The following is a 57,671-nucleotide window of genomic DNA, read 5'->3' on the forward strand; positions in this document are numbered from 1 at the left end:
GCCCACGCCCACCCCTCGCCGCCCCGGCCTGGCCGACATCGTGGCGGGCGTCTCCATCGCAGGCCTGCTGCTGCCCGAGGCCGTGGCCTATTCGGGCATCGCGGGGCTGCCGCCGCAGGCCGGCGTGATCGCGCTGTTCGCGGGCCTTCTCGTCTACGGCCTCTTCGGCAGCAGCCGCTTCGCGATCGTCTCGGCCACCTCGTCTTCCGCCGCGGTGCTGTTCGCGGCCACCATGTCGGTGACGGGTGTCGATGCGGCCACGCGGCTCGCGATGGGCGCGGGCATCGTGCTGCTGGCCGGGGTGTTCTTCGTCATCGCCGGCATTGCCAGGCTCGGTGCGGTGTCCAGCCTGATCGCCAAGCCGGTGCTGCGTGGCTTCGCGCTGGGGCTTGCGCTGACCATCGTGGTCAAGCAGCTGCCCAAGGTGCTGGCGGTGCAGCCGGCGCACAGCGATTTCTTCCGGCTCGCCGCAGGGCTCGCGGTCCAATGGCGGCACTGGAGCCTTGCGGGGGCGGCCATGGCGCTGGTAGCGCTCGTGCTGCTGCGCGGCCTCGCGCGATGGCGCGCGGTGCCGGCGGCGCTGCTCGTGATCGTAGCCGGCATCGCGCTCGACGTGAGCGGGCTGTGCCATGCTTGGGGCGTGGCGTCGGTGGGGCCGATCTCGCTCGACTTCTCGCACCCGGGCGTTTCTCAGCTCGACCGCTCGCAATGGCAGAGCCTCGGCGGGCTGGCCTTTGCGATGGCGCTGATCCTCTATGCCGAGTCGTACGGCTCGATCCGCACCTTCGCGATGCGCCACGGCGACAACGTGTCGGCCAACCGCGACCTGCTGGCGCTCGGTGGCGCGAACCTGCTGTCGGCGCTGTTCCAGGGCATGCCGGTGGGCGCGGGCTACTCGGCCACGTCGGCCAACGAATCGGCCGGTGCGCAGAGCCGCGCGGCCGGCATCGTGGCGGGGCTGGTGGTGCTGGTGGCTGTGCTGACGCTGCTGCCGTGGATCGCGCACACACCGGAGCCGCTGCTGGCGGCCATCGTGATCCACGCGGTGAGTCACACGCTGAACCCGGCAGCACTGCGGCCGTACTTCCAGTGGCGGCGCGACCGGCTCGTGGCATTGGTGGCGGTGGCCGCGGTGCTGCTGCTGGGTGTGCTCGACGGCTTGCTGGTTGCCATTGGCGTGAGCCTGCTGCTGCTGCTGCGCGGCTTCTCGCGCACCACCGTCAGCTGGCTCGGGCGGCTGGGCGGGAGCCATGACTTTGTCGACACGGCACGCCACCCCGAGGCCGTGGTGCCGCCGGGCGTGCTCATCGCGCGACCCGAGGTGCCGCTGTTCTTCGGCAATGCGGATGCGGTATTTGCGTCGATCCGCGCGCGCATCGACGCGACGCCGGGCCTGCAACGCATGGTGCTGAGCCTGGAGGAGTCGCCGGACCTCGACGCGACCAGCATCGAGGCGCTGTGCGACTTTGCGGCCTATGTGCGCGTGCGTGGCGCGCGCCTGTCGCTGGCGCGCGTGAAGGACGGCGTGCGCGACCTGCTGGCCAAGGTGGATTCGCCCGACCTGAAGGCGCAGGTGTATGCGCCGTGGAGCGTGGACGACGCGGTGCAGTAGCCTTGGCGGGGCGGTACCCCAAAAGCATGCCGACTACTGAACATGGCGCTTCATGACAGTCAGATGTCCGCGGCGATCTCCCGCGTGATGCGCAGGAATTTCTCCACATCCGCGATGGAGTTGCAGTGCAGCGGCGACACCCGCACCGTGCCCGCGAGCCCGAAGGATTCGAGCATGCGCTTCGAGTAGATGCTGGTCGCCACGCGCTCGTAGACTGTCACGCCGCGCAAGCCGTACTCGACCACGGCTTGCGTGCAGTCGATGCGGTCGAAGCCGATGCCCAGGATCAGGTCGCGCTTGCTCAGGTCCTGGTAGTCGAGGAACACATTGACGCCCTCGAGCTTGCGCATGCCGGTGGTGTTTTCGTTGCCGTCCAGAAGCACTGCCAGCAGCGCGCGCTCGTGCAGTTCGATGTGCGTGATGCCTGCCGAGAACAACGCGCGCCGGTCTGTGGCGTCGACGAAGTGCCCGCCGAGCCAGCACACGTAGTCGACGATTTCCGTGAGCACCGCGAACTGCCACGGCGCGGCGCTGCCCAGGTCCCAGTAGCCAGGCTTCTTGCCTGCGAGCTTGTGGTGCGGCAGCACGGCCGCGCGCTCGGACATCCATGACAGCCCCGAGCCCCGGCAGCCGAAGAACTTGTAGGGCGCGAGGTTGATGCCGTCCACCGGCGTCTTCTGCAGGTCGATGAGGCCGTGCGGCGCATGCTGCACGGCGTCCACCAGGATGTACAGGTCGGGCTTGATCTCGCGCGCGCGGCGCACGATCTCGGCCATGTCGAGCTTGGCGCCCGAGATGTTCGACGCGTAGATCACGTTGAGCAGGCAGGTGTTCTCATCGACCAGCCGCACGATCTCGTCCACGTCGACGCCGCCGGTCACCGGGTTGCTCTTCGCCACGCGCAGCTCGCGGCCGAGGCGCTCGGCATACAGGCTCATCGCGTCGAAGGCCGAGGGGTGCTCGAGCACGGTGGTGACCATGTTCGTACCCGGCACGTTCTCGGCCACCGCGCGCACCATGTCGAACATGGCGCCCGATGCGGTGAGCGAGGCGTACACACTGCCGCCGGTGGCGTTGAGGATGGTGCGCAGGTCGGCGCTTCCCTTGGCCTGGATGTCCTGCAGCTCGACGGCCGTGGCGTGGATGCGCTCGGCGTTGTCGGGAATGGCGTCGACCTGCGCGAAGCGCTCGGCCGCGGCCTTGAGGCGGAAGGAGCCGCCCGCGTTGTCGAAGTACAGGCGTTCGCGGCCGTGGTGGTCGTGGTCGACCTGCAGGAAGCGGCTCTTCACCTCGCGCATGAGCGCGTCGGAGAAGGCCAGTCCGTGGGGGTGGTTCGAAGACAGCTTGGAATCCATCGCTCAGACGCCCTTGTTGTTGGGGTTCTTGTAGATCTCGCGCACCGCGTCCGACATCGGGAAGTTCAGGTTCGCGTTCTTCGGTGGAATCGGCGAGAGGAACCACTTGGTGTAGAGCTGCTCGATGGCGCCCGACTTCATCAGGCCGGTGACGGTCTCGTCGACCAGCGCCTTGAACTGCGGATCGTCCTTGCGCAGCATGATCCCGTAGGGCTCCTGGCGCAGCGACTCCTTCAGCAGCTTGTAGTCGCCGGGGTTGGTCGCGCTGGCGACCATGCCGGCGAGCTGCACGTCGTCGAGCACGTAGGCATCGGCGCGGCCGGTGGACAGCAGCAGGAAGCCGTCGGAGGTGTCCTTGCCGGCGATCTCGTTGACTTCGATGGCGCCGCTCTTGCGCGCGCCGCGCAGCAGCTGGATCGAGGTGCTGCCCGAGACAGTGGCCACGTTCTTGCCGTTGAGGTCGGCCAGCGCGTTGATGCCCGAGGACTTCTTCACGGCGGCGGTGATGTTGGTCACGAAGTGGCTGGGCGCGAAGTCGACCTGCTGCTGGCGCTGCGTGGTGTTGGTGGTGGTGGCGCAGTCGAGGTCGACGGTGCCGTTCTGCAGCAGCGGGATGCGGTTGGTCGAATTCAGCATGGTGTAGCGCACCTCGATCTTCGCGAGACCAAGCTTGGCCTTCACCGCGTCGACGATCTTCAGGCAGATGTCGTTGGTGAAGCCGATGGGTGCGCTGTCGGCGCTGAGCTTGTACGAGAACGGGATCTGGCTGTCGCGCGCGCCGATCTGGATCGTGCCGCTCTCCTTGATCTTCTGCAGGGTGCCGCCGTCCTGTGCGCTGGCGGCGCCGCAGGCGAAAGCGAGGATGAGGCCGAGTGCGAGAGGCAGTTTCCTGAGGTCCATGGTGGTTCCTTGAAGAGTCGATGACGTTGGCTCGGGCGAATCTTCGGCTTCCCGATGAATTTCTAAAAGCGATTTTTTGTGATCGAATCGCATGAATAAAAGCGTTCTATCAATCACATATCGATGGAGCCGCGATCGTGATGACCTTCAAGCAACTCGAAGCCCTGTACTGGATCGCCCGCCTCGGCGGCTTTGCGCAGGCGGCCAACCAGCTCAACACCTCGCAGTCGGCCATTTCCAAGCGGGTGCACGAGCTGGAGCAGCTGTTCGACACCGAGCTGTTCGACCGCAGCCAGCGCACCGCGCGGCTCACCGAGAAGGGCGAGGAGATGTACGTGCTCGCACAGAAGCTGCTGGCGCAGCGCGACGCGGCCATCGAGCAGTTCGGCAAGCCCGGCGTGGTGGAGCGGCGCATCCGCATCGGGGTGACCGAGCTGACCGCCATGACGTGGCTGCCGCGGCTGGTCGGCCTGATCCAGCAGCACTACCCCAAGGTGATCCTCGAGCCCGACGTGGACGACAGCCTGCAGCTGCGCGACAAGCTGCTGGCCGACGAACTCGACCTCGTCATCGTGCCTGACACCTTCGCCGACTCGCGGCTGCAGCACAAGGCCATCGGCCAGGTGACGAGCGCATGGATGTGCAAGCCCGGCGTGGTGCCAGCCGGCGGCACCGTGCGGCTGCACGAGCTCGCGCGGCATCGCATGCTGGTGCAGGGCAACAACTCGGGCACCGGCCGCGCCTATGACGCCTGGATGAAGGAGCAGGGCGTGCAGCCCGCCAACGTGATCGTGGTGAGCAACCTGGTGGCGCTGACCGGGCTCACTGTGTCGGGACTGGGCGTGAGCTACCTGCCGCGCCAATGCCTGCAGCCGCTGGTGGCGGCCGGCATGCTGACGGTGATCGATGTGGCGCCAGCCCTGCCCGTGGTGCGCTACGTGGCGATGCACAAGGGCGAGCACCGCAGCGCGCTCACCTCGTCCATCGTGATGCTGGCGCAGGCGTGCTGCGATTTCACTCGCATGTTCCAGGCACAGGCGGAAGAGGAGCCGGCGCGGGACTGAGCTTGCCGATCTTGTGCGGCGCCTCAGCAGTCGTGGTCGACGGGGGAGAGGTCCGGATGCAGTTGCTGAAGTGCCAACGACAACCGGACCACCCGCTCTCGCGCGCCCGGCTCGCCCCGGGCCAGGGCGCCCAACGCGGCTTCGTAGTCGTCCGTGAGCTGCTGCCACAGCTCGAAATCAGCACCAAGGCCTTCAGCGTCCTTGTCCATCTTTGCTCCTGTCGGAATTCGACGGCCAATAAGATGTACAAGTTTGACTGATTTTTGCCGAGAGTGTTAGAACTTTAGAGGTCTTGAGGTTATTCCCGGCCAGATATGGCGCCCCGCCCCGCTCTTCAGGCCCCCCGCGCCAGCATCCGGCCCGCCCGCGCAAGCACCCGGGCTTCGGCCTCGCCGCCCCGATAGGCCAGCACGCCGTTCACGAACACCCGTTCCACGCCCAGGCTCACACCGTGCGGCTGCTCATAGGTGGCGGTGTCGGCGATGGTCTCGGGGTCGAATACCACCACGTCGGCCATGGCGCCCGGGCGCAGCAGGCCGCGCTCGGCAATGCGCAGGTTGCGCGCCGTCATGCCGGTCATCTTGTGCACTGCCTGTTCAAGTGTGAAAAGGCGGCGTTGGCGCCAATAGCGTGCAAAAACGCGCGGAAAGGCGCCCCAGAGGCGAGGATGCGGATGGCGGTCGTGCGGCAGGCCGTCGCTGCCGATCATGGTGAGCGGGTGCGCGATGACGCGCTCCACGTCTTCCTCCTGCATCTGGAAATAGCAGGCGCCGCCCGGTTTCAGGCGCAGGCAGGCCTCCTGCTCGGTGGTGCCCCATTCGCGCGCGATGTCGGAAATGAGCCGGCCCATCATCTCGGGATGCGGGTCGGACCAGGTGAGCAGCACGTCGATCACGCCGTCGACCAGGTCCTCGCGCAGCACGGTCGAGCCGGCCACATAGGGGTAGACGTCCATCGCGATCTTCTGGCGCTGCGCCAGCGACTCGATCAGCGGCAGGGTTTCCCTGGTACGGCCCCAGTTGGCCGGCCCGGCGCACTTGTGGTGCGAGATGACGAGCGGCACGCCGGCGCTGAAGGCCGAGTCGCCGGCCTCGTGCAGCGCCTCGATGATCTGCTGCATCTCGCTGCGCAGGTGCGTGGCGTAGACGCCGCCGTGGCGGGCCACGACGCGCGCCAACGCCGTCACCTCCTCGGCGGGCGCGGCAAAGGCTTCTTCGTAGAACAGGCCCGACGACATGCCGTGCGCTCCGTCGGCCATGCAACTGTCGAGCAGCGCTTCCATGCGCGCCAGTTCGTCGGCGCTGGCGGGACGGTCCAGCGCCTGCATGGTCGCGAAACGCAGCGTGGTGTGGCCGACCAGTGCGGCCACGTTGAGCGCGGGCTGCGTCGCATCGACGGCCGCGCGGTATTCCGCCATGGTCGCGTGCTTGAACGAATCGGCGCCCAGCAGCGTAAGAGGCGGCTTCGATTGCGGCGTGCGGTACGGTGCGAGCGAAATGCCGCAGTTGCCCGTCACCACCGTGGTGATGCCCTGCGACACCTTGGGCAGGCACAGCGGGTCGCGCAGCACGATGGCGTCGTCGTGCGTGTGCGCGTCGATGAAGCCGGGCGCGATGACCTTGGCGCGGCAGTCGACGATCTCGACGTCGGCCAGCGCGAGGCCGTCGGGCAGCCGCCCGCGCAGGCCTTCGCCGAGCGCGACGATGCGGTCGCCCTGCAGCAGCACGTCGCCGGGCCACGAGGGGCCGCCCGAGCCGTCGACCACGAGGCCGGCCTCGAGCAGGATGGCTTTGGAGTCCTGGCTCACGATGCTCGCCCTCCGCCGCTGATGCCGCCGCCATCCCAGCTCTGCAGCGGATGCGTGGTGGCGTCGATGCCATGGCGCTGGAAGGCCTCGCGCGCGCGCTGCAGGCGCTGCACTGCGGGCTCGCCGCGGCGCTGGGCCACGAGCACGGTGAGGATCTCGATGGCCGTGAGGTGCGTCAGGTAGGCGTCGATGCCCACGTGCATTACCGCGTCGTCCGGCACCGAGAGTCCGAGCAGAAAGTCGGCCTTGGCCGCCAGCGCCGTGCCGGGCCGGGTGATCGCGACCACCTTGGCACCCTGCCCGCGCGCGATGTCCACCGCGTCGAGCAGCGAGGGCATGCCGCCCACGTGCGAGATGGCGATGACCACGCCGCCCGGGCGCTGCGCCGCGCCGGCCACCTGCTGCAGGTGATAGTCGGCCCAGGCGTTGGCCGACAGGCCGAGGCGGAATAGCCGGGCCTGCAGGTCGTTGGCCATGAACCATGAGGTGGCGCCCGCGCCATACAGGTCGACGTGCGGCGCGGCCGCGATGGCGGCCACTGCACCGTCGAGCACCTGCATGTCGAGCTGGCCGCGCACGCCCGAGACCGAGGCCGCCGCGCTGCGCGCGATCTTGCCCACCACTTCGTCGGCCGCATCCTCGATGTTGACGCGGCGGTGCAGCGGCGAGCCGCCCAGCGCCAGTTCCTGCGCGAGCGCGAGCTTGAACTCGCGCAGCCCGGCAAAACCGAGGTCGCGGCAGGTGCGCATGATGGTCGGCACCGAGCTGCGCGAGCGTTCGGCCAGCTGCTCGAAGCTTTCCTCGAGCACGCGGTCGGGGTCTTCGAGGATCAGGTCGAGAATCGCGCGCCGCGTCGCCGGGGCGTCGCTGCGGATCTCGCCGATTTTCTGAAGCAGGGAAGGAGTCATCGGTGCGTGTTCAGAAGTGCATGGCGACAGCGTCGCTCACACGGTAGTCCTGTTCGACGACAGGCATCCAGTGCCATTTGTCGAAGGTCGTGCAGGGGTGCGAAATGCCGAGGCCGACGCGGTCGCCGACCTTGGGCGCCTCGGCGTCCTCGCCCGCGTCCCAGCGCAGGTAGGCATGCTGGTCGTTGAGTGCGGTGATCTTCCAGCCGGCGGGCACGGCCTGTGGCTGCAGCACGCCGCGCGCGGCACGTGCGATGGGCACGGGTAGCGACAGGTCGAAGGAGATGTCGCGCTTGCCCACGGCAAGGATCGCGAGGCCGGGCTCGGGGCGCGACTGCACCGTGGCCCAGACCTCCATCGCCGGCACCAGGCTTTCGCCGCAGCCGCAGCCCAGGCGCTCGTCCACCGCGCTGACCATGCGCTTGTAGAAGCCGTGGTCGTGCGTGACGTAGCAGCCCGAGCGCAGCAGACCGCGCACCGGCGCGCCGAGCGCGGGCTTGAGACGCCCGGCCACGAGGTCGAAGATGGCCGAGCCGCCTGCGGACACCAGCACCTCGTCGGTCTCGAAAAGTTTTTCGGTGTCGCAATGACGGGCGACGGCTTCCACGCGGTCCATCAACGTTTTGGCGTAGGCCGTGTCGGGCTCGCTGGCGCCGGTCGCGCCCTGCCCTTCGTAGGTCTCGATGCCGACGAGCTTCGCGGCGCTGCTGGCGCGCAGCCGCGTGGCCAGCGTGACGGCTTCTTCATGCGTGCGGCAGCCGGTGCGTGCACCGTCGACGCCGATCTCGATCATCACCTCGAAAGGCTCGCTCGCGGGATGGCGCGATGACCAGTCCTCGATCAGCGCGAGCTGCGCCAGCGAATCGACCAGGAACACGATGCGCAGGTCGGCATGGTCGGCCAGCAGCAGCTGGATGCCCGCGAGGTCTTCGTCGCTCACCACCTGGTTGGCGATGAGCGTGCGGCGCGCGCCGGCCGCCACGCCCACGGCAAGCTGCGTGACGGTCGCGAAGGTCAGACCCCAGGCGCCGGCGTCGAGCTGGCGCTGGAACAGCTGCGGCGACATGGTGGTCTTGCCGTGCGGTGCGAGGTCGATGCCCCATTCGCGCACGCGCGACTGCATCCACGCGAGGTTGTGCTCGAGCGCCTCGCGCTTGAGCACGGCCAGCGGCAGCGGCAGGTCGCCGGCCAGCACGTTCCAGCCGGCGGCGCCGATCTCGCTGCGGCGGCGCGGCGGCTGCGTGCGCGGGTAGCCCTTGAAAATGCTGCTCAGCAGCGGGTCGTTGAAATCGGTGGTGGCGGTATCGGTCATGGTCGTGCGGCAATGTTGGAGAGCAATTCCTTGCGGATGCAGGCGCTGTAGTGTCCGGCGGAAATCTCGTCGAGCGGCGGCACCGTTTGCGCACAGGCCTCGATGGCGTGCGGACAGCGCGTGCGGAACACGCAGCCCGAGGGCGGCGAGATGGGGCTGGGAATGTCGCCCTTCAGCGCGATGCGCCCGGTCGCGACCTCCGGGTCGGGCTTCGGGCTCGCGGCCAGCAGCGCCTGGGTGTAGGGGTGCGAGGGTCGGGCGAACAACTCGTCGGTGGTGGCGACTTCCATCACCTTGCCGAGGTACAGCACCACCACGCGGTCGCACAGGTACTCGACCACGTCGAGGTCGTGCGAGATGAAGAGCATCGTCAGGCCCAGCCGCTCGCGCAGGTCGGCCAGCAGGTTGATGACCTGCGACTGGATCGACACGTCGAGCGCCGACAGCGGCTCGTCGGCCACGATGAATTCGGGCTCCACCGCGAGAGCGCGCGCCACGCCGATGCGCTGGCGCTGCCCACCCGAGAACTCGTGCGGAAAGCGGCTCGCATGCTCGGCGCGCAGGCCCACGGTTTCGAGCAGTTCGGCAATGCGCTTGTCGCGTGCGGCCGCACCCTTGTGCAGGCCGTGCGTGGACAGCGCCTCGCCGAGGATGGCGCTGATGCGCATCTTGGGGTTCAGGCTGGCATACGGGTCCTGGAAGATGATCTGCAGCTTGCTGCGCAGCTTGCGCATGCGTTCGCCCGTCAGCGTGCCGATGTCGTCGCCGCGGTACAGCACCTGGCCGCTCGTGCGTTCGAGCAGGCGCAGCACGGTGCGGCCGATGGTGCTCTTGCCCGAGCCCGATTCGCCGACGAGGCCCAGCGTCTCGCCGGGCCGGATCGCGAACGACACGTCGTCGACCGCGCGCACGGGGCGATCGCTGCTGCCGAAGTACTTCTTGAGTCCGCGGACTTCGATGAGGGGGACGGCGGTGGTCATCGTGGGTGTTTTGTATTGGCTCCCTCCCCTTCCGGGGGAGGGTTGGGGTGGGGGCACGACGGCACTGGATGAAGCACTGCGCCGAACAAACGCCGCTTGCCCCCATCCCAGCCTTCCCCCGGAAGGGGAAGGAGCAACACGCCAGGCAGTGCGCTTCTCATGCGACCCTCTTCAGGGGTTGCGCTGGCTGCACGCGGATGCAGCGGGCCTGGCGGCCGTGGTGTGTTTCGATCAGCGGCGGCATTGCGCTGCGGCATTCGGGCAGCGCGAGGTCGCAGCGCGGCTCGAAGGCGCAGCCGGGCGGCGGCGCGAGTGGGCTCGACACCTGCCCGCGAATCGCGAACAGCCGCTTCGGCTTGGGCTGCCCCGGCAGCCGCGCCTTGCCCGGCAGGCAGGCCAGCAGGCCCTGCGTATACGGATGCTCGGGCTGCGCGAACAGCGGCCGCACGGGCGCGCTCTCGACCACGCGGCCCGCATACAGCACCACCACGTCGTCGGCATGGTGCGCGACCACGCCAAGGTTGTGCGTGATGAACAGGATGCTCATGCCCGTTTCGGCTTGCAGCCGGCGCATGAGTTCGAGGATCTGCGCCTGGATGGTCACGTCGAGCGCGGTGGTGGGCTCGTCGGCGATCAGCAGCGTCGGGTCGCAGGCCATGGCCAGCGCGATCATCACGCGCTGGCGCATGCCGCCCGAAAGCTGGTGCGGGTACTCGTGGATGCGCTGCGCTGCGGCCGGGATCTCGACCAATTCGAGCATGCGCAGCGCATGCGCCAAAGCAGCCTTGCGATCGAGGCCCTTGTGCAGGCGCACGCTCTCGGCGATCTGTTCGCCGATGGTGAACACCGGGTTCAGGCTGGTCATCGGCTCCTGGAAGATCATCGACAGCTGGTTGCCGCGCAGCGACCGCATCTCGCGTTCGCCGATCTGCAGCAGGTCGAGCGTCTTGCCTTCGCGCGTCACGAACGCGGCGCTGCCGCTGACCTGCGCGTTCGCGGTCTTGGGCAGAAGGCGCATCAGCGTGAGGCTGGTCACCGACTTGCCCGAGCCCGATTCGCCGACCAGCGCGGTGGTCTTGCCGGGCTGGATGGAGAAGCTCACGTCGGCCACCGAACGCACGAGGCCGTCTTCGGTGGGGAAGCTGGTGCTCAGGTTGCTGACCGTGAGACGTGGTGTTTGATTGGCGTTCGTCATCACGATGTCTTCTTGAGCTTCGGGTCGAGCAGGTCGCGCACACCGTCGCCCAGCAGTTGCAGCGACAGCGCCGTGAAGATGATCGCAAGCCCCGGGAACAGCACCACCCAGAAGGCCTGGTGCGCGTACTGCTGGCTGCCCGCGACCATCGTGCCCCAGGTCGGAATCTCGGGCGGCACGCCGACGCCGAGGAACGACAGACCCGCTTCGGCCAGGATGGCGTAGGCGAAGATGAACGACACCTGCACCAGGATCGGCGACATCAGGTTCGGCAAGATGTGCCGCCACAGGATGCGCGAGGTGCGCACACCCAGCGCACGCACCGCTTCGACAAACAGCAGTTCGCGCACCACCAGCGTCGAGGCCCGCACCACCCGCGCCACACGCGGCGTGTAGACCAGCACCAGCGCAAGCACCGTGTTGATGAGCGACGGCCCGAGGATCGCCACCAGCGCAATGGCCAGCAGGATGTCGGGGAAGGACATCATCGCGTCGACCACGCGCATCAGCGGCGCGTCGAGCCGGCGGAAGAAGCCGGCCATCAGGCCCAGCACCGTGCCGGCGATAACGGCACCCAGCGCCGTGAGCGCAGCGATGGCCAGCGAGTAGCGCGCGCCGTGCACGATGCGCGAATACAGGTCGCGGCCCAGTTCGTCGGTGCCGAGCAGGTGCTCGGCGCTCGGCGCCTTCAGGCGCTGCAGCACCGCCGTGTCGTTGGGATCGATGGAGGCGAACAGCGGAGCGCCGATCGCCAGGATGGCGATCACCAGCAGCACCAGAGCGGAAACCATCACGATGCGGCGATGCATCAGCTGGCGGAGCATTCGAGGCATGCGCATCGCTCAGACCTTCACGCGCGGATCGACCACTGCGTACAGCAGGTCGATCGAGAAATTGATGAGCACATAGATCGCGGCGATCACGAGCAATGCACCTTGAATGACCGGGTAGTCGCGCCGCAGCACGGCGCTGACCACCAGGTTGCCCACGCCGGGCAGGCCGAACACGGTCTCGGTGATGACGGCGCCGCCGATCATCAGCGCGACCGTGAGGCCGATCACCGTTACGATGGGCACCAGCGCATTGCGCAGCGCATGCTTGAGCACCACCGTGCTTTCGCTCAGGCCCTTGGAGCGCGCCGTGCGCACATAGTCTTCGCCGAGCACGTCGAGCATCGAGGCGCGCGTGAAGCGGATGATGAGCGCCGAGTTCAAGAGGCCCAGCACCGTGGCCGGCAGCACCAGCGCGTGCAGCCGCTCGGCCAGCGCCGCATCGGGCGCGCCGTAGCCCGACACCGGGAACCAGCCGAACGACACCGCGAAGATCTGGATCAGCACGATGCCCAGCCAGAAACTCGGAATGCTCGCGCCCAGCATCGCGATGCCGGTGAACAGCTGGTCGACCACGCGCCCGCGGAACACGGCCGAGACGATGCCGCAGGGCACGCCGATCAGCGCGGCGATGGCCACGGCCATCAGCGCGAGCAGCGTGGTGGGTTCGGAGCGCTCCCACAGCGCCTGCGTCACGGGACGCTGCAGGAAGATCGAGGTGCCGAGATTGCCCTGCAGCACCTCGCGCAGCCAGTAGCCGAACTGCACGGGCAGCGGCTTGTCGAGGCCGTACTCCTTCTGCACGCGGGCGATGTCGGCCGCGGTGGCCTGGTCGCCCAGCAGCACCGAGACCGGGTCGCCCGATGCGGCGCGCGTGAGCACGAAGACGAGCACGGCCACGATGGCGAGCACGACGAGCATGCCTGCGGCGCGGGAAGCGATGTAGCGGATCATGGGGCGGTTATTGCTTCAACGGCCTCGTTACTTACTTGATCCGGGCATTCCAGAAGAACGGCCAGGTCGCGGGCTGGTAGTTGTCCAGCGCCGGGCTCTTTGCCGACAGGCCGTTGAACTTGCCAACATTGATGTACGGCACCTCGTCGTAGACCACCTGCTGCACCTTGCCCCACAGTGCGCCGCGCTTGGCAGGGTCGCTCTCGACGTTGAAGGCCTGCAGTGCCGTCTTCTTGGCGGGCGTGTCCCACCAGCCGGGTGCGCCGTCGCCGAGCTGCGGCGGCGAGAGCATCGGCTCGGGGAACTGGCCCGAATGTGTGACGTAGATGTCCCACAGCTTGGGGTCGTTGCGGCGCTGCACCAGCGTGGCCCAGTCGACCACGTTCAGGTCGACCTTGAAGCCGGCACGCTTGAGCTGCTCGGCCATCAGCAGCGCCATGTTGTAGTGGAAGTCGTACTGGCGGCTGGTGATTACGCGGATCGGCTCGCCCTTGTAGCCGGCCTTGGCCGCGGCCTCCTTCGCCTTGGCGGCGTTGCGCTGGTTGTACTGGTCGGCACCGGCCGCCGAATAGAACGGCGAGCCCTTCGGGAAATGGTTGCCTTCGGCCACGAAGAAGCGCGTGTCGCCGAAGCCGGCCGCGAGCATCTCGCCTTCGCCGAGCGCGGTCTGGATCGCCTGGCGCACCGGCTGGCTGGCGGCCACGCCTTCCTTGGTGTTGAGCACGAGGTACGGGAAGCCGAACGACGGCGTCATGATCGGCACCGTCTTGCCGCCCGACTTCTCCAGGCGCGGCAGCGCTTCCACCGGCAGCAGGTCGGCAAAGTCGTACTGGCCGGCCAGCGCGCCTTCGACACGCGTGCTGGCGTTGGGCACGGGCACGAAGCGCAGTTCCTCGATCGCCGCTTCGCGCTTGCCGCCATAGCCGCTCGCCGGTTCCTTGCGCGCGCTGTACTTGTCGAAGCGCGTGAGCAGCACGAACTGGTCGGGGCGGCGTTCCTTGAACTTGTAGGGGCCGGTGCCGACGAAGTCCTTCAGCGGCGAGGCGATGGAATCCTTGGCCATGATCGCGGCCATGCCGCTGGGCAGCGCGAGCTGCGACAGCAGCGGTGCATAAGGCTCCTTCAGCACGACTTCGACCGCCAGCGGGCCCTTGGCCTTGAGGCTGGCGACCTCCTTGCCCACGGCCTTGCCGCGCGGCGACTGGTCCATCCAGCGCTGCAGGCTGGCCACCACGTCGTCGGCGTTGAGTTCGCGCCCGTTGTGCAGCATCACGCCCTTGCGCAGGGTGATGGCGTAGGTCTTGCCGTCGGCCGAGATCTTCGGCATGCCTTCGGCCAGCATCGGAACCACGTTCCACTTGGCGTCGAAGGTGTAGAGCGTCTCGTACACGTGCTGCATGATGGTTCCGACCAGGTCGGCCGTGGAGGCCATCGGGTCGAGCGTCTGCGGCTCGGCCACCATCGCCAGCGTGGCGAAGTTGCGCGGGCCCTGGGCGTGGACCTGCTGATGGGGCAGCGCGGCGCACAGCATCGCGAGCAGGGAAGCTCCCAGCAGGCTGCGCTTCGACAGCTTGGGCAGGCGCTGGGCAACAGGACCGACGTGGGGCATGGGGAACTCCTTCATGGGGCGTGCGAGTTTGTGAAAGAAAATTTCTCTTCGGCTTGGACTTTGAAGCAGTATTCATGCCAAATCATCCGTGTTAACCCTCGATCAAGGGTTGTTCTGAAAGAGATTTTCAGATTGAGCGCGATACTCGCGGCTCTCCTTCCTTCACTACTCTTCACCTTTCAGGAGTCTCCATGCCCCTCGAATACCTCGGCGCCCCGCCCGTCGCGTCCGACCGCCAGGCCCGCCCCTTCTCCCCGGCCGTGCGCGCCGGCGACTTCATCTACGTGTCGGGCCAGGTGCCGGCGAACAAGGATGGCGAGATCGTGGTGGGCGGCATCGAGGCGCAGACGCGCCAGGTGATGGAAAACCTCAAGACCGTGCTCGCGCTGGCCGGCGCCACGCTCGACGACGTGTGCAAGAGCACTGTCTGGCTGCAGGACGCGCGCGACTTTGGTGCCTTCAACCGCATCTACATGGGCTACTTCGGCGAGAACAAGCCGGCGCGCTCGACCACCGAGGCGCGGCTGATGGTCGACGCCAAGGTCGAGATCGACGTGGTGGCCTACAAGCCGAAGGCCTGAGGACGCGGGAGCGGACTTCAGCCCTTCAACTCGGTCTTGCGCTGGATGATGCGCGAGACCAGGCCGTACTCCACGGCCTCCGCGGCCGACAGCCAGCGGTCGCGCTCGATGTCGGCCAGCACCACGTCGATGGGCTTGCCGGTTTCGCGCGCGATCTCGTGCGCGATGCGCTGGCGGGCCTTGATGATTTCCTGCGCCTGGATCGCGATGTCCGTTGCCTGCCCGCCCGCGCCGCCACTGGGCTGGTGGATCAGGAAGCGCGTGTTGGGCAGGCACACGCGCCGCTCGCGCGGCGCGGCCAGGAACAGGTGCGTGGCCGCGCTGCCGACCCAGCCGGTGCCGATCATGTTCACCGGCGCGCTGATGAAACGCACGATGTCGTGGATGGCATCGCCCGACTCCAGGTGGCCGCCGGGCGAGCTCACGAGGATGTCGATGGGCTTGTCGGCGCTGTCGGCATCGAGCGCAATGAGCCGGCGCGTCACGTCGGCGGCCACCGAGTCGGTGACGGTGCCGAAGATCAGCAGCGTGCGCGACTTGAACGCCTTCTCCTCCAGGTAGGAGTTGCGCGGCTCGGCGGTGGCCGCGGGCTTGGTGTCGTCTTCGGATTCCATTGAGAACATGGGCAGCATGAAGCAGGCTCCTGTGGTTTTGGACTGTCGGGCTGTCTTGACGGACAAGCCCCAGTTTCGCGGCATTGGGCCGGTCGTGCCAGGCCGGCCCGAATCACCCCGCCAGCCGCCCCGCCACTAACTGCAGCACCCGGTCGCAGCGCTTCGCCAGGTCCTGGTCGTGCGTGACCATCACGAACGCCGTGCGATGCCGGTGCGCGAGGTCGAGCATCAGCGCGAACACCGTGTCCGCCGTGCTGCGGTCGAGGTTGCCGGTGGGCTCGTCGGCCAGCACGCAGGCCGGCTGCGTGACCAGCGCACGCGCGATCGCCACGCGCTGGCGCTCTCCGCCCGACAGCTCGGCCGGACGGTGATGCAAACGCTGGCCCAGGCCCACGCTTTCGAGAATCTTCGCCGCCGACTGCGCGGCCGCATGCGGCTCCACGCGGCGGATCTTCAGCGGCATGGCCACGTTGTCGAGCGCGCTGAACTCGGGCAGCAGGTGATGGAACTGGTAGACGAAGCCCAGGTGCTGGTTGCGCAGCCGCCCCTGCTCTGCCGCGTCGGCGTGCGCGATGTCCTGGCCGAGCAGCTCGACCTTGCCCGTCGTGGGCGCATCGAGCCCGCCCATCAGGTGCAGCAGCGTGCTCTTGCCGGAGCCCGAGGCGCCGACGATGGCCAGTGTTTCGCCTGCGTGCACGTCGAGGTCCACGCCGTGCAGCACGGTCAGGTCGAGCCTGCCCTCGTGGAACCGCTTGGTGAGGCCGCGGGCCTTCAGAACGACACTGTTGGCGCCGGACCGCCCCAAGCCAATAGCGGCCCCCTCGGAGGGCAGCGAGGTCACGACAGTGCCGAGCGTGGGGGTCGGTTCACTCATAGCGCAGCGCCTCGGCCGGGTTCACGCGGCTGGCGCGCCAGCTCGGGTACAGCGTGGCGACGAAGGCCAGCACCAGGGAAATGATCGCGATCGGCACGATGTCGCTTTGCTGCGGATCGCTCGGCATCTTGCTGATCAGGTAGATGTCCTTCGGCAGGAAGCTCGCGTGGAACAGCTGCTCCAGGAAGGGCACGATCACGTCGATGTTGTAGGCGATGCCCAGGCCCAGCAGCAGGCCGGCCACGGTGCCGATCACGCCCACCATCGCGCCCTGCACCACGAAGATGCCCATGATGCTGCGCGGCGAGCTGCCCAGCGTGCGCAGGATGGCGATGTCGGCGCGCTTGTCGGTCACGGTCATCACGAGCGTGGAGACGAGGTTGAAGGCCGCCACTGCCACGATCAGCGTGAGGATGATGAACATCATGCGTTTTTCGACCTGCACGGCCGCGAACCAGGTCTTGTTCTGGCGCGTCCAGTCGCGGATGAGGAACTCGCCCGGCAGCGTCACGGCCAGCTGGTCGGCCACGTCGCGCGCCTCGTTGAGGTTCTTGAGCTTCAGGCGGATGCCCGTGGGCCCTTCGAGGCGGAACACCTTGGCAGCGTCCTGCTCGTGGACCATGGCGAGCGCCGAGTCGTATTCGTAGTGGCCCGAGTCGAAGGTGCCGACCACGGTGAACTGCTTCAGGCGCGGCACCACGCCCGCCGGCGTGACCTGCCCGCCCGGCGCCACCAGCGTGACCTGGTCGCCCGGCTGCACGAAGAGCGAACGCGCCAGCTCCGCGCCGAGCACGATGCCGAATTCGCCCGGCACCAGCTTGTCGAAGGTGCCCTTGGAGGCGATGCCGTTGATGTCGGTGACTTCGGGTTCGAGCTTGGGATCGATGCCGCGCACGATGGTGCCCTTCATGTCCTCGCCGCGCGCAATGAGCGCCTGCGTGTTGATGAAGGGCGCTGCGCCGACCACCTCGGGGTTCTTGCGGGCAGCGGCCGTGATCGTGTCGAGGCCCTGCAGCGCCTGGCCGTCGCGCGAGAAGATCTCGATGTGCGACACCACGCCGAGCATGCGGTCGCGCACTTCCTTCTGGAAGCCGTTCATCACACTGAGCACAATGATCAGCGCCGCCACGCCCAGCGCGATGCCGAGCATCGAGACACCGGAGATGAAGGAGATGAAGCCGTTGCGCCGCGTCGCCCGGCCTGCGCGCGTGTAGCGCCAGCCGAGCTGCAGTTCATAAGGAAGTCGCATCAAATTCCCCGCCGAGCCGCCTCAAGGGGAATTTGCCCACCCTCGGGGGGCAGCGAATACACGAAGTGAGGAGCGAGGGGGTAGGTCATCGGCGGAATTGTGGCATCCCGGATTCCCTTGGGGCTTCCCGGACAATAGGGAGATGGCCGAAACCCTCCCACGTCACCTGTTGATTCCCTTTGCCGGCCGCGGTTCCCCTGCATGCCGCGCTGCGCTGCCCACCTTGCGGCTCCCCAATCTCGAAACCTTGCTGGCGCGGCTCACGCTTACCGATACCGACACGCAGGACGAAAGCACTCGCTCGCCTCCGCACGAACGCGCGCTGGCCCGGGCAGCAGGCATCGCCGCGGCCGACGGCTGCATTCCCTGGGCTGCGCTCGAAGCGCGGCAACTGGGCATCGCCGCGCCCAACGACCCTGAAGGCTGGGGCCTCGTCACGCTGTGCAACTGGCAGGTCGGCATCGACGACGTGGTGCTAGGCGATCCGTCCGCCATCGAGATCGACGCCGCCGAATCGGCCGCGCTGCTGCAAGCCGCGCGCCCCTTCTTCGAGGAAGACGGCATCGCGCTGCACCCCTCCCCCGTACCCGGCCGATGGCTGGCGCGCGCCCCCATCTTCGACGGCCTGGCCACTGCCTCCCTCGACCGCGCAGTAGGCTACCCGATCTCGCAGTGGTCGCCGCTCGGCGACTCGGCACGGCCGCTGCGCCGGCTGCAGAACGAAATGCAGATGCTGCTGTACACCCAGCGCGTGAACGACGACCGCGCCGCACGCGGCGTGCCGCCGATCAACTCCTTCTGGCTCAGCGGCACCGGCGCACTGAAGCACGAGGTTGCGCCCGCAGCCGTGCCGGCAGTGAGCGATGCACTGCGCGAAACCGCCCTGCGCGACGACGGCATGGGCTGGGCTGCCGCCTGGCATGCGCTGGACGCAGGCCCGGTCGCCTCGCTGCTGGCCGGCTACACGGGTGGCGCCGAGGTGTCCCTCACGCTGTGCGGCGACCGCGCGGCGCAGCGCTACACCGTGCAGCCGCGCGGCCTGGCTGGCTGGGCCAGGAGCCTGTTCGACCGCAAGCGCGCATCGGTCGTGCTGGAGTCGCTATGAAAATCATCGCCAGGGAGATCCCGCCACGCACCGTCTGGGCGCTGGAGCAAGCCGGCGTGCACCCGCTGCTCGCGCGGCTGTTCGCCGCCCGCGGCGTGCGTGCCAAGGAAGAACTCGATGACGGCCTCGCGCGCCTGCTGGCGCCCGACACGCTGCGCGGCACGCACGAGGCCGCGGTGCTGCTGGCAGACGCCATCGCGCAGGACAAGCGCCTGTGCATCGTCGCCGACTACGACTGCGACGGCGCCACCGCCTGCGCGGTCGGCGTGCGCGGCCTGCGCCTGCTGGGCGCGAAGCACGTGAGCTACCTCGTGCCCGACCGCGTGGTCGACGGCTACGGGCTCACGCCGCCCATCGCCGAGCGCGTGGCCGACAGCGGCGCCGACATGCTGATCACCGTCGACAACGGCATCGCCAGCGTCGAAGGCGTGGCCGCCGCCAAGGTGCGCGGCCTGCAGGTGCTGGTGACCGACCACCACCTGCCCGGCCCCGAGCTGCCGTCGGCCGACGTGCTGGTGAATCCGAACCAGCCCGGCTGCGAATTCGAGAGCAAGAGCATTGCTGGTGTTGGCGTGATGTTCTACGTGCTGCTCGCGCTGCGCTCCGAGTTGCGCAGGCGTGGTGTGTTCGACACGCCTGCGCCCGCCGCCGGGCCGCCCCAAGGCGGGCCAGCCTCCCCCTCGGGGGGTGGCGAAGCACACGAAGTGGCAAGCCGGGGGGCAGGCAAACCGCAACCCAAGCTCGACGCGCTGCTGCCGCTGGTCGCACTCGGCACCGTGGCCGACGTGGTGAAGCTCGACGCCAACAACCGCCGCCTCGTGGCACAGGGCCTGCGCCGCATCCGCGCCGGTGCGATGCCTGCCGGCGTTGCCGCCTTGTTCAAGGCCGCGGGCCGCAATGCCTGCGTCGCCACCACCTTCGATTTCGGTTTCGCACTCGGCCCGCGCATCAATGCCGCCGGCCGGCTGGCCGACATGACGCTGGGCATCGAATGCCTGCTGACCGACGACGCGGGCCGCGCCGAGGAACTCGCGCGCATGCTCGACGGCATCAACCGCGAGCGGCGCGACATCGAGGGTGGCATGCGCGACCAGGCGCTGCTGCTGGCAGAGTCGCTGTTCGCCACCGATGGCGAGGGCATCGAAGCGCCGCCGCCGGCCATCAGCGTGTTCGACGCGGGCTTCCACGAAGGCGTGGTGGGCATCGTGGCCTCGCGCATCAAGGACCGCTTCCACCGCCCGACCTTCGTCTTCGCCGCCAGCGGCGCGCCCGGCAAGGAGCAGGAGCTGAAAGGCTCGGGCCGATCGATTCCGGGCTTCCACCTGCGCGATGCGCTCGACCTCGTGGCCAAGCGCCATCCGGGCGTGCTGCTGCGCTTCGGCGGCCATGCGATGGCGGCCGGCTGCACGGTCGCGCGCGAGCACTTCGAGACCTTCGAGAAAGGCTTCGCGCAGGTCGCCGGCGAATGGCTGGCCGAAGCCGCGCTCACGCGGCAGATCGAGACCGACGGACCGATCTCGCGCGAGTACATGCGCATCGACCTCGTCGACACGCTGCACCGCGAGGTGTGGGGCCAGGGCTTCGCGCCGCCGACCTTCAGCGAAGAGGTGGAGGTGGTGTCGCAGCGGTTGGTGGGCGAGAAGCACCTGTCGCTGAAACTCAGGCACCAGGGCCAGCCGATCGACGCGATCTGGTTCAGCCACACTGAGCCGCTGCCGCCGCGCGTGAAGCTGGCGTTCCGGCTCGATGCGGACGAATGGCAGGGCGTGCGGCGGCTGCGGTTCCTGGTCGAAGGGGCGGAGTTCTAGCGGCTGTCCCTGGAAAAGCCTGCAATCGCATGCCATGGCGGGCGGGCAGTCGGGACGGATTCCTACGCGTGCGGCAAGCCGGCGTTCCTAGGGTGGTCCAAGAAGGTTCATTCACTTCATCAGGAGACCGACATGCAACCCAACGACATCCGCCCCCTTGCCGTGGTGACCGGCGCCTCGTCCGGCATCGGCTTCCAGCTCGCGCTGCTGGCCGCGCGCCGCGGCCACGACCTGTTGATCGGTGCCGACGAGCCGCTGGAACAGGCCGAGACCGAACTGCGCGTGCTCGGCGCCAATGTGGCCGCGGTGCGCGCCGACTTCGCCACCCGCGACGGCGTGGACACACTGCTCGCCGCCACCGAAGGCCGACCGATCGCGGCACTGTTCGCCAACGCCGGGCACGGGCTGGGCCACGGCTTCCTCGATCAGGACTTCCACGACGTGCAGCACGTCATCAACACCAACATCACCGGCACCATCTACCTCGTGCAGTGCGTGGGCCGCGGCATGCGCGAGGCCGGGCAGGGGCGCATCCTGATCACCGGGTCGATCGCGGGGTTCCAGCCGGGCAGCTTCCAGGCCGTCTACAACGGCAGCAAGGCCTTCATCGACTCGTTCGCCATGGCTCTGCGCAACGAGCTCAAGGGCACCGGCGTCTCGGTCACCTGCCTGATGCCGGGCGTGACCGACACCCACTTCTTCGCGCGCGCCGACATGCTCGACACGCGCGTGGCCCAGCAGAGCGACAAGGCCGACCCGGCGGAGGTGGCGCGGGCCGGCTTCGAGGCGATGATGCGCGGCGAAAGCGGCGTGATCGCGGGATGGCGCAACAAGATGCAGGTGGCGCTGTCGCGCGTGATGCCGGCGCCCAGGCTGGCCGAGCAGCACCGGCGCATCGCCGAGCCCGGCAGCGCGGAGCAGCAGGCCAGGCCCTTCGTCTGATCTTTTCTTCCGGAGCGCGGCGCTCCGGCGGGCGCTGCTGCGGGGCCGCCATCGGCAACCCCGAAGCAGGTGAATATTTTTTTCGTATCCACCGACGCGCGAAGCGAAATCTTCTCGTTACTCGGGGCCGAGCTTTCACGCCGGCCCCTTATCCTCTGCGGCGAACATACAGGAGGATGTTTTTTCCATGCGCCGCTTTGAACTGATCGAGGGAACCGCCAGCAAATTCTGGGAAGTCGAGCAGGTAGACGCCGAACTCAACATCCGCTGGGGCCGCATCGGCACCGCGGGCCAGAGCCAGACCAAGTCGTTCGCCGACGCCACCAAGGCCGCCGCCGCGCTGACCAAGCTGGTGGCCGAGAAGACGGGCAAGGGCTACGCCGAAGTGGGCGTGGCCGCCGGCACGGCCATCGGCAAGACCGAGGCGAAGCCGAAGGCCGAGACGGCAACGGAAAAGACTGCGGCCCCGCCCGCCGCGAAGGCCGCCGCGAGCGCAGAGGCTGCAGCCCCCACCGAAGGCATCGACAGCCAGGCCGACCGCGTGTTCGAAACCGTGCGCGCGCAGATCGAGACCGGCACGCTGACCTCCAGCGACACGCTCTCCACCGCAACGCTCAAGCGCCAGCATGGCGTGAGCGAGCAAGGTGCGGCGCTCGCCTTCAAGCGGCTTCAGTCCACGGGCCTGCTGTACGGCTGGGGCACCAGCTGCACGCCGGCCAAGAACGCCCAGGCCATCGCCAAGGAGCTGGGCGCCAATGCATCGGCCGCGTCGTCCGTGGCCCTGGCAGCGCCCGCCGCCGAACTGCCGCCTGCGGACGGCGACGCGCCGCCCTGGCTCGCCGCCGGCAAGCCCATCCGGCTGTCGCCCGACATGCAGCGCGCAGCCTTCCCTTCGCGGCGCTTTCCGCCAAAGCCCTTCGACGAAACGCCGAGCCCCGCCGCAGCCTGGCTGCCTGTGCGGCGCAAGCTCGACCTCGACGTCGACACGAGCGCCACCGACGCGGCCTTGCGCGCGGTTGCCCAGCGCGTGATCGACCGCGGCACGCAGCCCACCCCCGCGGCCGACGCCGAGGCCGACACCCTGCTGCTGGCGTTCGCGCTGGGCACCGGCGGCAACTACAACGCGAACGAGATGGGCGAAGTGGTGGTGCACTACCTCGTCAAGCAGTACGGACTGCCGGACACCATCGACATCCTGCTGGCCGCCCAGCAGATCGAAGTGCAGTCCACCTACGACCGGGCGACGAAGAAGCGCCGGTACAGCTTCTGCGCCGCCGTCGCCCGCCAGATGGGCAGCTCCTACTACGGTCCGCTGGGAACGGGCGAACAGGCGCTGCGCGCGCATCTGTCACTGGCCGCCCCCGAGGTCTGGCAGGACTGCCGCGACCGCATCGAGGCCGGCCTTCCCAAGGTTCACCCGGCCCGCCAGCCCGCGCTGGCAATGCTGCTGCCCGACGCCCCCGAAATCTCCAACGCGCTCGTGCACACGCTGGCGGCCGACAAGAACACGCCCGAGACCATGCACTGGCTGCTGCTGACGGCCACCGACCCCGACGCCATCGCGCTGGCCGCGAAGATCCGCCTGAGCTATTCGAGCGGCTTCTGGGGCAGCGGCTCCATGACGAGCACGCTGGTGCAGGAGCGCGGCGTGGATGCCGTGCCGGTGCTGGAGCGCGGCGCCGCGGACGACCACGCGGGCGACGCGCTGGCCTGCATCGGCACGCCCGAAGCCGTGCTGGCGCTGGCCCGCGTGGCGGGCAGTTCGAAGGGCGCGCTGGCGCGGCTGGCGCTGGCCGTCGACCGCTGGCCGATGGCGGCCATTCCCGCGCTGTCGCGGCTCGTCGCGGCCGGCGGCAAGGACGCCAACCTCGTCACGCCTGGACTCACGCGGCTGCTGCGCGCGCATGGCGCGTCCCTGCCGGCCTTGCGGCCCTGGCTCGATGCGGGTGCACAGGCGGTGATCGACCGGCAGCTGGCGCTGCTGGCCGGCCCGAGCGAAGTGGCCGATGCGAGCGAACTGCCCGGCGTGCTGGCCGCGCCGCCCTGGCTCGCCAAGGTGCAGAAGAAGGCAGCCGGCACGCTGGCGCTGGAGCCGCTGGCATTGGCACCGGTGGAGCGATGGGGCGAAGGCAAGCGCGAGAGCGCGCAGCGCATGAATTCATGGCAAACGGGTCGCCACGACGCCGCGCGCAAGAGCGTCGACGTGCTGCTCGACGAACTGGGCTTCGACAAGGGCAGGCACAGCCTTGTGCCATTCGCCAAGGCCGCCGCCGCGGCCGTCGCGGCCGGCGACGCCGGCGCGCTGGTCGCCAGCTGGCGCGAGATGGTGGCCGAGCGCAAGAAGGACCGCTACTACTGGTTCAACTTCCACGCGAGCTTCGTTACGCTGCTGCCGGCGGCGATCGGCGTGCCGTTCTGGAACGCCGTTGCGGGCGAGGCCGAAAGCGACGACATCGGCCTGATCCTGGCCACCCACGGCCTCGCGGTGCTGCCCGGCCTGGTGGCCATGGTGCGATCCAAGCCCACCGACAACCTCTCGTACGCCCTGAACTACGGCGCCGTCGAGCTGGCCGCGCCGGCCGCGCGCGCCTTCGCCAAGCTCAAGACGCTGCGCGCCGAAGGCCGCGAATGGCTGCTGAAGTATCCCGAGCACAGCGCAGCCGGCCTGATCGCGCCGGCGCTCGGCAAGGCCGGCGAGGCGCGCGACTGCGCGGGTTCGGCGCTGCGCCTGCTGCAGGCCAACGGCCACGAGGCACTGCTGCTCGACGTGGCCGGCCGCTACGGCAAGCCCGAAGTGGTGGAAGCGCTGCGCGCCGTGCTCGACGAAAGCCCGCTCGACCGCTTTCCCACCCGGCGCGCGAAGCTGCCCGAGTTCTGGCAGCCGCGCGGTTGGCGCCGGCCCGTGCTGCGAAACGGCAAGGCGCTGCCCGACGACGCGCTCGACCATCTGGGCCAGATGCTGACCTTTCCGACCAACGAGGAAATCTACGGCGGCATCGCCGTGGCCAAGGACGCCTGCGATGCCGGCTCGCTGGCCGAGTTCGCCTGGGACGCCTTCACCGCCTGGCTCGAAGCCGGCGGCCCCAGCAAGGAAGGCTGGGCACTCACCACGCTCGGCCTGCTGGGCAACGACGACACCGCGCGCAAGCTCACGCCCTTCATCCGCGCCTGGCCCGGCGAGGCCGCGCATGCGCGCGCCGTGACCGGGCTCGACGTGCTGGCCGCCATCGGCAGCGACGTCGCGCTGATGCTGCTCAACGGCATCGCGCAGAAGGTCAAGTTCAAGGGCCTGCAGGACAAGGCGCGCGAGAAGATCGACGCCATCGCCGAGGCGCGCGGCCTCAGCACCGAGGAACTCGAGGACCGGCTCGCGCCCGACCTCGGCCTCGACGAACAGGGCACGATGCTGCTGGACTTCGGTCCGCGCGCCTTCAAGGTCGGCTTCGACGAGTCGCTCAAGCCTTATGTGCGCGAGACCGGCGCCGACGGCACCGACGGCGCGCGCCTGCCCGACCTGCCCAAGCCCAAGAAGACCGACGACGCCGAACTTGGCAAGGAAGCGGTCGAGCGCTTCAAGCTGCTGAAGAAGGACGTGCGCACCATCGCCAGCCAGCAGTTGCTGCGCCTCGAGGTGGCGATGTGCGCGCGCCGCCGCTGGACGCCCGAGGTGTTCCGCACCTTCCTGGTCGAGCACCCGCTGGTGCGCCACATCGTGCAGCGGCTGATCTGGGGCGTGTACGCGGTGGAAGACGGTGCCAGCTATGGCGGCACGCTGCAGGCCTGCTTCCGCGTGGCGGAAGACGGCAGCTTCACCACGGCGGAAGACGATCCGTTCGAGCTGCCCGTGGGCGAGAACATCCGCATCGGCGTGCCGCACGCGCTGGAACTGCCCGCCGCCGATGCCGCCGCCTTCGGCCAGGTGTTCGCCGACTACGAGCTGCTGCAGCCCTTCGCGCAGATCGGCCGCGACGTCTACACGCTGTCCGACGAGGAGAAGAAGAGCCTGAAGCTGGAGCGCTGGAAAGACGTCAAGGTGCCCACCGGCCGCGTGCTGGGGCTGGCCAACAAGGGCTGGCGGCGCGGCCAGGCGCAGGACTCGGGCTGCATCTGGTACTTCAGCAAGCCGCTGGGCACGAGCCGCGTGATCGAGCTGAGCCTCGACCCCGGCATCATCGTCGGCATGGTGGACGAATACCCCGAGCAGAAGCTGGGCCAGGTGCAGGTGGGCAAGCCCTCGGGCTGGGGCGACATGCAGGATGCGGAGGCACTGCACCTGCTCGACCCGATCTCCGCCAGCGAACTCATCCGCGACATGGAAGGCCTGCGGGCCGCATAAGGTACACCCCCAGTCTTCGCGCACTTCGTGTCGCTTCGCCAACCCCCTTGCAGGGGGCAACACCTGCGGCCCGGCAAAGCCGGTTCCGCGGTGTTCCCCGAACTTGACCTGACCGAATCAAAGATGGCCATCAACAACACGACCAAGGACACCGGCACTGCGCCGCAGCAACTGCAGCGCCCGCCGGCCGAGATCCTCTACGCCGAACAGCTCGCACGGCTGCAGGCGCAGGACACCGACCCGCGCCCGCCCGGCTGGGTGCTGGGCCTGAAGGCCGCGCGCTCGTTCATCCTTGGCGATGCGGCGCTCGGCATCGCACCCAAGATCGTCGCGCCCGTGGCCAGCATCGAACGCATGCTCGTCACCCTGGCCACCGGCCGCGGGCTGATGCTGGTGGGCGAGCCGGGCACGGCGAAGTCGATGCTGTCGGAGCTGCTGGCCACGGCCATCTCGGGCGTCTCGACGCTCACCATCCAGGGCGGCGCCTCGATCACCGAGGACCAGATCAAGTACGGCTGGAACTACGCTCTGCTCATCAACGAAGGCCCGAGCCCGCGCGCGATGGTGCCGGCGCCGCTGTACCTCGGCATGCAGCAGGGCCAGGTGGTGCGCTTCGAGGAAATCACACGCGCGCCGCTGGAGGTGCAGGACTGCCTGCTGGGCATGCTGTCGGACCGCGTGATGGCGGTGCCCGAGCTGTCGGGCGAGCACGGCATGCTCTATGCGCGCGAGGGCTTCAACATCATCGCCACCGCCAACACGCGCGACCGCGGCGTCAACGAGATGAGCGCGGCGCTGAAGCGGCGCTTCGACTTCGAGACGGTGTTCCCCATTCTCGACTTCGACCGCGAGCTGGCGCTGGTGCAGGAATCGTCCACGCGGCTGCTCGCGCAGAGCGGCATTCCGAAGACCGTGCCCGCTCCCGTGCTGGAGCTGCTGGTGTCCACCTTCCGCGACCTGCGCGGCGCACCCGTGAAGGGCGACAACGGCAACGCGGGCGACGCGGCGATGGACCGGCTCACCGCCGTGATGTCCACCGCCGAGGCGGTGAACGTGGCGCATGCGGTCGGCGTGCGCGCATGGTTCCTCGAACAGCGCGAGGGCTCGCCGGCCGACCTGGTCGACTGCATCGCCGGCACGGTGGTGAAGGACAACGCCGACGACCGCGCCAAGCTGCGGCGCTACTTCGAGCAGAAGGCGGCGAAGCGTAGCGGCTCGCACTGGCGCGCGTACTACGACGCCCGCCACCGCCTGCCCTGACATGAGCAAACCCCCAGGCTTCGCGCACTCCGTGTCGCTTCGCCAACCCCCTTGCAGGGGGCAACACCAGCGGCCCGGCAAAGCCGATTCCGCGGTGTTCCGCGAAGGGCCCTCGCTTCGCTTGGCGCGCCATCGGTGACGAGGATGAGCGAATCGCTTCACATCGTCGGCGTGCGCCACCACAGCCCCGCCTGCGCGCGGCTGGTGGCCGAGCGCATCCGCACGCTGCGCCCCGCGTACGTGCTGATCGAGGGCCCAGCCGACTTCAACGAACGCCTCGACGAGCTGTACCTGCCGCACCGGCTGCCGGTGGCGATCTACAGCTATCTCTCGGGCGATGACACGCACCGCGGTTCGTGGTCGCCCTTTGCCGAGCACTCGCCCGAGTGGCAGGCGCTGCAGGTCGCGCGCGAGGTCGGCGCCGCGGTGCGCTTCATCGACCTGCCGGCCTGGCACGACGCCTTCTCGCGCATGGAGAACCGCTATGCCGACGTGGCCGACCACGAGCACGAGGAACGCGCCGAAGCCTACGAGCGCGCACTGACGGAGAAGCTCTCGGTGCAGGGCCGTGATGCGCTGTGGGACCACCTGTTCGAGGACGGCTGCGATGCGGCCGAGCTGGCGCAGCGCCTCTCGACCTACTTCGACCACCTGCGCGGCGAAGACCGCGGCTCGCAGGGCAACCAGGCGCGCGAAGCCATGATGGCGCGCTGGATCGCCTGGGCGATGGCGCAGCCGGGCGAGCCGGGCCGCGCACAGGCGCTGGTGGTGTGCGGCGGCTATCACGCGCCTGCACTGGCGCGGGTGTGGCAAGGCATGCCCTCAGAGCTGCCCGCCACGCCGCAGCCTTCGCTCGAATCCACCGACGAAGAAGACACGCGCGACGCCGACACCGCGCTGCGATTCGGCTCCTACCTCGTGCCCTACACCTTCAAGCGCCTCGACGCCTTCGCAGGCTATGCCTCGGGCATGCCCTCCCCCGCCTACTACCAGTGGGTCTGGGACCACGGCCCCGAAGGCGCCGCGCACCGCGCGCTGCAGCACGTGATGCAGCGCCTGCGCGAGAAGAAACTCCCCGCCTCCACCGCCGACCTGATGGCCGTGCACCTGCGCGCACAGGGCCTCGCGCGCTTGCGCGGCCACGAGAAGCCGCTGCGCTCCGACTGGCTCGACGCACTGGCCGGTGCGCTCGTGAAGGACGCGCTCGACGCGCCGCTGCCCTGGACCTACCGCGGCGCGATCCGCCCCGGCACCGATCCCGTGCTGGTGCAGGCGATGGACGTGCTGGCCGGCGACACCGTCGGACAGTTGGCGCCCGGCACACCGCAGCCGCCGCTGGTGGCCGCGGTGCAGGCCGAACTCGCGGCGCACGGCATCGTGCTGCGCGGCCAGATCAAGCTCGACCTGCTGCTCGAAGCCGACCGCGCGAAAAGCCGCGTGCTGCACCGCCTGGCTATCCTGCGGCTGCCCGGCGTGCGCCGCACCCAAGGGCCGAAGCTCGCGATGTCGGGCGAGCGCACCGAACTGTGGTCGCTGAGCGAACCGCTCGAGCAGCAGGCCGCGATGATCGAGGCCGGCGCCTGGGGCGCAAGCCTGCACGACGCGGCGCGCGCCCGGCTCGAAGACGATCTGCGCCAGGCCCACGGCCGCATTGGCCCGCTCGCCGACGGCCTCAACCAGGCCGCGTGGGCGGGGCTGTCGGCGCTCAGCGATGCACTGCTGCGCGAACTGCAGGGCGCCGTTGCGAACGAGCCGCGCTTCGAGGCGCTCGGCCCCGCGCTGTCGGTGCTGCACACGCTGCTGCGGCACGGCCAGATGCTGGGCATGGCCGATGCGCCCGTGCTGCGCGTGGTGATCGAATCGGGTGTCGACCGCGCGCTGTGGCTGCTGGAGCCGCCCGCGGACATCGCACCGGCCGACATGCAGGCCCACCTCGAAGGCCATCTTGCGCTGCGGCGGATCGTGGCCGACGTGCTGGCCCACGCGCAGGACCATGCGCACAACGCGCACGCGCCGTCGCTGCTCGACGTGGAGCCGGCCCGCGCGCTCGCCGTGTGGCAGCGCAAGGCCGCCGACGCCAGCGCCGCTGCGGTGAGCCGCGGCGCGGCGCTCGGTGCCACGCTGAGCCTGGCCGGACGCGCCGCCAACGCGCAAACGCACGACGATCACGGCGTGGCCGAGGCGATGCAACTGCTGCACTCTCTCCCCGCCCCCGTGCTCGGCGATGCGCTCACCGGGCTGCTGGCGCTGGCGCGCGAAGTGCTCGCGTCCGAACCCGCTTTCGTCGCCGGAATGGACCGTACCGTGCAGGCCCTGGACAACGCCGACTTCGTGCGCGCCATGCCCAGCCTGCGCGCCGCCTTCGCCTGGCTGCCGCCGCAGGAACGCGGGCTGCTGGCCGACCAGGTGCTGGCGCTGCACGACGCCACGCACCTCTCGCGCCGCACGCTCACCGCCCACCATGCGGGAGAGGCTGCACCCGAACAGCTGGCCGAGGCACGCCGCGTGGAAGACGCGGTGCTTGCGCGCCTCGCGGCCTGGGGCGTGGCGCTCGAAGACACAGAGGAAGCCCCCCGCCCATGAGCCTCGACTTTCCCGATCCGCTGCAGCGCTGGCGCCTGCTGCTGGGCGACCCGGCCGAATCGGCCTGCGGGGGCCTGAGCGCCGAGGCGCAGGCCGCCGATGCCGCGCTCGACTGGCTCTACGGCCGCGACAGCGACCGCGCGAGCCGTGGCGAACGCAGCGCGGGCCTGGGCCCCTCGGCACTCAGCACGCCGGACTGGATCAACACCATCCACACGCTCTTTCCGAAGGAAGTGATCGAGCGGCTGGAGCGGGACGCGGTCGAGCGCTACGGCATCGACGAGGTGGTGACCAACCTCGAGGTGCTCGAGCGCATCGAGCCCTCCGAATCTCTGCTGCGCGCAGTGCTGCACACCAAGCACCTGATGAACCCCGAGGTGCTCGCGGCCGCGCGCAAGCTGGTGGCCGAGGTGGTGCGCCGCATCATGGAAAAGCTCGCCACCGAAGTGCGCCAGGCCTTCAGCGGCAGCCGCGACCGGCGCCGCCGCTCGCGCATGAAGGTCGCGCGCAACTTCGACTTCAGGCAGACGCTGGCCGCCAACCTGCACCGCTACGACCCGCAGCGCCGCAAGCTCTACGTGGAGCGGCCGGTGTTCATCAGCCGCACGAAGCGGCACGCCGAGCCGTGGGACATCATCCTGCTGATCGACCAGAGCGGCTCGATGGTCGACTCGGTGATCCACAGCGCAGTGATGGCCGCCTGCCTGTGGCAGTTGCCCGGCATGCGCACGCGGCTCGTGGCCTTCGACACGGCAGTGGTCGACCTGACCGCCGACGTGTCCGACCCGGTCGAGCTGCTGATGAAGGTACAGCTCGGCGGCGGCACCGACATCGCGAAGGCGGTGGCGTATGCGCAGACGCTCGTCGCCAATCCCTCGAAGAGCATCGTGGTGCTGGTGAGCGACTTCTACGAAGGCGGCAGCGAGCACGAGCTGGTGCGCCGCGTGAAGGCGCTGGTCGAGTCCGGCGCGAAGGTGCTGGGCCTGGCGGCGCTCGACTCCAAGGCCGAACCCAACTACGACCGCGAGATGGCCGCGCGGCTGGTACGCGAAGGCGCGCAGATCGGCGCGATGACGCCGGGCCAGCTGGCCGGCTGGCTGGCCGAGAAGGTGCAGGGATGAGCGGCACCACGGCATGGCGGGCCGACCTGCTGGAGCTGACGCCCGAGGCGCTGACGGCGCTGGCCAACGCGGGCTTCGTGAAGCGTGCGCAGAAGGACGTGGCGGCCGGCCTGCTGCCAAAGCTGGAGACCGGCGCCGACGGCGTGGTGCAGGCGCAGTTCGACGACGGCGTGCGCACCAGCCTGCCGCCGGGACGCACGCTGCGCGACGCGCAGTGCAGCTGCCCCGCCAGCGGCATGTGCCGGCATCGGGTGATGCTGGTGCTGGCCTACCAGGCGCAGGCAGCGTCGGCGCAGGCGGATGCGCCCGAAGACGCGCAGGAAGCCGCCGAGCCGGACGGCGCATGGAGCCCCGCGCAGTTCGACGATGCCGCACTGGCCGCCAGCCTCGCACCCTCCGTGCTCGAACAGGCGAACAAGCTCGCCGCCGCGCGTCCGGTGGTCGGCGTGCAGGCCTGGCGCAGCGCGAGCGCGCCGCCGGTGGCGCGGCTGCCGATGTGCAGCGTGCGCTTCTTCTCGCGCAGCTCGCTGGTTCATGCGCGCTGCGATTGCAAGCAGGGCAGCGGCTGTGCGCACGTGGTGATCGCGGTGTGGGCATTCCGGCAGGCCGGGCCGCTGGCGCCCGGTTCGGCGGAGGTGCTGCTCGAGGTGTCGCCGCCCGCTTCGGCAGGCGCGACCGCCTCGGACCCGGCACCGCAACCGGCGGCGATGCAGGGCGAAGCCGCCGTTGCGCTGCGAGCGCAGATCGATGCCCTGCTGCTGTCGCTCTGGCTCGACGGTTCGAGCCAGCCGCTGATGGCGCTCGCGGCCCGCTTCGAGGCCGTGCGCGACCAGGCGCGCGCGCTGGCCTGGAGCTGGGTGGACGATGCGCTCGACGAACTCTGGCAACTGCTGCAGGCCCAGCATGCGCGCAGCAGCCGCTTCGAGCCGCTGCGGCTGGTGCGCATGCTGGCCGAGCTGTGGGCGCGATTGCAGGCGGCGGCGCATGCCGCGCGGCCACAGGCGCGACCCGCGCTGCCGGCCAGCCGGATCCTCGGCATCGGCGTCAAGGGCGAGGTCGCGCTCGATCACCTGCGGCTGGTGTCGCTCGGGGCCGAGCTCTGGTCCGACGACGCCGCCGAGGGCGCGAGCGTTTTGTTCGCGGACCCCGACACGCAGAACGTGACCGTGCTGGAGCGCCAGTGGTCGCGCGCGGCCGATGCCGCCGCGGGCGGCACCGCGCAGGCCCTGATGAACCGGCGCGTCGCGGGCTTTCCGCTGCGGCAACTGGCGAGCGGGCAGGTCATCACCAAGACCGCGACACGGCGCGCCAACGGGCTCGTCGACATCACGGCCGGCGCGCGGCAGACGGGCGTGCTGCCGCTGTCGCCCAAGTCGTGGGACGACCTCGTCGCACCACTGCGGCAGGACAGCGTGGCCGCGCTGGTGGCACATCTGCGCGAGGCAGCACCCGACTTCGTGCGGCCGCGGCAGGCCGCGGGCGGCGCGTCGGCGGGTGCGTCGGGGCAGCTGCATGTGGTGGCGTTCGAACGCATGGAGGTGGTGTCGTGCCACTGGGATGCGGCGGCGCAGGTGCTGCATGCGCGGCTGAAGCAGGCAGCACCGGAAGGATCGGACGAAGCCCCGGCCGAAGACGACAACAACGAACGAGACTGGCTGCACCTGGCCTTGCCGCATCGCGCGGTCGCGCCCGGCGCGGTCGATGCGCTGGCCCGCGCGCTTGCCGGCGAATACGGCCCGCTGCGCGCCGTGGCCGGCACCGTGCATCTGCAGGGCGATCGGGCGGTGATGCAGCCGCTGAGCCTGCTGACGGCGCAACGTGCCGTGGTGCTCCAGGTCGAGGCGGTGGCGCCACAGCCGCTGGGCCTTCGCAGCGATGCCGAGGACGTGCCCGCCTTGAACGCGCTGGCCGGCGACACGCTGGAACTGCTGGCGCTGTGGCTGCGCCAGGGCCTGCGCCATCAAGGCGGCGGCGCGCTGTCGCGAGCGCAGGCGCAGGTGCTGCGGCTGAAGCAGGCCGGTCTGGGGCGAAGTGCGGGCTTGCTGGAGGCCGTGCTCGAGAACCTGCGGTCGGCGCAACGGCCGGCGCTGGTGGCGCAACTGGCGATGCTGGGTCTGCTGATGCAGGGTGTGGCGCAGTCGGGATGAGAATCCCAAGGGACAGATACGCCGCAAAGGCTCTCACATCGTACTGTTGAGTACCGTGTCCTCGAACTCAAGCTGTTCGAAGTTGCTGCCCAGGAAGTCAACCTGTTCGCCACGCAATCCGCGTGCCCTGACGCTCCTGCCTGTGCATCCGTGCATCTTGAGTGCGGACCAGCTGCCTTGCTCGAAGTTGACCTCGTTCAACTTGCAATCCGTCAATCGGCTGCCGCTGATGTTGCCCAGCCTGAACCTGGCCTTTTCGAAGGTGCAGTTCACGAAAGTGCACCCCATGATGGTGATGCTGTCGAAGCTGCAGGCGCTGAAGATGCAGTTGGAGAAATGGCAAGCCGACCACTGCGCCTCATTGAACTTCGTTTCGGTGAAGCTGCTGCCGGTAAAAGTGGAATCCGCGAACTGCGCCAGCCCGAGGTCCAGGCCGGCGTAGGCATTGCCGTCGGTCTGCCCGGCAAGGCCGGCCGGGGCGCCGCCCGCCCCCTTTCGCCAAAGGTCGTGCGCAAGAATGATCTCTTGCGCGCTCATGCTTCGCCCCAGTCCGCCGCATGCCGGGCTACCCGCAAGGGCGCAACGGGCCGCCACAGCTTGTTCGCGGGCTCCTGCGTAACGGCTCGCGCAGCCTGCGCTGAGGGCAAACAAGAAAAGGGCAACGCGACCGCCAGCCCGATTGTCTGCAAGGCACGTCGACGGGCAAGGGTCACCGTTGGCATATTTTTCATCGCATGCTTTCCTATTTGATCGCCACCGCGTCGGCCGGCGCGCCCGGCACCGCCACGCGGAACTTGAGGCCGTCGAGCAACTTGTCCCACAGCGCAATGGCTTCCTCGTCGTTGAGCGAGGAGGCCGCGGCGGCCCCCACGCGGTCCGACTCCACCTTGGTGTACATCATCACGTCCAGACGCGCGGGGCGCGCCACAATGCCGGACTCCCCGATGAACAGCCATTCGAAATCGTGCCAGCCCCCCTGCATGCGTGCCAACGATTCCTCGCCGTCCCAGCCGTGGACCTTCTTCTTGCCTTCGCGCAAGGTGGTGAGCTTGGGGTAACTGCTGCCGGCTTCGCGTTTGCGATCCGCGATCAGCTTGAGCAGGCTGTAGCCGTCGCTGCCCTTGGTGGTCTGGGCCTGGTTGCTGCTGACGCTGAACACCACATCGGGCAGTGCGTCCATGTGCAGGCCGACCTGCGTGAGAACCATCCCTTTCGCGCCATCACGCTGCGTAAAGCCGTACTGATGGCACAGGCCTTGTTCGGTGGGGACTTCATCGGGCTCGCGTGCGCGCAGATTCTGGGCAAGCTCGACCGTATCGCGAAGAATCGATTCGGCGGTCGCCCCATTGTCCGTCCCTCGCCCATTCACGAAGATGTGCGGGCCAACTACGTGATATATGCGAAAGCCTTCCAACTCGAGTTCCTTAGCTGACACGCTCTTGAATGAGCGAATCAGCCAAGTATTCGGAGCTGGCCCCTTGCCGAAGTAGGTGATTTCCGCCGTGTTGTTTGCCGCCAGGATCTTCGCCCGATCGGCCTGCATCACCTTCTCGATGTCCTTGGCCTGGTTGGGCAAGGTGGGGAAGTCACGCCCGAACGCCAGGTGCGAATCGACCGGGACGGTCAACACATAGCGCCCGAAGCACAGCAGCTTGGTGTGCTCGAACAATGTCTCGATACGCGGATTCATGTCAGAGGTCCTTCATCATCATTGTTTCGCGGGGTAATCCCACTCCTTGGCGGCCCACCATGCGGGATCGTAGGCGGCCGCGATGCGCACGATGCCGTACAGCGTCGCCGCATTGGCATTCGCGTGGCCGTAGCTGCCCTGATGGTCATAGCCGGTCTGCACGAACTTGACTTTCGCGCGCACCTTGTTGGCGCTGCGCTCCACGGGCACCGTGCCGTCGCCGGGCGACATGGCCGGCTGGAGCCTGAGCCGGAGCACCGTGCCATTGTTTCCTTGCACGCGCAGCGTGCCCTTGGCATCGTCGCCGCGCTCCCCCTTGATCAGCACCCACGTCAAGGGATCGCCCGCCGCAGCCGGATCGCCTTCGATCACCCGCCACACGAAGTCGTTCCAGGCCGGCTGCCCTGGGTCACTGCCGTAGTGAGCGTAGGTGCGGTCGTGGAAGGTGTCCTGGATCGCGTTGGCGAATCTCATGGCTTCCTTGATCCGCTCTATCGTCGCTTTGACGCCGATTCGCTCTTCGGGCTTACCCCCCTCGTTGGGTGGCATCTTCGCCTGCTCCGCTGGATCGATCCAATCCGGATTGATCAACCTCCACCACTTGTCCTGGTCCAGCGTGTAGATCTCGCTCACCGCGTCGCCCTGCGGCAGCTTCTTCAGGAACGCACCGTTGTCGTCCTGCACCTGAAGCCATTCCGTGCCATAGGCGGCAGCGGGCAGCAGTTCCAGGCCGCCTTGCGCATTGGCCAGCACCGCCGTCACCTCCAGGCCGTTGTCGCCCAGCACGCCCTGCGTGATGCTTCCCACCACATTGGTCCTGACATGCCAAAAGGACTTGTTGCTGCCCTCGAAGCCCGCGCGCATGCGCTTGTACGCCGCCGCTGCGCCCGTGGTGGGCATCACCCCATGCACCACTCCGAGTATCTTGTCCTTGATGTTGCCGTAGTCCGGGTGCATCAAGGCGCGGGTCAGGATGCCGCCCATGCTGTGGGTGACGACGATCACGCCTGGGCAGTTGAAGCCGTTCTCGTTGTAGGTTTCGATGAGCTTGGTGATCTTCGGTGCCAGGGTCTTGGCTTCCTCACCGTTGCTATTGAGCCAGTTGTAGCCAAAGGCATGCACCGGATACCAGCAATCGCCGATCTTCTTGAGATCGTCCTGCGTCAGCGGCTCTCCACCCTGGCCACCGAAGCTGGCCGTCGCTCGCCCCACCAGTGCTTCGCGGCTGTCCTTGTTCGACCAGAAGGCCGAAACCTTCACTTTGTCTCCATTCCCTTGCAACATGTCGTTGAGTTGTCTCTCCATCAACTGGAGGATCTCGCCGTAGGAGCCGAACATCACCTCGCTCCAGCCCCTTGCGCGCGCCTTCTGCGCAGCCGTAAAGCTTTGCTGGTTGGAGGCCAGGGGGTGGCTCGGGTCTGCCTTTGGATCGCTCACAAGCAGCTTGCTGACGTTGCCCAGGTTGTCAGGCACGTTGTCGTGGCGCTGATCGGAGCTGACGGTTTCATCACCGGTGGCATCGAAACGATCACCGCCGTGGTCGCTCACCTTGTAGCGATCCACCTCGACTTCGTCCGGGTCCAGGCGCATCTGGCGGTCCGCCGCGCTCGCATTGCGCCGCGCAAACGCATCGCCCGTGTTGTCGGGCCACCATGAGATGTTGTTCTTACGCCTGATCTGAGCCTGCCGGGCCTTGGACAGGCGCAGGTTGCTGCCCATGATGCCGGGCAGGAAGACGATGGGAATAAGCTTGCCTGGCGGCACGCGAACATGCACCTTTCTCTTGTCCGCCGCGGGTGTTGTTGCCACTGCGACTTCCGCAAATCCTCCAATGCCCAGGCTGAAGTCCAGCCATGCATCCTCGTCCTCCCCCTGTACGGCCATTATTTCTTCCTTCCCATCCAGCGCACCTTGTAGATTTCCGGGCCATCCGAGCGTTGCAGACGCGTGGTGCCGTTGGTGCTTGTGATATCGCCGCTTTTCCTGTTCGGTTTCAGCAGATCGTGAGATGGTTCTTCGGGCGGCGGTGCCGGCTGCCCATCGCGCACGAGCTTGAACACCTGTTTCGCCGCCGGCGTGTCGTGGTCGTCAAGGTGGTGAAAGATCAGTTCTTGATCGAAGGGCGCCTTCACATCCCGGTTCATCTTTTCCGGGCTGCGGCTGTCCGGCCCCATGAGGCTGTGGGTGGCTGCGTGCTCGCGCCAAATACCCTTGGTCCCGTGCACGATGCCCGAGGCATTCCAGCGGGTGTAGCTGGAGCCGCCATTGATAACGACCTCTTCCACGGCCGTGATCGTGATCCGGTTGGCTTCCTGCTTGATGTTCATCTTGGCCAGCACGTTGATGCTGTCCTTCAAGGCCGTGATGTCGATGTCCGCATTCGCGGCCACCAGTTTCATACCGGCCTTGTAGGCGAACATGCGCACCGCGTTCCTGGCGGTCACGAGGAAACTTCTTGCCGCACTGACGCTGGTGTGTCCGCCGCTGGTGATCGCGTTGTGCTCGGTGCTGGCGATGTGGGTGGAGCCCTGTGCCGAGTTCTGGATGCCCACAGGGCTGGCCAGGGTCAGATGCGGTTGCTGGAACTCGGGGAACTCACCCTGGCCTGGATTACCGCCTTTACCCTTGATCGCATCGTTTTGATCCTTCAGGGCCTTCGTCACTTCATCCTGGTCGCCACGTTCGAGCGCCTTGGCTTCGATCGCGGCCTGGGACATGCCCTCGTGGATCTCGCGCGCCTGGGTGAGCCGCACCACGGTCTCGTCCATGTCGGTGGTGTGGGCCCGGGCATTGAATCGCGCCTCGGTACTCAGAAGCAGACCACTGGCCGCACGCACGGCGCCACGGCCATCGGTGCGCAGTTCGAAACCCTGGCCGCGCAGATCCTTGCGCCCGGCGGTGTCATCGATGCGCGCGATGTGCCCCAGGCTCAGGCTGGAACTGTCGTGATCGCTCTTGAGCTGGCTTTGGATCTTGCCGGCGAAGTCGTCGAGCACCAGGTGGTTGGAACGTCCACCGCCGCCGAGTTCGCGGCTGCGAATACCCGTGAGGTGCTTCTGGTCGGGCAACGCCCATGCCGGCATCTCGTCGGCGTTGTGCACGCGGCCCACCACCATCGGAAAATCCGGATCCCCGTTGAGGAAGTCCACGATGACCTCTTGGCCGATGCGCGGCAGCGCCGCCATGCCGAATGTCGAACCGGCCAGGCCCAGCCCCACGCGCAGCCAGCACGAGGAATGCTCGTCATTCTTTCCGAGCCGGTCCCAGTGGAACTGCACTTTGATGCGGCCATACTGGTCGGTCCATATTTCTTCGCCCGCGGGACCGACCACGACGGCGGTCTGTGGGCCGCGAGTGCGCGGCTTTGCCGTCGTACGCGGGGGGCGCCAGGCAAAGGCGGTGGGCTGCACGTCGAACGCGAAACGCTGCACGGAGCCCTCGGCACCCCTTGTACCCTCGCTGGCCTGCAGGTTCTCCTGCAGGTGGTAGCTGACAGCGAGCAGAAGGTATTGCCGGTTCTGGTCCTCGCGCGGATGGCCGGCCAGGTTCATTGTGTAGCCCGGTGCCAGAGCGCGCAGGTTGGAGCGCCCCGAGGCACGGGCGCGCGCACTCAATTGCCCCTCGTTGCGAACCTGCGCGTAGGTGTCCCCGTCGCCACTCAAGACGTAGTGTCCTGGCCACTCGTAGACCTCGAACTCGTCGTGGGCGTGGCCGGGTGGTGCCTGCCGCTGGCTCTTCAGGTCGGCTTTGGGCTTCTCAAAATCGAAGTCACTGGTGTAGTGGCGGCCGGAGCGAACATCCTCGGCGCTCTCCCAGGCGTAGATGCGCTCGCTGGGCTCGGTGCCTCCGGTCATGCCGGCATGTTCGAAGGGGTGATAACGCACGATCTCGGCGCCAGGCAACGGTTTGTGCGAGCTGGCGATGTCGTCGGCGAAGACCAGCACATGCCGCTCGGCTTCGTGCCGGAAGAAGTAATAGATGCCCTCGTGCTCGCACAGGCGCGAAACGAAATCAAAGTCGCTCTCGCCATGCTGCACGCAATAGTTCCAGGCCCGATAGCTGCGCGCAAGCTTCTGTTCGACGGGGTAGCCATAGCGCCCGAGCGCTTCCATGAGGATCTCGGGAACGGTCTTGTCCTGGAAGATGCGAAAGTCCGAACGCCGGGTCGCCAGCCATAGCCAGGGGCGCAGCCTCATGGCGTAGAAAGACTGCCGCGCATCTTCTTGAGCCAGGCCGAAGCGCGTGACGATGCCAGCTAGGTAGCGGGTGCCCCCGCTTTCTGTTTGCACCGACACCGTGGCCGTCTCGCCCAGCAGGGCCTTGGCATCTATCGTGTTGCCGTGACCCAGCAGATCGACATCGAAGGCGTAGGCCTGGCTCAGGACTTCACGGCCGACCAGGCGATGAAACTGCAATGCATCGCCCAGCGGCGTCGAGATGGTGACGCGGCGTTTCACGGTGCCGCCGAAGGCGCGAACGCGCACGCGACGCAACCGTGCTGACACGCAACGCCATTGAAAATGGACATGGATCCTCCCCGCAATATTGGCTTGCTCAATCGAGCAGCGATTTTTGTGGGGATTGTGTGAGTTCCACGAATCCGTGCACAGCAGGCGAAAGTACCACTTCGCACGAAATGCACACGCAATGCGTGAACGATCGCACGCGGACGGTTTCTGCCCTCGATCCTTGCCCGCGGACAAAGAAAAAGCCCGGACATCCTTGGATGCCGGGCTTTGATTTGGTGCCGCTTGTCGGAATCGAACTGACGACCTTCCGCTTACAAGGCGGGTGCTCTACCAATTGAGCTAAAGCGGCGAAATTCCAATGCGTGATTCTAGTGGCGCCAGCCGGGGTGGCCGGCCGCTGCTACTTGATGCGCTTGAGCGACGGCCGGGCGCCGCCACCGGCCGGCGGGCGCGGCGGCTCGTCGTCGGGATCGGCGGGCAAGCCGGTGTCGATGGCTTCGTCGGCGTCCTCGCCCGTCACCAGATGGACGATCTTGCCGGCATCGCCTTCGGTGCCGCGCGAGGCGTCACGCAAGGGCATGCGGGCCTGGCCCTGGGACGACGGCGATGCGGCGGACGACGGCACATCGCCTTGCTCGGTGCCGAGCGATGGCGCCGGCGCCGGAAACGCCATGCCCTGCCCGTTCTCGCGCGCGTAGATCGCGATCACGCGCCCCACCGGCACGCTGATTTCGCGCGCACTGCCCGCAAAACGGGCCTTGAACTCGATGAAATCGTTGCCGAGTTTGAGCGAGCTGGTCGCGTCGAAGCTGATGTTGAGCACGATCTCGCCGTTCTTCACGTACTCGCGCGGCACCTGGACGGTCTCGTCGACCTGCACCGCGACATAGGGCGTGAACCCGTTGTCGGTGCACCATTCGTACAGCGCCCGGATGAGGTACGGGCGGGTGGAGGACGACTCGAGCGCGTTGATCATGAAATTGGTACCGTGCAATCGCGAAATCGCGGCCTCGAATTGGCCACTGTCTCTTCGCGGAACACCGCGGAACCGGCTCTGCCGGGCCGCTGGTGTTGCCCCCGGAAGGGGGTTGGCGAAGCGACACGAAGTGCGCGAAGCCTGGGGGCGATCTTACTTACTTGCGCATGACCTTTTCGGAAGGCGTCAATGCTTCGATGTAAGCCGGGCGCGAGAAGATGCGCTCGGCGTACTTCAGCAGCGGTGCCGCGTTCTTGCTGAGGTCGATGCCGTAGTAGTCCAGGCGCCACAGCAGCGGAGCGATGGCCACGTCGAGCATCGAGAAGTTGTCGCCCAGCATGTACTTGTTCTTGAGGAACACGGGGGCCAGCTGCGTGAGGCGGTCGCGGATGTGCGAGCGGGCCTTTTCCAGCGCCTTCTCGTTGCCCTTGGTGGTGCGGTTCTCGAGCGTCGAGACGTGCACGAAGAGTTCCTTCTCGAAGTTGAGCAGGAACAGGCGCACGCGGGCGCGGTCGACCGGGTCGCCGGGCATCAGCTGGGGATGCGGGAAGCGCTCGTCGATGTACTCGTTGATGATGTTCGACTCGTACAGGATCAGGTCGCGCTCGACCAGGATCGGCACCTGGCCGTACGGGTTCATCACGCTGATGTCTTCGGGCTTGTTGTAGAGATCGACGTCGCGGATCTCGAAGTCCATGCCCTTTTCGAACAACACGAAGCGGCAGCGGTGGGAAAAGGGGCAGGTCGTTCCTGAATACAAGACCATCATGGCGAGAGACTCCTAAAAATCAAAAAGAGTGGGTCGCGTTGGCAACCCACTCTGTGGGACCGGATGCACGAGGCGCCCGGTCGGCGTGGACGGAACTACTTGACGTCTTTCCAGTACGAGGCGTTCAGTCGCCACACGAAAACCACCGACATGGCCAGGAACAGCAGCACCCACACGCCGATGCGGATGCGGGTGTTCTGTGCCGGTTCGGCCATCCATTGCAGGTAACTCACCAGGTCGCCGACCGCATGGTCGTACTGCACGGGCGTCAGGGTGCCGGGAGTGACTTGCTCCCAGCCCTTGAACACTTCGGCCTCATGGCCGTGCTGTTCGATCTTGGTGTAGACCGGTCGGCGCTCGCCCTGCAGTTCCCACAGGGGGTTCGGCATGGCGACGCTCGGGAACACGAGGTTGTTCCAGCCGGTGGCCTTGGTGTCGTCGCGGTAGTAGGTGCGAAGGTACGTATAGAGGTAGTCGGCGCCGGTGCCGCCGTGGCCGGCGCGCGAGCGGGCGACCAGGGTCAGGTCAGGGGGCGTGGTGCCGAACCATTCCTTGGCCTGGCGGGCATCGATGTTCGCCTTCATGGTCTCGCCGACCTTGTCGGTCGAGAACAGTAGGTTGTCCTTGATCTGCTGCTCGGTGATGCCGAGGTCCTGCAGGCGGTTGTAGCGCATGAAGGCAGCCGAGTGGCAGTTCAGGCAGTAGTTGACGAACAGCTTGGCGCCGTTCTGCAATGCGGCCACGTCGGTCGTCTTGTTGGGTGCCTTGTCCCACGCAATGCCCTCGGACTCGGCCGATGCCGCCGCGGAGAAGGTCAGGCCCAGTGCAAGACCCAGGACCGCGAGCCAGCCGGAAATGCTTTTCTTCTTCATCGTGTTTCTCTCAGCTCTCTTGGCGCTTGTGGTTCTCAATGGGCGGCGAAGACCACGCGCTGGGGCACGGTCTTGAACTCGCCCTTGCTGCTCCACCACGGCATCAGCAGGAAGAAGCCGAAGTACACGAGCGTGCCGATCTGCGAGATCGTCTGCGCGATGTCCAGCTTGAACGAGCCGATGGCCAGCTCACCCCAGACGCCGGGCGGCTGGATGCCCAGGTAGCCCAGGATCAGGAAGAAGAAGACGAACAGGCCATACACATACTTGTGCCAGCCCGGACGGTAGCGGATCGACTTGACTTCGCTGTGGTCGAGCCAGGGCAGGAAGAACAGGATGATGACCGAGCCGCCCATGATGACCACGCCCCAGAACTTGGCATCGAAGTTCTTGAGCAGGAAGATCACGACAGCCGCAACGACGACGCCGGCGATCTTCAGGCCCATGCCCGACTTGCCCTTGACGAAGTTCCAGATGGCGGCTGCAGCGATGATCAGCGCGAACACGTTGACCATGTCGTCGGTGGTCGCGCGCAGCATCGAATAGAACGGCGTGAAGTACCAGACCGGGGCAATGTGGTTCGGCGTCTTCAGCGAATCGGCCGGAATGAAGTTGTTGTACTCGAGGAAGTACCCGCCGGCTTCAGGGGCGAAGAAGATCACCGCCGAGAAGATCGTGAGGAACACCACCACGCCGAAGATGTCGTGCACCGTGTAGTACGGATGCGACGGGATGCCGTCCAGCGGATGTCCATCGGGGCCGCGGTTGGCCTTGATCTCGATGCCGTCGGGGTTGTTCGAACCCACTTCGTGCAGTGCGATCAGGTGGGCCACCACCAGGCCGAGCAGCACCAGGGGCACGGCGATCACGTGGAAGCTGAAGAAGCGGTTCAGCGTGGCGTCGCTGACCACGTAGTCGCCGCGGATCAGCAGGGCCAGGTCAGGGCCGACGAAGGGAATGGCGGCGAACAGGTTCACGATCACCTGGGCGCCCCAATAGGACATCTGGCCCCAGGGCAGCAGGTAGCCCATGAAGGCCTCGGCCATCAGGCACAGGAAGATCGCGCAGCCGAACACCCAGATCAGCTCGCGCGGCTTGCGGTAGCTGCCGTACATGAGGCCGCGGAACATGTGCAGGTACACCACGATGAAGAACGCCGACGCGCCCGTCGAGTGGATGTAGCGGATGAGCCAGCCCCACGGCACGTCGCGCATGATGTACTCGACCGATGCGAACGCCTGGTTCGCGTCGGGCTTGTAGTGCATGACGAGGAAGATGCCGGTGACGATCTGGATCACCAGGACCAGCATCGCCAGCGAGCCGAAGATGTACCAGAAGTTGAAGTTCTTCGGCGCGTAGTACTTGCCCCACTGGTCGTTCCAGAGCTTGGTGAGGGGGAAGCGGTTGTCGACCCAGTTCAGCAGCTTCTCGCCGGCGGGTGCGTTGGGGGAAATCTCGTGGAATTCAGCCATGTTCTTGTTCCGCCTCAGGCCTTCTTGGAGTCTTCACCGATCAGGAGCTTGGTGTCCGACAGGTACATGTGCGGCGGCACCGGCAGGTTGTCGGGCGCAGGCTTGTTCTTGAAGACCCGGCCGGCCAGGTCGAACGTGGAACCGTGGCAGGGGCAGAGGAAGCCGCCTTCCCAGTCGGCGGGCAGCGAGGGCTGCGGGCCGGCCTGGAAGCGGTCGCTCGGCGAGCAGCCCAGGTGGGTGCAGATGCCGACCACGACCAGCACTTCGGGCTTGATCGAACGGTGCTCGTTCTGCGCGTACTTGGGGGTGAATTCGTCGGGGTGGCGCTTGGAGAGGGGATCGGCCAGCTGGCCATCCAGCTTGGGGAGTTCCGCGACCTGCGCGGGGGTGCGCTTGAGGATCCAGACCGGCTTGCCCCGCCATTCGACGGTCATTTTCTCGCCGACCTTGAGTGCCGAGATATCGACCTCGACCGCAGCACCCGCAGCCTTGGCCTTCTCGGAAGGCTGGAAAGTGCTCACAAAGGGAATGGCGGTGGCCACGCCGCCCGCTACGCCGGCACAGCTGGATGCGATCAACCACGTCCGCTTGCTTGTGTCGATCCGGGGCGAGCCGGAGGTCATGTCACTCATGGGGATCCTCTTGTCTTCTTCGCTGGAGCAGGGCCAACCTTAACCGTAGCAAGGTCAACCAAGGATTGTAGCGGGGCGCCGGATGGATTTTCAACGGGCCCCAACCCGCGGAAGCGGCGCACAGGCGCGCGACCGGGCATTGCGCGCCATGGCGTGGACCGGCCGCCGCCCGCAAGCAGGCGGCACGAGCGCACCGGCCTCAGTTCAGAAGGCCGTGCTGCGTCGCCTCGTGAACCGCCTGGGTCCGGGATTTCACCGAGAGCTTGCGGTAGATGCTCTTGGCATGAAACTCGACCGTGTTGACCGACAGGAAGACCGACTCTGCGATCTGCCGGTTGCTCCACCCTTGCGCGATCAACCGCAGCACGTTGAGTTCGCGCGGCGACAACAAACCGGACGCCGGCTGCGGCCGGGGCCGCGGTTGCGGAGGCGAAATGGCCGCGAATGGAGCAATGCCCTTCGTCCTGGCCGATGCCGCGATCGTGCCCAGGAGACGGCGTGCGACGCGCGAGTCCATCGGTGCACCGCCACGTTCGATCGAGCGCAGCTGAAAGGCCAGTTCGGCGTCGTCTGCCTCCGTCAGCAAGTAGCCCACAGCTCCCGCGGCAATGGCGGCATCCACCAGTTCGCGGTCGTCGGCCGCCGACATGGCGACACTCTCGATCCAGGGATAGGACTGGCGGGCATGTTGAATCAACGACACCCCGTCGCGGGCCGGCAGATTCATGTCGACCAGCATCAGGTCATAGGGCAGCGCTGCCAGCAGGTTGCGGGCTTCCGCCTGAGTGGACGCGACCACCACGCGCCGACCTGGCGCAAGTCCGCCCAGGATGCGCCGCATGCGCTCGGCCATGGCGATGTCTTCCTCAACGATCAATGCACTGCGAAAAGTGCCGCCGTAGGAATTCCTGGGCGCTTCGAGCTCCAGCATCGACTGTGAAGACAACGGATGACAAGCAACACTCATGGCGACAACTCCAAACTAGAAATGCTCACTTTCGTTTCAGACACTGCAGGAACAATGCCTACGCAGAGCACTTTGAGTTGCAAATACCTCCGCCACGTCGAATGCCTTGATTTCATTGAGGAATGCGATGCTGCCAATGTGAATTTCAAGCGGTGACCGGCAGCAGCCTGCTTGTCGCGCCATCGCCGTTACGTCCGGCGCATCGAATGCGTTACGTAGCACCGCGAAACACGCCCGGGCGAAAGTCACGACTGCGTCCGTCCCCCGCTGTAGCAGGCGGGGGAATTTGTTGCGGCACATTTATGATGCTGTTAACCTCTTTGCGATAAACACCGAATTCCAAGGGATCAGCATGACGATTTTCAAGCTCTCCGCAGCCGTGGCCCTCGCCGTTCTGGCAACTTCTTCTGCTTTTGCTCAAACCCCCGGTGCGAGCGATAGAGCACAGATTATCCAGGGCGCGGCCGGCGCTGGTGGCGCCACCAATGCCGCAGTCGGACGAGTGAGCCCAACAGTGGTCGGTGGCGTTGCCGCCGGCGTGGCGCTCGCTGCCGCTCTCGGCAGCAGCAACGGCGGCAATTCGGGCGGCGGCTTCGGCATTGGCCCTGGCGGCACGACAGGCACCGGCACCACTGGTACCACCGGCACGCGTTAATGCTGCGTGCCCTCCCCTCGGGAGGGCATTCGCTGAAAAGTCCGCGCGTAGGTTCCGCCACGCGATTCTTGAAACGTTGCCTTTGGGCAACGTTTTGTTTGGGCGTTGGCGGTTGCTCCTCCGGATCTTCTGCCATGTTGGATACGGCTCGCCTCCTCTATCGAGGTGCACCCGAATCGGCGCAACCCAACTTCAATCCCAACTACCGCTACCTGAAAACCGTCATTGACGGCCGAACCATTTTCATGGTCCTCGGCTATGTCGACAGGCGCGCCGAAGGGCCGGTGGAAGTCTGGTACAGCAGCTCCGGCGAGGTCGTCAAGCTCCTGAACGGCCACTTGGCAGGGACCACCGGCCTCAGCATCGACTGGCGCACCGTGCGCTTCTCTTCACTTCCTTCATGGCAAGCCGACCCGGGCACTTCTGCTTCGCAAGAGCAGCGGTACAGGCGCGAGCGGGATCTCATGCCGGGCTATCGCTTCGGCATTCGCGATGAAGTCGTTCGCACACCGATCGCACCGCCCGGCGACAGCGCCCTCTCCGGGACTGCCGCCAACTCCTTGCAATGGTATGAAGAGCGCAGCGTGTCGTTGCCCGCAAATTCTTCGCTGCCGAACGCGCGCTTTGCCGTCTCGCTTCTTTCAGGTACGCCTCAAGTCGTGTACTCGGAGCAATGCATTTCCAACGACTTCTGCATGAGCTTCGAGCGGTGGACACCTCCCGCGCCAGCAGCCGGCTCTCCGGCGGGCGCCGGGACATGAGAGCCCCGATTCGCACGCGCAGCAAACACCACTGGCCCCGTCACGTGGCCGTCGCCTGCGCGTTGGCGGCGAATTTCAGTGCGCTGGCACAGACTTGGGACAAAACCGCAGCCAACGCGCCGGCAAGCGATGCCGACGTGCGCCCCGGCGAACGCCTGAGCACCTGGTTGCTGCGCCAGCCCGAGGGTGCCGCTGCGCCCGGCCTTGCATGGCGGGTCCCGCAGGAGCGACTCGCGCAGCAATTCCTCAAGAACACCTTGCTGGTTCGCATCGAAGCAGCGAACCGGCTCGCGGCGCGGGCCGATCAGGTCGAGCGGCTGAAGCTGATCACCTGGCTGCAGCAAATGCCAGTCACCGGCCGGGTGGCACTCGGCGTGGTCGACCCGCGATGGCTGCAGGCCCATCCGGAAGAAGACCCGGTCCTGAGCGCCGGCCAGCAACTCGTCGCGCCGCCGGCCGACCTGAAGACCGTTGCGGTCGTCCGACCGAACGGCGAGCTTTGCCACGTGGCGCACGAAGCCGGCCGGTCCGCATGGGACTACGTCACGGCATGCGAACCCGTGGGCTCCTACGACTGGGCATGGGTTGCCCAGCCCGACGGCCGCACCGCTCGCGTGGGCGTTGCGCCATGGAACAGCCAGCCCTCCGATGAGCCGGCCCCGGGCGCGTGGATCTGGGCCGCGCCGCGCGACATGACCGACCTGGTCGCTGCTTCTGAGGGAATCATCAAGTTCCTTGCAACGCAAGGACCTGCGCCACAAGGCAAGGACAGCCTCGCAGTGGCATCGCCCGCGCGAATGGATCCGCAGGCTGCGCCAGCACCCTCAACCACGGTATCCGTGCGCCCGCAGCCCGCTGCGCAATACCAGCCCTACCGCTCCAGCGGCAACGACTGGGGCGAAACCGGCTTGCTGCAGACGCCCACAGCCCGAATGGGCCAGGCCGGCGACTTCCGGACCTCCCTGACCAACGTGCACCCGTATTCGCGGCTCAACGTGATGTTCCAGCCGCTGGACTGGCTGGAGGCCGGCTTTCGCTACACGTCCATCAGCAATCGCGCCTACGAAGCCAGCACAACCGGCCAGAGCAACAAGGACAAGAGCATCGACCTGAAGGTGCGGCTCCTGAGCGAATCCGCCTATGTGCCAGAACTCGCACTGGGCTTTCGAGACCTTGGTGGTACAGGCCTGTTTTCTTCCGAATACCTGGTTGCCAACAAGCGCCACGGCGACCTGGATTTCAGCCTTGGCATCGGCTGGGGATACCTGGGCAGCAGCGGCAACATCCGCAACCCGCTGATCGCGCTGAGCAGCCGATTCAGAACACGCTCCGGTCGTTCATCATCGACAGGTGGCGAGGCGAACTTAGGCTCCTATTTCCGCGGCCCTGCGGCCCTGTTCGGCGGCGTGGCGTGGCGCACGCCCTGGGAGCCGCTGACCGTCAAGCTCGAATACGAAGGCAACGACTACCAGCACGAGCCGCAGAACAACAACCAGCGGCAACGCTCCCCCTTCAACATCGGCCTCGAGTACCGCTACTCGCCGAACGTGGCCTTCAGTGCCGGCTTCGAACGCGGCAACAAGGTGATGGTTGGCATCACCTTGTCGACCAACGTCGCATCGATGCGATCCAGCAAGGTCGCCGATCCGCCCCAGCCACGCTTTACACCGGAAGCACCCGCGAATCCACCCGGGTGGGCATCCACGGCTGCCGAGATCGAGTCACGAACCGAATGGACGGTCCAGCGCATCGCCCCGCAAGGCAGCGGCCTGCACGTCTGGATCACCGAGAGCAACACCGTCTATCGCGAAGCGCGCGTGCAGCAGATCATTGCCGTGCTGCATCGCGATGCACCGGCGTCGGCAAAGACGTTCATCCTGCACTACAACGAACGCGGCCTGGCCATGCACGCACAGGTCGTCGACAGAGCCGAATGGGTGACGGCGCACTACCAGGCACAAACGCCCGCCGAGAAACGGGCCGTCAGCCAACGCGAGTACGCACCGCCGCAGGACAACAGCGAAGACCGGCTCCTCGAGTTTCCGTCGAAGAACCCAGCCACAACCGCGGCAACGAGCACCTCGCAGCCCACCGAACCCGCGATGGCTGCCTGGGAGCATCGCCCCCAGAAATTCTTCTTCGGGTTGACGCCCAGCTTCTCGCAGATCCTGGGGGGGCCCGATGCTTTCGTGCTCTACCAGCTCGGCGTTCAGGCGACGGCCGAGTACCGCTTTACGCGGAGCACCTGGGTGAATGCCGCGCTGAACTGGCGCCTGGTGGACAACTTCGACAAGTTCACCTACACCGCGCCCAGCAACCTGCCGCGCGTGCGAACCTTCCAGCGCGAGTACGTCACGTCGAAGCGCTTGACCATGCCGGTGCTTCAGCTGACCCACGTGGGCCGGTTGAACGAAGACCAGTACTACAGCGTGTATGGCGGTGCGCTCGAACCCATGTTCGCGGGCGTCGGCGCCGAATGGCTGTACCGGCCGTGGCGCAGCAAGTTTGCCCTGGGTGTCGACATCAACCATGTGCGGCAGCGCGACTTTGCGCAGGACTTCGGCCTGCGCGACTACAAGGTCAACACCGGCCATGCCACCCTGTACTGGGACACCGGCTGGAACGGCGTGCAAGCCAGGGTCAGCGTGGGCCAGTACCTGGCCGGCGATCGCGGCGTGTCCATCGACATCAGCCGCCGCTTCGACAACGGCGTGACCATCGGCGCCTATGCCACCAAGACCAATGTGTCGGCGGCGCGGTTCGGCGAAGGCAGCTTCGACAAGGGCATCTACATTTCGCTGCCATTCGACGCGCTGCTGCCGCGGTCCAGCAAGTTCTCCGCAAACTTCACCTGGGCTCCCCTGGTGCGGGACGGTGGTGCAAAACTGGGACGAATCAACCCGCTCTACGAAATGACGACCTCGCGGGACCCGAGGGCGTTCAGCTTCTCGCCGCCGGACGACAACAAGCCCAAGGCGGGGGACAACATTCTGGACTTCGGGCCGGCGCAGCAATAGCAAATGTTGGGCGGCATCCTTTGCGGATGCTGCTCTTGCTGATTTCGGCCTCTACTCGGCGCATCGCAAAACGCAGCTGAAGTGCGGCCGTCGTTATTGCTCGAGATGCACAACCGCATTTGGCATAAACATCGGCGCACCGGGCGGCATCCGCCCCATCTTCCGAATAGTCACGTCCTGGATAGCCGTGGCACGGGCGGTGAAATCATTGATGACGATCGAATTGACGATGGCGGTATTTGGCGTTTGAACCACCGGATTCTCAATCAAAATACCACCCATTAAATAGGTATTTCGCGACCCCAACGCCCTAGAAATCAAAATTGGCGCACTGGCAGCCGCCGATTTGGATGCTGACGTATTGTTGTCGACAACGGTAGGATTTAAAACTTTGACGCGCAAGCGCCCCAAACCCCACTCTCGAAACGCTATGCCGTTAGATTTAGCACGCTTGGAAGTGGGAGAGAGAAATTCGATTACCCCAGAAATATTGCCCGCGGTCGGATCGTAGTTGACGAATTCTACGGCTACGGCAGATCCACTGTCTTCATGCCCTGAAATTCGAATATCAACGACGCTATCCGCTGCACCCGTCAAAGCGCCGAGAACAATTCCAATTCCCGCACCTGCGCAATTAATAGTCTTGGGGTTATTTATACGAATAAAATCGAGGCGATCGGTATTTTTGTTTGGCTCAATATCGAGACCAGCCCGCGGCGCGGTGCCATTTGTATTCACCCAAATGGGATCATCCACCACCAATCGTTTGACCGAGATGACAGACATGCCTTGTCGGCGGTTGTTCTCAGCCTGGTGTTTACTGATGTAAACGTCCTCACAATAACCTTGTGTCTTCGTGCTTCCGACGTAAATTCCGTCGCCCCAGCAGTTGGCTGTGACAGGGTTAATGATTCTTACTTGTCCGGTAGTCCCGCAAACCGAAATACCCATCCCCCATTCGCCACCAACGGCGCTATTAAGGTCACGTCGGCCATTAACGCTTGCATTTTCAATAAGCACGTTTCCCACATCGTGCACACGCAAGATTTGGTACGCCTTCGCCGAATGAGCGAGCAATTCAAGGCGGGAATTATTCGTGAAAAAGAGGTGCGAATTTGAGGGAATCGTGAGGCCAGCAGATGTCAATCGATAGATCCGAGAAAGCACCAAACGCTTGCCCACTGCCTCGTTGACGGCCTTCTGTAAAGCGGCCGTGTCGTCGGTAATGCCATCGCCCACCGCACCAAACTTCTCCGGAGTCACACTTTCGACGATGTCGGCACCCAGCGGGACGACAGCGAGCGTCTTGAGGAACTCACGACGTTGCATGGCGATGCGCCTCTTCCAGAAAATACAATTCAAGCCGCTACCACGATCGGTGACGCTGAGTTTCCGCCGCTTACGACACGCTCCTTCGCCACCAGTGGCGAAATCGCGTCTCGCACACGATGCTGCTCCATGTGTACCCAGTCGACTACTTCCACGTGCGGCTGATAGCCAGCCAGCATCTGCTCTAGCGCAGCCTTCAAGGCTGGAACGTCGCTGCTTTCAAGCGTTGCCTTCAGCACATCGAATTGGCGCCAAAGCTCTTCCCACGGTGGGCAATTTTCGTGCGCCTTCATCACGCGCGGATGCACCGTGGGCATGGCGTTGTTGCCGATCAACAGCTCTTCGTACAGCTTCTCGCCGGGGCGCAAGCCGGTGATGTGCAGTTCTATGTCGCCTTCGGGTGTTGCCTCGTCGCGCACGGTGCGCCCTGAGAGCTCCACGAGCCGACGCGCCAGATCGATGATGCGCACCGGGTTACCCATGTCGAGCACGAACACGTCGCCACCCCAAGCCATTGCGCCTGCCTGGATCACCAGCTGGGCGGCCTCGGGAATCGTCATGAAATAACGCGTGATGTCGGCATGCGTGAGCGTGATTGGCCCACCCGCTTCAATCTGGCGCCTGAACAACGGCACCACCGAACCACTGGAACCGAGCACGTTGCCGAAACGGACCATCGAGAAACAGGTTTCGGTACTCTGCTGCGCCAACCCTTGCAACGCCATTTCAGCCAACCGCTTGCTGGCCCCCATGATGTTGGTCGGTCGAACAGCCTTGTCCGTGCTGACCAGCACGAAGCGCCGGACCTTGCACTCCATTGCCACTTGCGCCGCGGTGAGCGTGCCGATCGCGTTGTTGCGCACGCCTTCGATCGGGTTGTGTTCGACGAGGGGCACGTGCTTGTAAGCGGCCGCGTGATAGACCGTGTCAGGGCGCCACGCATGCATGATCTCGCGCAGCCGGCGGGCATCGCACACCGAGGCCAGGAGCGGGATGACGCGCACTTCAGGCGCAAGCTCCTCGAGCTCCTGGTGAACGGCATAGAGCGCGTATTCGCTCAAGTCGACCAGCAGCAAGACCGATGGCGAAAGTTGGACGATCTGCCGGCAAAGTTCGCTGCCGATGGAGCCACCAGCCCCGGTAACCAGAACCACCTGGCTGCGAATGTGCTTGTGCAGCAAGTCGGCAACCGGCGCCACCGGATCGCGGCCCAACAAGTCTTCGATATCCACCTCGAGCAGGTCATTGACTTGCACCCTGCCGTTGGCCAGATCGGCCATGGCCGGCAATGTGCGTACATGCAGATGCAGCGGCAAGAGCCGATTCAAAATTTCAACGCGACGCAGATGGCTGGCCGAAGGCATGGCCAGCAGCACATCGGTAATACCCTGCTTGGTGGCGTTCTGCTCCAACCATTCAACCGAGTGAATTCGCACGCCGTTGAGCGTGTTGCCTTGAAGGTGGGCCGCATCGTCCACAAAAGCGCAAAGCATCATTTCGCGGCTTTGTGCCAATGCCGCGGCCAGCTGCAGGCCGGCGCCGCCGGCACCGTAGATCACCACTTGCGGAAGGGCTTTGCGATGAAGTGCGCTCATGTACAGGCCGCCCAGCCAATAACGCGCAAACATGCGGCAACCCGCAATCGCGAGGAAGAGCAACAGCGGCGCCAGAATGCCCACTGTGCGCGGCACGCCCTTCACGCCGACCACGGAGAACATCAATGCATAAGCGATGCCGAACACAGTGCAGGCCCGCACGATTGCCATCAATGCAGCGCTGCCGGCATAGCGAAAGATCGCCCGGTACAAGCCGAAGACCACAAAGAGCGGCAGCGCCAAGACGACGGCCATGACCGGCGCGGACCATTGCACCCCGCGCAGGGTTGCCCATTGCTCATACCGAAAACTGAATGCGAGCCAAACGCACAGCAAGCACAAAACCGCATCCACAGCCAATGCCAGCAAGCGTTTGGCAGGACGTGGCAACGCAAGCAGCGGAGCAGCCAAACGATTGATCACCTGAGTTCCACCCGCCGGAAGCGTTGTTTCATTTCTTCATTTTCTGTGAAGAAATACCAGGGCACACCCCCTGTTCTGGGTATTCCGCCACGGTCAGATGTGAGTTTGTGTATTGTTTGTGTCGAGGCAGGTGACGTGGTACTGAAGAAGATTTCCCTTTCTTCGAACCGAAGCCATGCTCAGTACAAGCTGCAAACTCAAGCCGCCTCCTTGTACTTGTACTCGGTATAGCGGTAGCCACCGTACTTGTAGCCGTAGCTTCCGTAGTGCCTGCGCGAGAGGTCCATGCCATTGAAGACCACGCCGTTAACTCGCTGCCCCGCGTGCGCCAGGCGCTTGACGCTCTCATTGAGCTCACCAAGTTGCGTGAGGCCGTCGCGAGCAACCAGCAGGATGGCTCCGGTATGTGCAGCCACCGCCGCGGCATCAGCCGCAACCAGCACCGGCGGACTGTCGATTACCACCAGGTCGTACTGGGCAGACATGGCATTCAGCAAGTCGCCCAGCCTTGACGACAACATCATGTTCGCCGGGTTAACCGGGTAGTTACCGGTCGTAAGAACGTCGAGGTTAGGTACGACCTGGGCATGGATCGCCTGCTCGGTGCTCATGTCTCCCACCAGCACCTCGGCCAGGCCGCCCTGCCGCGGAAGGCCGAAGGCTTTCTGGATGTGCCCCTTGCGCAAGTCGGCATCGATCAGCAGCACGCGTTTGCCGGCCTGCGCCATGATCACTGCGAAGTTGCCCGAAACAAAGCTCTTGCCCACGCCCGGCGTCGCACCAGTGATGAGCACCCGGTTGTTCCCGGATTCCATCATGGTCAGCTGCAGGGAGATGCGCAGGTTGCGCAAGCTCTCTATGGCGACACTTCCCGGCTCGGTGACGGCCAGGACCTGCACGCCGCCGGCACCGCCGGCAATGCGCTGAAGAATCTTCTCCTGTTCGACGGCAAGGGGGACAACGGAATAGACGTTCAATCCAAGACGATCTTCGATCTCTTGAGGATTCCGAATGCCGTTGGCCATTTTGCTGCGCAGGATGGCCAGCGAGATGCCAGCCAACAAACCCAGCACCAGCGACAGCGCCACAACCAGCTGCTTCTGTGGCTTCACAGGCCTCTTGGGCTCGGTGGCCTTGTCGAGCAAGCGCACGTTGCCAACCTTGCCTTCCTTGACAAGGCGCAACTGCAGCGAACTGTTGAGCAGCGATTTGTAGAGTTCGCCGTTGACGCGAACGTCTCGCTCCAGCCGCAGCGCGTCTCGCTGCTGAACAGGCATGGCGCTCACACGGCGGTCGATGCCATCGAGTTCGTGGCGGAAGGCAGCGATTTGCCCGTCGACCACGCGCACCTTGGGATTCGTTTCAGTGAAGCGCGCGAGCAGTTCGCGTCGCAGTTGCTCTGACTCGAGCTTCTTGGTCTCCAACTGAACCGCCTGGCTCAAGATTGCCTTGGCTTCCTCATCGAAGGCAACGGTTCCGTTCTTGTTCCGGAAGTTTGCGTACGCATCTTCAGAGCCTTCGAGCTGCTTCTTGAACTCGGGCAACTGCCGGTCGAGAAATTCGAGCGTCTTCTCTGCCTCAGCGGCCTTGCGTTCGACGTTTTGATGCACGTACTGCGCGCCGATTGCATCGAGGATGCGCCGCAAGCGATCGCGATCGCTGTCTTCCAGTGTTGCGCTGATTACGTTCGACTGCTTGCCCTGCTCGCTGAGCTGAATTCGCTTTTGCAGGTCCTCGGTAGTGGCAAGCACAGAAGCGCGAGAGACGATGAACTGTGCACCGGGCTTGCCGTCGAGCTGCGAGACGATGAGCACAATCGTGCCGCCGTGCACCTGCTGGCTCAGCAACTTGCCTACCGTGCCGGTCAGTGGCTCGGCTAGGTCAGGGTGGGCAAGCGTGTACTGGCCATTGGCCTGTGCCGTGATGGTGAAAGGCTTCTGGTCTTCAAACTCAGGGGGAACATCAAACTTGGCGATGTCGATCGCCTCCGTGCCCGAGACGTAACCGCTCATCCCCAGAAAACCGGGCTCCGACAGCTCCTTGGCACGGCGGGCGAGCCACTCGCCGATCAGCGGCGTATAGCGTGGCTGCGCATCGATGTATAAGCGCGTTGCCTCGACCGCCCCGCCCATGATCATTCGCGACCGGATGATCTGGATTTCGCCAATGGCTGGCGTCTTCACATCGAACAGTGCCCCGGTATCGCCAAGAAAACTCTTCGCGTCGGGCGCGGAGTCTTCGACCTGGACCAGCAGGTTGGACTGATAGACAGGCGTCGACAGCACCGCGTAGGCGACACCCAGCGCGACGGCGACGAACGTGATGCCCGCCACCAACCATTTGCGATCGATCAGAATGTCCAGGTATTCGGACAGGTGAATTACATCGTCTTCGTCGTCGCGCAGAGGCCCGACAACGGCAGCCGACGAGGCAGATGGGGAAGCAAGGGAAGTCATAAGAATTTTCTAATGCGTTCGACCCACGCACTGGCGCCGGCATCGATGAGTTGCAGGGCTTGCTCGAAGGCCGGTCGGCCCAGGCGATAGGGGTCGGGGATGTCGACGCGCGCAACCTCACCCAGACGGAACAATTTGCCGCGCGTGAGCGGGTGACGCTGGTTGATTTGTAGGCGCTGCTCTTCATCCATGACAAGAATGAGATCGGCCTGCTGGCACATCAGATTGGTCAGTTGGCGCGCGCGGTGAGACTCGATGTCGAGCCCGCGCTCGGCCATGAGTTGACGCGCAATGGGATCAGCCGGCTGCCCCACCAGCGCACCAACGCCCGCCGAAGCTACCTCGAGCTGCGGCAAGGCAGCGGCGATCAAGGCTTCTCCCATCGGGCTGCGGCAGATGTTGCCGATACATACGACCAGGACGGACTTCATGACGCGGAACCGCCCATCAGGTCAGCGACACCCGGTGGTCGCACAAGACTATTGATCACAATTAGAAAACTCCCCTTCCAATAACATTTTAGTTGCCAACTCTCACGAACCGGCTTCAAGGCGCGAGCACAGTCGGGCATCAAACACGCTCGGGCGGGCGACGCCATGACAAGCGAGCCAGCAACTCGCCAAGTAAGAGTCCAATCCCGTCGGCCAGCAAGTCTCCCCACTCGGCAAACCGGTCAGGCGTGAAGGACTGCAGCACTTCGATGAATCCGCCATAGGTCAACAGCGCGGCGAGAACGACGACTGTGCGACCCGGGTAAGCACAATGGCCCAAAAAGCCCAGCACGGCGTAGGCAAGCAAATGATTGGTCTTGTCCCATCCGGTGGAAGGTAGCGAGGTACTGATCGGCACGAGCGAAAGCACAAGAATCGCGATGGCGCTGCTCCAAAACGCGAGACGGAACAGCAAGCCAACTTGTTGCCTCGTCATTTTTTCTTTTTTGCGTGCTACGTGATCAGGCATGCACTACCTCGCCCGGGTGCAACGTGCGATCTGACGCCACCCTTGCCCCATAAGCTAGAGCGGCTCCCACCGGCATCCACGCGCGGCGGCCCAGCAGGCTGCCACCAGCCATTCCCGCATTCACACCCAGATGAGCGAATGGCTCCACTGTGCAGTCGTGATCGATCACGGCCCCGCAGTTCACGATGACACCTTCACCCAGTTGGGCACCTGTGCCCACGATAGCTCCGGCCATGACGGCGCTGCCCTGGCCTACGGTGGCTCTGGGCGATACAGTGGCTGCAGGGTGGATGACCGTTGCCAAAGCCAGCCCCTCAGCTTGAACGCGCTGGTGCAAGGCCTCGCGCGACGCGTTGTTGCCAATGGCCACAACCACTGCATCGACTTGGCCTCGGCATGTACCCAATATGGCAGTTGTTCCCCAGACAGGCCAGTCCCACAACCGCTGCGAGGGCACGGCAGCATCATCGAGGAAAGCCGTTAACGCGTAGTCCCGGCGCAGCAACACTGCCTCCGCGACGGAACGCCCATGGCCACCCGTGCCGATGATCAGCAAGCGTTTCATCGCCATTCCTTGTGTATTTGCGTTCAATGCGTCACACCGTCACGGTTCATCACTTTGACGAAGGTGCGCCAGAGAATGCGAACGTCGAACCAGAAAGACTGACGCTGAAGGTATTCAACGTCAAACTGAACCTTGATTGGAATTGGCAACTCGTCACGCCCGTTGACCTGAGCCCAACCGGTAAGGCCAGGCACCAAAAGATGCACACCATGCTGGGTACGCAACCCGATCAGATCTGCCTGATTGAAGAGCGCCGGGCGCGGCCCGACAAAACTCATGTCCCCAACCAGAATGCTCCACAACTGCGGCAACTCATCCAGACTGCTCTTGCGTAGAAAGGGGCCGATAGGCGTCAGGTACACCCCGGGGTCGGACAGCAGGTGCGTAGCCACCGCCGGCGTGCCAACCCTCATGCTGCGGAACTTCGGCATCTTGAAGATGCGGTTGTTGCTGCCCACGCGGTCGGACCAATAGAGAGCAGGTCCGCGCGAAGTGAGGCGCACGGCCAGCGCAATCACGACCACCGGCAGCAGCAACACCATGGCCGCGCAGAGCGCGAGAACCAGATCAAACAGACGCTTCATTCAAGTACCCTTCCGCCGCCCTCTTCAAACCCTCTTCGACACTGAGGGGCGGCGCCCATCCCAGCCGTTGCTTTGTGTCCGAGATGTCCACCTGTAGCGAGCCGCAGAGCCGTTGCGCAACACTGCGACGGCCCAGCACGGCGGCACCAAGCTCCAGCCAGCTCACCGGCACGGGCAAAAGCCGCGCCGGTCGCCCCATCGCCTGCCCGAGACGGCGCAGCAACTGGGAAGTCGAAAGGTCTTCGTCATCCGAAACCAGAAAGATCCGGTTTGCCGCAGCCGGGTGAGATATGCAGGTCACCAGCAGATCGACCAGATTGCCGAGTGCCACCA

46 protein-coding genes and 1 tRNA gene (1 of these 47 running past the window's edge) are annotated in these 57,671 nt (G+C 66.2%); 14 read left to right on the forward strand and 33 right to left on the reverse strand.

The window, feature by feature from the left end; all coding sequences use genetic code 11:
• On the forward strand, positions 1-1,612 hold a 1,612-nt coding region (locus ACCC97_RS14890; protein ID WP_413333545.1), incomplete at its 5' end, for a SulP family inorganic anion transporter.
• Between the two features lie 59 nt (positions 1,613-1,671).
• Here the strand turns inward: ACCC97_RS14890 and ACCC97_RS14895 are convergent.
• Together ACCC97_RS14895 and ACCC97_RS14900 are read right to left on the reverse strand one after the other, a co-directional pair.
• Positions 1,672-2,967 carry an aminotransferase class V-fold PLP-dependent enzyme gene (locus ACCC97_RS14895; protein WP_007837460.1) on the reverse strand — a complete coding sequence of 432 codons (1,296 nt, stop codon included), beginning with the start codon at positions 2,965-2,967 and terminating at the stop codon, positions 1,672-1,674.
• 3 nt (positions 2,968-2,970) lie between these two features.
• The gene (locus ACCC97_RS14900) at positions 2,971-3,867 is read right to left on the reverse strand and encodes a transporter substrate-binding domain-containing protein (RefSeq protein ID WP_007837461.1); all 897 of its coding nucleotides are present in this window, start codon (positions 3,865-3,867) and stop codon (positions 2,971-2,973) included.
• A 140-nt stretch (positions 3,868-4,007) separates the two neighbouring features.
• On the opposite strand from ACCC97_RS14900, the gene ACCC97_RS14905 reads away from it, so the two are divergent.
• On the forward strand, positions 4,008-4,931 hold the full coding sequence (locus tag ACCC97_RS14905; protein WP_007837462.1) for a LysR family transcriptional regulator: 924 nt from the start codon (positions 4,008-4,010) through the stop codon (positions 4,929-4,931).
• A 23-nt stretch (positions 4,932-4,954) separates the two neighbouring features.
• Here ACCC97_RS14905 and ACCC97_RS14910 read toward each other — a convergent pair whose 3' ends face one another.
• From ACCC97_RS14910 to ACCC97_RS14950, 9 genes are all read right to left on the reverse strand, one after another.
• Entirely contained in the window at positions 4,955-5,140 is a 186-nt protein-coding gene (locus ACCC97_RS14910) for a hypothetical protein (RefSeq protein ID WP_007837463.1), read from the reverse strand.
• Positions 5,141-5,265: 125 nt separating this feature from the next.
• Positions 5,266-6,738 carry an N-acyl-D-amino-acid deacylase family protein gene (locus ACCC97_RS14915; protein WP_007837464.1) on the reverse strand — a complete coding sequence of 491 codons (1,473 nt, stop codon included), beginning with the start codon at positions 6,736-6,738 and terminating at the stop codon, positions 5,266-5,268.
• Complete coding sequence (locus tag ACCC97_RS14920) at positions 6,735-7,646, reverse strand: MurR/RpiR family transcriptional regulator (RefSeq protein WP_007837465.1); 912 nt, start codon at positions 7,644-7,646, stop codon at positions 6,735-6,737. Before ACCC97_RS14920 ends, ACCC97_RS14915 begins: the two co-directional genes overlap by 4 nt.
• Before the next feature lie 10 nt (positions 7,647-7,656).
• Complete coding sequence (locus ACCC97_RS14925) at positions 7,657-8,958, reverse strand: amino acid deaminase (RefSeq protein WP_413333548.1); 1,302 nt, start codon at positions 8,956-8,958, stop codon at positions 7,657-7,659.
• Positions 8,955-9,938, reverse strand: coding sequence for an ABC transporter ATP-binding protein (locus ACCC97_RS14930; RefSeq protein ID WP_007837467.1), 984 nt, complete (start codon positions 9,936-9,938; stop codon positions 8,955-8,957). Before ACCC97_RS14930 ends, ACCC97_RS14925 begins: the two co-directional genes overlap by 4 nt.
• 157 nt (positions 9,939-10,095) lie before the next feature.
• Positions 10,096-11,133: an ABC transporter ATP-binding protein gene (locus ACCC97_RS14935; RefSeq protein ID WP_413333550.1), complete on the reverse strand. Its 1,038-nt coding sequence runs from the start codon at positions 11,131-11,133 to the stop codon at positions 10,096-10,098.
• Positions 11,133-11,972 (reverse strand): ABC transporter permease, encoded by an 840-nt coding sequence (locus ACCC97_RS14940; RefSeq protein ID WP_007837472.1) that lies wholly within the window; start codon positions 11,970-11,972, stop codon positions 11,133-11,135. The genes ACCC97_RS14935 and ACCC97_RS14940 overlap by 1 nt, the downstream gene beginning before the upstream one ends.
• A gap of 3 nt (positions 11,973-11,975) precedes the next feature.
• The gene (locus tag ACCC97_RS14945) at positions 11,976-12,917 is read right to left on the reverse strand and encodes an ABC transporter permease (RefSeq protein WP_056586187.1); all 942 of its coding nucleotides are present in this window, start codon (positions 12,915-12,917) and stop codon (positions 11,976-11,978) included.
• 31 nt (positions 12,918-12,948) lie between these two features.
• Positions 12,949-14,526: an ABC transporter substrate-binding protein gene (locus tag ACCC97_RS14950; RefSeq protein ID WP_413333552.1), complete on the reverse strand. Its 1,578-nt coding sequence runs from the start codon at positions 14,524-14,526 to the stop codon at positions 12,949-12,951.
• A 191-nt stretch (positions 14,527-14,717) separates the two neighbouring features.
• Here ACCC97_RS14950 and ACCC97_RS14955 point away from each other — a divergent pair, with 191 nt between their 5' ends.
• Complete coding sequence (locus ACCC97_RS14955; RefSeq protein WP_007837475.1) at positions 14,718-15,107, forward strand: RidA family protein; 390 nt, start codon at positions 14,718-14,720, stop codon at positions 15,105-15,107.
• A gap of 17 nt (positions 15,108-15,124) precedes the next feature.
• Here the strand turns inward: ACCC97_RS14955 and ACCC97_RS14960 are convergent, their stop codons facing one another.
• The 3 genes from ACCC97_RS14960 to ACCC97_RS14970 form a co-directional block, all read right to left on the reverse strand.
• On the reverse strand, positions 15,125-15,739 hold the full coding sequence (locus ACCC97_RS14960) for an ATP-dependent Clp protease proteolytic subunit (RefSeq protein WP_007837476.1): 615 nt from the start codon (positions 15,737-15,739) through the stop codon (positions 15,125-15,127).
• 94 nt (positions 15,740-15,833) lie between these two features.
• Positions 15,834-16,595 carry a lipoprotein-releasing ABC transporter ATP-binding protein LolD gene (lolD, locus tag ACCC97_RS14965; RefSeq protein ID WP_413333553.1) on the reverse strand — a complete coding sequence of 254 codons (762 nt, stop codon included), beginning with the start codon at positions 16,593-16,595 and terminating at the stop codon, positions 15,834-15,836.
• Entirely contained in the window at positions 16,588-17,844 is a 1,257-nt protein-coding gene (locus tag ACCC97_RS14970) for a lipoprotein-releasing ABC transporter permease subunit (RefSeq protein WP_007837493.1), read from the reverse strand. Before ACCC97_RS14970 ends, lolD begins: the two co-directional genes overlap by 8 nt.
• Before the next feature lie 142 nt (positions 17,845-17,986).
• Here ACCC97_RS14970 and ACCC97_RS14975 point away from each other — a divergent pair, with 142 nt between their 5' ends.
• The 8 genes from ACCC97_RS14975 to ACCC97_RS15010 all read left to right on the forward strand — a co-directional run bounded on the left by ACCC97_RS14975 (position 17,987) and on the right by ACCC97_RS15010 (position 33,146).
• Positions 17,987-18,949 (forward strand): hypothetical protein, encoded by a 963-nt coding sequence (locus tag ACCC97_RS14975; RefSeq protein ID WP_413333555.1) that lies wholly within the window; start codon positions 17,987-17,989, stop codon positions 18,947-18,949.
• The gene (gene recJ / locus ACCC97_RS14980) at positions 18,946-20,757 is read left to right on the forward strand and encodes a single-stranded-DNA-specific exonuclease RecJ (RefSeq protein WP_413333557.1); all 1,812 of its coding nucleotides are present in this window, start codon (positions 18,946-18,948) and stop codon (positions 20,755-20,757) included. Before ACCC97_RS14975 ends, recJ begins: the two co-directional genes overlap by 4 nt.
• 132 nt (positions 20,758-20,889) lie before the next feature.
• On the forward strand, positions 20,890-21,699 hold the full coding sequence (locus tag ACCC97_RS14985) for an SDR family NAD(P)-dependent oxidoreductase (RefSeq protein ID WP_413313785.1): 810 nt from the start codon (positions 20,890-20,892) through the stop codon (positions 21,697-21,699).
• A 187-nt stretch (positions 21,700-21,886) separates the two neighbouring features.
• A complete protein-coding gene (locus ACCC97_RS14990; protein WP_413333559.1) occupies positions 21,887-26,035 on the forward strand; it encodes a WGR and DUF4132 domain-containing protein in 4,149 nt (1,382 codons plus the stop codon).
• A gap of 123 nt (positions 26,036-26,158) precedes the next feature.
• On the forward strand, positions 26,159-27,295 hold the full coding sequence (locus tag ACCC97_RS14995; RefSeq protein WP_413333594.1) for an ATP-binding protein: 1,137 nt from the start codon (positions 26,159-26,161) through the stop codon (positions 27,293-27,295).
• A gap of 144 nt (positions 27,296-27,439) precedes the next feature.
• Complete coding sequence (locus ACCC97_RS15000; protein ID WP_413333561.1) at positions 27,440-29,878, forward strand: DUF5682 family protein; 2,439 nt, start codon at positions 27,440-27,442, stop codon at positions 29,876-29,878.
• Positions 29,875-30,999, forward strand: a complete 1,125-nt coding sequence (locus tag ACCC97_RS15005) for a VWA domain-containing protein (RefSeq protein ID WP_413333563.1) — start codon at positions 29,875-29,877, stop codon at positions 30,997-30,999. The genes ACCC97_RS15000 and ACCC97_RS15005 overlap by 4 nt, the downstream gene beginning before the upstream one ends.
• Positions 30,996-33,146 carry an SWIM zinc finger family protein gene (locus ACCC97_RS15010; protein ID WP_413333564.1) on the forward strand — a complete coding sequence of 717 codons (2,151 nt, stop codon included), beginning with the start codon at positions 30,996-30,998 and terminating at the stop codon, positions 33,144-33,146. The genes ACCC97_RS15005 and ACCC97_RS15010 overlap by 4 nt, the downstream gene beginning before the upstream one ends.
• A gap of 33 nt (positions 33,147-33,179) precedes the next feature.
• Here ACCC97_RS15010 and ACCC97_RS15015 read toward each other — a convergent pair whose 3' ends face one another.
• The 11 genes from ACCC97_RS15015 to ACCC97_RS15065 all read right to left on the reverse strand — a co-directional run bounded on the left by ACCC97_RS15015 (position 33,180) and on the right by ACCC97_RS15065 (position 44,957).
• On the reverse strand, positions 33,180-33,797 hold the full coding sequence (locus ACCC97_RS15015; RefSeq protein WP_413333566.1) for a pentapeptide repeat-containing protein: 618 nt from the start codon (positions 33,795-33,797) through the stop codon (positions 33,180-33,182).
• 91 nt (positions 33,798-33,888) lie between these two features.
• The gene (locus tag ACCC97_RS15020; RefSeq protein ID WP_413333568.1) at positions 33,889-34,836 is read right to left on the reverse strand and encodes a T6SS immunity protein Tli4 family protein; all 948 of its coding nucleotides are present in this window, start codon (positions 34,834-34,836) and stop codon (positions 33,889-33,891) included.
• Positions 34,837-34,854: 18 nt separating this feature from the next.
• Positions 34,855-36,720 carry an esterase/lipase family protein gene (locus ACCC97_RS15025; protein ID WP_007836765.1) on the reverse strand — a complete coding sequence of 622 codons (1,866 nt, stop codon included), beginning with the start codon at positions 36,718-36,720 and terminating at the stop codon, positions 34,855-34,857.
• The gene (locus tag ACCC97_RS15030) at positions 36,720-39,293 is read right to left on the reverse strand and encodes a type VI secretion system Vgr family protein (RefSeq protein ID WP_042673983.1); all 2,574 of its coding nucleotides are present in this window, start codon (positions 39,291-39,293) and stop codon (positions 36,720-36,722) included. The genes ACCC97_RS15025 and ACCC97_RS15030 overlap by 1 nt, the downstream gene beginning before the upstream one ends.
• 285 nt (positions 39,294-39,578) lie before the next feature.
• Positions 39,579-39,654: transfer RNA gene (locus ACCC97_RS15035), tRNA-Thr, on the reverse strand.
• Positions 39,655-39,705: 51 nt separating this feature from the next.
• Entirely contained in the window at positions 39,706-40,281 is a 576-nt protein-coding gene (locus tag ACCC97_RS15040) for a ClpXP protease specificity-enhancing factor (protein WP_042673981.1), read from the reverse strand.
• A gap of 157 nt (positions 40,282-40,438) precedes the next feature.
• Positions 40,439-41,050 carry a glutathione S-transferase N-terminal domain-containing protein gene (locus tag ACCC97_RS15045; protein WP_007835362.1) on the reverse strand — a complete coding sequence of 204 codons (612 nt, stop codon included), beginning with the start codon at positions 41,048-41,050 and terminating at the stop codon, positions 40,439-40,441.
• Between the two features lie 95 nt (positions 41,051-41,145).
• The gene (locus tag ACCC97_RS15050; protein ID WP_007835359.1) at positions 41,146-41,922 is read right to left on the reverse strand and encodes a cytochrome c1; all 777 of its coding nucleotides are present in this window, start codon (positions 41,920-41,922) and stop codon (positions 41,146-41,148) included.
• A 35-nt stretch (positions 41,923-41,957) separates the two neighbouring features.
• Complete coding sequence (locus ACCC97_RS15055) at positions 41,958-43,394, reverse strand: cytochrome b (RefSeq protein ID WP_007835358.1); 1,437 nt, start codon at positions 43,392-43,394, stop codon at positions 41,958-41,960.
• A 14-nt stretch (positions 43,395-43,408) separates the two neighbouring features.
• Positions 43,409-44,026, reverse strand: a complete 618-nt coding sequence (petA, locus tag ACCC97_RS15060; RefSeq protein WP_056509624.1) for a ubiquinol-cytochrome c reductase iron-sulfur subunit — start codon at positions 44,024-44,026, stop codon at positions 43,409-43,411.
• A gap of 199 nt (positions 44,027-44,225) precedes the next feature.
• Positions 44,226-44,957, reverse strand: a complete 732-nt coding sequence (locus tag ACCC97_RS15065; RefSeq protein ID WP_413313792.1) for a LuxR C-terminal-related transcriptional regulator — start codon at positions 44,955-44,957, stop codon at positions 44,226-44,228.
• A 388-nt stretch (positions 44,958-45,345) separates the two neighbouring features.
• On the opposite strand from ACCC97_RS15065, the gene ACCC97_RS15070 reads away from it, so the two are divergent.
• The 3 genes from ACCC97_RS15070 (at position 45,346) to ACCC97_RS15080 (ending at position 49,426) form a co-directional block, all read left to right on the forward strand.
• On the forward strand, positions 45,346-45,648 hold the full coding sequence (locus tag ACCC97_RS15070; RefSeq protein WP_413333571.1) for a hypothetical protein: 303 nt from the start codon (positions 45,346-45,348) through the stop codon (positions 45,646-45,648).
• A 134-nt stretch (positions 45,649-45,782) separates the two neighbouring features.
• Entirely contained in the window at positions 45,783-46,409 is a 627-nt protein-coding gene (locus ACCC97_RS15075; protein WP_007835351.1) for a YjbF family lipoprotein, read from the forward strand.
• Positions 46,406-49,426: a YjbH domain-containing protein gene (locus tag ACCC97_RS15080; protein ID WP_413333574.1), complete on the forward strand. Its 3,021-nt coding sequence runs from the start codon at positions 46,406-46,408 to the stop codon at positions 49,424-49,426. The genes ACCC97_RS15075 and ACCC97_RS15080 overlap by 4 nt, the downstream gene beginning before the upstream one ends.
• A 93-nt stretch (positions 49,427-49,519) precedes the next feature.
• Here the strand turns inward: ACCC97_RS15080 and ACCC97_RS15085 are convergent, their stop codons facing one another.
• The 8 genes from ACCC97_RS15085 to ACCC97_RS15120 all read right to left on the reverse strand — a co-directional run.
• A complete protein-coding gene (locus ACCC97_RS15085) occupies positions 49,520-50,755 on the reverse strand; it encodes a hypothetical protein (RefSeq protein WP_413333576.1) in 1,236 nt (411 codons plus the stop codon).
• Between the two features lie 29 nt (positions 50,756-50,784).
• The gene (locus tag ACCC97_RS15090) at positions 50,785-52,773 is read right to left on the reverse strand and encodes a polysaccharide biosynthesis protein (protein WP_413333578.1); all 1,989 of its coding nucleotides are present in this window, start codon (positions 52,771-52,773) and stop codon (positions 50,785-50,787) included.
• Between the two features lie 197 nt (positions 52,774-52,970).
• Positions 52,971-55,229, reverse strand: a complete 2,259-nt coding sequence (locus ACCC97_RS15095) for a polysaccharide biosynthesis tyrosine autokinase (protein WP_413333580.1) — start codon at positions 55,227-55,229, stop codon at positions 52,971-52,973.
• Positions 55,226-55,660 (reverse strand): low molecular weight protein-tyrosine-phosphatase, encoded by a 435-nt coding sequence (locus ACCC97_RS15100; RefSeq protein ID WP_413333582.1) that lies wholly within the window; start codon positions 55,658-55,660, stop codon positions 55,226-55,228. Before ACCC97_RS15100 ends, ACCC97_RS15095 begins: the two co-directional genes overlap by 4 nt.
• A 139-nt stretch (positions 55,661-55,799) precedes the next feature.
• Positions 55,800-56,189: a VanZ family protein gene (locus ACCC97_RS15105; protein ID WP_413333584.1), complete on the reverse strand. Its 390-nt coding sequence runs from the start codon at positions 56,187-56,189 to the stop codon at positions 55,800-55,802.
• Entirely contained in the window at positions 56,182-56,754 is a 573-nt protein-coding gene (locus tag ACCC97_RS15110; RefSeq protein WP_007835338.1) for an acetyltransferase, read from the reverse strand. Before ACCC97_RS15110 ends, ACCC97_RS15105 begins: the two co-directional genes overlap by 8 nt.
• Before the next feature lie 23 nt (positions 56,755-56,777).
• Complete coding sequence (locus tag ACCC97_RS15115) at positions 56,778-57,338, reverse strand: sugar transferase (RefSeq protein WP_007835336.1); 561 nt, start codon at positions 57,336-57,338, stop codon at positions 56,778-56,780.
• Positions 57,322-57,671 carry the 3' end of a UDP-glucose 4-epimerase family protein gene (locus tag ACCC97_RS15120; RefSeq protein WP_413333587.1) on the reverse strand. The gene runs 655 nt beyond the window's last position, so only the last 350 of its 1,005 coding nucleotides appear in the window; the start codon falls outside the window, past its right edge — the gene reads right to left on this strand; the stop codon is at positions 57,322-57,324. Before ACCC97_RS15120 ends, ACCC97_RS15115 begins: the two co-directional genes overlap by 17 nt.

The sequence above is a fragment of the Variovorax sp. Varisp85 genome, from assembly GCF_047304045.1.
Taxonomy (GTDB): domain Bacteria; phylum Pseudomonadota; class Gammaproteobacteria; order Burkholderiales; family Burkholderiaceae_C; genus Variovorax.

Excerpts from the sequence above, each read along its gene's own strand:
- ACCC97_RS15010 (WP_413333564.1), top strand. The coding sequence starts at position 30,996 with ATGAGCGGCACCACGGCATGGCGGGCCGACCTGCTGGAGCTGACGCCC.
- ACCC97_RS14950 (WP_413333552.1), bottom strand. The coding sequence starts at position 14,526 with ATGCCCCACGTCGGTCCTGTTGCCCAGCGCCTGCCCAAGCTGTCGAAG.
- ACCC97_RS14940 (WP_007837472.1), bottom strand. The coding sequence starts at position 11,972 with ATGCGCATGCCTCGAATGCTCCGCCAGCTGATGCATCGCCGCATCGTG.
- ACCC97_RS14985 (WP_413313785.1), top strand. The coding sequence starts at position 20,890 with ATGCAACCCAACGACATCCGCCCCCTTGCCGTGGTGACCGGCGCCTCG.
- petA (WP_056509624.1), bottom strand. The coding sequence starts at position 44,026 with ATGAGTGACATGACCTCCGGCTCGCCCCGGATCGACACAAGCAAGCGG.
- ACCC97_RS15050 (WP_007835359.1), bottom strand. The coding sequence starts at position 41,922 with ATGAAGAAGAAAAGCATTTCCGGCTGGCTCGCGGTCCTGGGTCTTGCA.
- ACCC97_RS14895 (WP_007837460.1), bottom strand. The coding sequence starts at position 2,967 with ATGGATTCCAAGCTGTCTTCGAACCACCCCCACGGACTGGCCTTCTCC.
- ACCC97_RS14935 (WP_413333550.1), bottom strand. The coding sequence starts at position 11,133 with ATGACGAACGCCAATCAAACACCACGTCTCACGGTCAGCAACCTGAGC.
- ACCC97_RS15115 (WP_007835336.1), bottom strand. The coding sequence starts at position 57,338 with ATGAAGCGTCTGTTTGATCTGGTTCTCGCGCTCTGCGCGGCCATGGTG.
- ACCC97_RS15100 (WP_413333582.1), bottom strand. The coding sequence starts at position 55,660 with ATGAAGTCCGTCCTGGTCGTATGTATCGGCAACATCTGCCGCAGCCCG.
- ACCC97_RS15045 (WP_007835362.1), bottom strand. The coding sequence starts at position 41,050 with ATGATGGTCTTGTATTCAGGAACGACCTGCCCCTTTTCCCACCGCTGC.
- ACCC97_RS15025 (WP_007836765.1), bottom strand. The coding sequence starts at position 36,720 with ATGGCCGTACAGGGGGAGGACGAGGATGCATGGCTGGACTTCAGCCTG.
- recJ (WP_413333557.1), top strand. The coding sequence starts at position 18,946 with ATGAAAATCATCGCCAGGGAGATCCCGCCACGCACCGTCTGGGCGCTG.
- ACCC97_RS14960 (WP_007837476.1), bottom strand. The coding sequence starts at position 15,739 with ATGCTGCCCATGTTCTCAATGGAATCCGAAGACGACACCAAGCCCGCG.
- ACCC97_RS15080 (WP_413333574.1), top strand. The coding sequence starts at position 46,406 with ATGAGAGCCCCGATTCGCACGCGCAGCAAACACCACTGGCCCCGTCAC.
- ACCC97_RS14945 (WP_056586187.1), bottom strand. The coding sequence starts at position 12,917 with ATGATCCGCTACATCGCTTCCCGCGCCGCAGGCATGCTCGTCGTGCTC.
- ACCC97_RS14920 (WP_007837465.1), bottom strand. The coding sequence starts at position 7,646 with ATGACTCCTTCCCTGCTTCAGAAAATCGGCGAGATCCGCAGCGACGCC.
- ACCC97_RS15095 (WP_413333580.1), bottom strand. The coding sequence starts at position 55,229 with ATGACTTCCCTTGCTTCCCCATCTGCCTCGTCGGCTGCCGTTGTCGGG.
- ACCC97_RS15065 (WP_413313792.1), bottom strand. The coding sequence starts at position 44,957 with ATGCTGGAGCTCGAAGCGCCCAGGAATTCCTACGGCGGCACTTTTCGC.
- ACCC97_RS15040 (WP_042673981.1), bottom strand. The coding sequence starts at position 40,281 with ATGATCAACGCGCTCGAGTCGTCCTCCACCCGCCCGTACCTCATCCGG.
- ACCC97_RS15085 (WP_413333576.1), bottom strand. The coding sequence starts at position 50,755 with ATGCAACGTCGTGAGTTCCTCAAGACGCTCGCTGTCGTCCCGCTGGGT.
- ACCC97_RS14905 (WP_007837462.1), top strand. The coding sequence starts at position 4,008 with ATGACCTTCAAGCAACTCGAAGCCCTGTACTGGATCGCCCGCCTCGGC.
- ACCC97_RS14955 (WP_007837475.1), top strand. The coding sequence starts at position 14,718 with ATGCCCCTCGAATACCTCGGCGCCCCGCCCGTCGCGTCCGACCGCCAG.
- ACCC97_RS14990 (WP_413333559.1), top strand. The coding sequence starts at position 21,887 with ATGCGCCGCTTTGAACTGATCGAGGGAACCGCCAGCAAATTCTGGGAA.
- ACCC97_RS15070 (WP_413333571.1), top strand. The coding sequence starts at position 45,346 with ATGACGATTTTCAAGCTCTCCGCAGCCGTGGCCCTCGCCGTTCTGGCA.
- ACCC97_RS14930 (WP_007837467.1), bottom strand. The coding sequence starts at position 9,938 with ATGACCACCGCCGTCCCCCTCATCGAAGTCCGCGGACTCAAGAAGTAC.
- ACCC97_RS15020 (WP_413333568.1), bottom strand. The coding sequence starts at position 34,836 with ATGAATCCGCGTATCGAGACATTGTTCGAGCACACCAAGCTGCTGTGC.
- lolD (WP_413333553.1), bottom strand. The coding sequence starts at position 16,595 with ATGAGTGAACCGACCCCCACGCTCGGCACTGTCGTGACCTCGCTGCCC.
- ACCC97_RS15075 (WP_007835351.1), top strand. The coding sequence starts at position 45,783 with ATGTTGGATACGGCTCGCCTCCTCTATCGAGGTGCACCCGAATCGGCG.
- ACCC97_RS15105 (WP_413333584.1), bottom strand. The coding sequence starts at position 56,189 with ATGCCTGATCACGTAGCACGCAAAAAAGAAAAAATGACGAGGCAACAA.
- ACCC97_RS15110 (WP_007835338.1), bottom strand. The coding sequence starts at position 56,754 with ATGAAACGCTTGCTGATCATCGGCACGGGTGGCCATGGGCGTTCCGTC.
- ACCC97_RS15055 (WP_007835358.1), bottom strand. The coding sequence starts at position 43,394 with ATGGCTGAATTCCACGAGATTTCCCCCAACGCACCCGCCGGCGAGAAG.
- ACCC97_RS14970 (WP_007837493.1), bottom strand. The coding sequence starts at position 17,844 with ATGCGACTTCCTTATGAACTGCAGCTCGGCTGGCGCTACACGCGCGCA.
- ACCC97_RS15000 (WP_413333561.1), top strand. The coding sequence starts at position 27,440 with ATGAGCGAATCGCTTCACATCGTCGGCGTGCGCCACCACAGCCCCGCC.
- ACCC97_RS14975 (WP_413333555.1), top strand. The coding sequence starts at position 17,987 with ATGGCCGAAACCCTCCCACGTCACCTGTTGATTCCCTTTGCCGGCCGC.
- ACCC97_RS14925 (WP_413333548.1), bottom strand. The coding sequence starts at position 8,958 with ATGACCGATACCGCCACCACCGATTTCAACGACCCGCTGCTGAGCAGC.
- ACCC97_RS14995 (WP_413333594.1), top strand. The coding sequence starts at position 26,159 with ATGGCCATCAACAACACGACCAAGGACACCGGCACTGCGCCGCAGCAA.
- ACCC97_RS15005 (WP_413333563.1), top strand. The coding sequence starts at position 29,875 with ATGAGCCTCGACTTTCCCGATCCGCTGCAGCGCTGGCGCCTGCTGCTG.
- ACCC97_RS14900 (WP_007837461.1), bottom strand. The coding sequence starts at position 3,867 with ATGGACCTCAGGAAACTGCCTCTCGCACTCGGCCTCATCCTCGCTTTC.
- ACCC97_RS14910 (WP_007837463.1), bottom strand. The coding sequence starts at position 5,140 with ATGGACAAGGACGCTGAAGGCCTTGGTGCTGATTTCGAGCTGTGGCAG.